We start from the raw sequence: 54,523 nt of genomic DNA, 5'->3' as shown, positions 1-54,523 counted from the left end.
GCAGGTCGAGCAGGGCCTCGACGTCGTCGCCGTCCTGCGCGTGGCGCCCCAGCTTGCGCGCCAGCTCGAGCCGGCTGTGCTCGCGCATCGACAGAAAGCGCAGCGCGCGCGCCTTCAGGCTAAGTTGCGGCGCGGCCATGGGGATTACTCGGAGACGGCCTTGAGCTTGGCGGCCGGGGCGGGCTTGTCGCCGGCCGGGGCGGGCTTGTCGCCGGCCGGGGCGGGCTTGTCGCCGGCCGGGGCGGGCTTGTCGCCGGCCACCGGTGGCAGCTCGCGCACGCCGAGCGCGGCGCGGACCTTGTTTTCGATCTCGCGCGCCAGCGCCGGACGCTCTTTGAGGTAGGCGCGCGCATTGTCCTTGCCCTGGCCGATGCGCTCGCCGTTGTAGCTGTACCAGGAACCGGATTTTTCGACAACCTTGTTGTCGGCCCCGAGATCGAGGATCTCGCCTTCGCGCGATGTGCCCTCGCCATACAGGATGTCGAAGTGCGCTTCTTTGAACGGCGGCGCGATTTTGTTCTTGACGACCTTGACCTTGGTCTCGTTGCCGATGACCTCGTCGCCCGATTTGATCGAGCCGGTGCGCCGGATGTCGAGCCGCACGGAGGCGTAGAACTTGAGCGCGTTGCCGCCGGTGGTGGTCTCGGGGCTGCCGAACATGACGCCGATTTTCATGCGGATCTGGTTGATGAAGATGACCAGCGTGTTGGTGCGGTTGATCGAGCCGGTGAGCTTGCGCAGCGCCTGGGACATCAGGCGCGCCTGCAGGCCCGGCAGCGAGTCGCCCATGTCGCCCTCGATCTCGGCGCGCGGCGTGAGCGCGGCGACCGAGTCGATGACGATCAGGTCGACGCTGCCCGAGCGCACCAGCGCGTCGCAGATCTCGAGCGCCTGCTCGCCCGTGTCGGGCTGGGAGATCAGCAGGTCGGTCAGATTGATGCCGAGCTTTTGCGCGTAGCCGACGTCGAGCGCGTGCTCGGCGTCGATGAAGGCGCAGGTGCCGCCCAGCTTTTGCATTTGCGCGATGGTCTGCAGCGTCAGCGTGGTCTTGCCCGACGATTCGGGGCCGTAGATTTCGACCACCCGCCCGCGCGGCAGGCCGCCGACGCCGAGCGCGATGTCGAGGCCGAGCGAACCGGTCGAGACGACCTGCACCTCTTCGATCGGGGCGCTGCCGTCCATGCGCATGATGGAACCCTTGCCGAACTGCTTTTCGATCTGCGCGAGGGCGGCGGCGAGCGCCTTGCCCTTTTCGGATCCGGTTAGTGCGGTTTTTTTGTCGTCCATAATGTTCTTTCAGTCTTGAAAAAGGGCCGGTTCACAGGTAACAGACGACACTGTATAAAAAAACAGTGGTATTTGCAAGCGCAACTTGCGAACGGGGCAAAAAAATAAAAATAGGCGTTTCGGGCCGGGTTCGGGCGCGCTTGGCTGGCCGTGGGTGGCCTTGGGCGGTTTGGGCGATTCGATCCGATTCGGGCCGATTTGGGCCGATTTGGGACATTCGCGCCGAAATACGGCGGGCGCCGCACAAAAACTGACCAAAGCGCGCCCCGATGAAACACAATACATGAAAACAAAGATTAAAAAACGCCCGCCCACACAACGCTCCAACCACCCGGTGCTCCCATGCGTATTTTACTTGCCGAAGACGACAGCGTGCTCGCCGACGGACTGACCCGGTCGCTGCGCCAGTCCGGCTACGCGATCGACTGCGTCGGCAACGGCGAGGCCGCCGACACCGCCCTCTCGACCCAGGAGTTCGACCTCCTGATCCTCGACCTCGGCCTGCCCAGGCTGTCCGGCCTAGAGGTGCTGCGCCGGCTGCGCGCGCGCGCCTCGCTGCTGCCGGTGCTGATCCTGACGGCGGCCGACTCGATCGAGCAGCGCGTCAACGGCCTCGATCTGGGCGCCGACGACTACATGGCCAAGCCGTTCGCCCTGTCCGAGCTCGAGGCGCGGGTGCGCGCGCTCACCCGCCGCGGGGCCGGCGGCGGCCCGGCCGTGATCCGCCACGGCCCGCTGTCGTACGACCAGGTCGGGCGCAGCGCCTCGATCGACGGCCAGCCGCTCGAGCTGTCGGCGCGCGAACTGGGCCTGCTCGAGATCCTGCTCGCGCGCAGCGGGCGGCTGGTCTCGAAGGAGCAGTTGGTCGACCACCTGTGCGAATGGGGCGAGGAGGTCAGCAACAACGCGATCGAGGTGTATGTGCACCGCCTGCGCAAGAAGATCGAAACGGGCGGCGTGCGCATCGCCACCGTGCGCGGGCTCGGCTACTGCCTCGAGAAGCTGCCCGAGCCGGCCAGGGGCGGCGCCGGCCCGGACGAGGCCAAGTGAACCGGGCCGTTGTCGACGCCGGGACCGAGGCCCGGCGCGGCGCGCATGCCGGCGCCGGCGCCGACGACTCCGACGACGCCGACCCGCCCTACCGGCCGCCCGCGACCGACTCCGACGAGAGCATCCAGCACTCGCTGTTCGGCGAGATCCTCGATTGGATGCTCGCGCCCCTGCTGCTGCTGTGGCCGATGAGCATCGCGATCACCTACCTGGTTGCCAAGTCGATCGCCAACGATCCGTTCGACCGCGCGCTCGAGGACAGCGTGACCGTGCTGGCGCAGCAGGTGCGCGAGGTCGACGGCAAGCTGGTTCCGCGCCTGCCTGGCAGCGCGCGCGCGATCCTGCGCGCCGACGACGTCGACAGCGTGTACTTCCAGATCACCGGCCCGGGCGCCGAGCACGTCGACGGCGACCGCGACCTGCCGCCGCCGCCGCCCGGCGCCGACCGCACCGCCGGCGCGGTCCACCTGCGCAACGACGCGCTGCACGGCACCCAGGTCCGGATCGCGTATACGTATGTGAACCTGGCGTATGTGGACCTGGCGTATGCGAACCCGGGCCCGCGCGGGGCGGCCCCGCGCGCGGCGCTGGTGCAGGTGGCCGAGACGCTCGACAAGCGCGCGCGGCTGGCCAACGAGATCATCAAGGGGGTGATCCTGCCCCAGTTCATCATTCTCCCGATCGCGCTCGCGCTGGTCTGGTTCGCACTCGCGCGCGGGCTCTCGCCGCTGGCCGAGCTGCAGGCGCGCATCCGCGCGCGCCGGCCCGACGACCTCAGTCCGATCGACTCGCGCCAGGTGCCCGAGGAGATCTCGCCGCTGGTCGGCTCGCTCAACGACATGCTCGAGCGGCTGGCGCACACGATCGGCATGCAAAAGCGCTTCATCGCCGATGCCGCGCACCAGATGAAGACGCCGCTGGCGGGCATGCGCATGCAGTCCGAGCTGGCGCTGCGCCAGCGCGACCCGCTCGAGATCCACCGTTCGCTCGAACAACTGGCCAAGAGCTCGGAGTCGGCCACGCGGCTGGTCAACCAGCTGCTGGCACTGGCGCGCGCCGAAAACGTGCCGCGCGCCGGGGTCGGCTTCGTCGCGCTCGACCTGCGCGATGTGGCGCGCCAGGCGGTGCAGGACTGGGTGCCGGCCTCGTTCGCCAACCGGATCGACCTCGGCTTCGAGCAGCCCGAGCTGCCGGTGCGGATCGAGGGCAATGCGCTGATGCTGCGCGAGATGCTCTCGAACCTGATCGACAACGCGCTGCGCTACACCCCGGCCGGCGCCAGCGTGACGGTGCGCGTGCTGGCCGAGCCCGGGCAGGCCGTGCTCGAGGTCGAGGACACCGGTCCCGGCATCGCCCCGGCCGAACGGGCGCAGGTGTTCGAACGCTTCTACCGGATCCTCGACGGCGGCGCGCCCGGCAGCGGCCTGGGGCTGGCGATCGTGCGCGAGATCGCGCAGCAGCACGGCGCCGAGGTCGAACTGTCGGACAACCCGCGCGGCGCGGCCGGGTCGCCCGGCTGCCTGTTCCGGCTCGCCTTCGCGCTGGCGTCGGCCGACGCCGGCGAGGCCGCATGAACCCGACCGGAAACCGTTTTGAGGAAACCGATTCAAAAAGACCGATCCAGGAACCGCTTCAAAAACCGTTCTGGGAACGATTTGCAGGAACGATTCGCGGAGACGATTCGCAGAACCGATTCGCAGGAGCGAAACGCATCGCGGAAACGCTTCGCCTTGTAAAAAACGCCTTGTATAAACGATAGAAGACAGCCGACATGAGCGACACGCCCGACCCGTCCCAACCCGCCGCCGCCTGCGCGCCGGCGCCACGCCAGGCGCGCCAGGCCGCCCTGCTCGCGGCGCGCGCCGGGCACTGGCGCCAGACCCGGCGGCTGACCGCGCTGCTGCTGGCGCTCTGGTTCGGCGCCGGCTTTTGCACCGTGTTCTTCGCGCGCGAACTGGCTTCGGTCTCGCTGTTCGGCTGGCCGCTCTCGTTCTACCTGGCGGCGCAGGGCTCGGCGCTGGCGTTCCTGGCGATAGTGGCCGGCTACGCGCTGGCGATGCGCCGCATCGACCTGCGCTACCGGCGCCGCGCCGGCGCGCTGGAAGCGGCGCGCCCATGAGCGCCCCGGCCAGCTACTTCCGCAAACTGAGCCGCTACTACCTGTGGTTCACGGCCTGCTTCGGTCTGTTCCTGTGCGCGCTCGCGCTGCTCGAGTCCGAGGGCATGCCGCGCATCTGGATCGGCTACCTGTTCATGTTCGCCACCATCACGCTGTACGCGACCATCGGCGTCATCAGCCGCACCTCGAACGTGAGCGAATACTACGTGGCGGGGCGGCGCGTGCCGGCCCTGTTCAACGGCATGGCGACGGCGGCCGACTGGATCTCGGCGGCCAGTTTCATCAGCCTGGCCGGCGGCCTGTACCTGCACGGCTTCGACGGCCTGGCCTACATTCTGGGCTGGACCGGCGGTTACTGCCTGGCGGCGCTGCTGATCGCGCCCTACCTGCGCAAGTTCGGCCAGTACACGATCCCCGACTTCCTGGCCGAGCGCTACGGCGGCGGCGCCGGCGGGCGCGGCGCGCCGGTGCGCGCGATCGCCGTCGGCGCCACCATCATCGTCTCGTTCACCTACGTGGTGGCGCAGATCTACGCGGTCGGCCTGATCGCCTCGCGCTTCACCGGGGTCGACTTCTCGGTCGGGATCTTCCTCGGGCTGGCCAGCATTTTGGTGTGCTCGTTTCTGGGCGGCATGCGCGGCATCACCTGGACCCAGGTGGCGCAGTACATCATCATCCTGGTCGCGTTTTTGATACCGACCATGTGGCTGTCGCACAAGCACGCCGACAATCCGCTGCCGCAGGTGGCCTACGGCGCGGTGCTGCCCAAGCTGGCGCAGCGCGAGGCCGAGCTGCTGCGCGACCCGAAGGAGCTGCAGGTGCGAGCCATATTCAGGGCGCGCGCCGAGGCCGACGCGGCGCGCCTGGCCGCGCTGCCGCAGTCGTGGGAGGCCGGGCGCGACGCGGCCCAGCGCCGGCTCGACACGTTGCGCCTGCGCGAGGCTTCGCTGTCGGAGATCCGCGCCGCCGAGCGGGCCTTGATCTCCTGGCCGCGCACCCCCGGCGACGCCGCCGCGCAGTGGGCCGACGCGCGCGGGGCCAGCCTGAAACGGGCGCAGGCGCCCGAACCGCAGGCGACCCCGTTCCCGGGCGCCGACCGGGCCCGGTCCGACCAGCGCCGCAACAATTTTCTGGCGCTGGTGTTCTGCCTCATGCTCGGCACCGCCGCCCTGCCGCACATCCTGATGCGCTCGTACACCACGGCCTCGGTGCACGAGACGCGCGTGTCGGTGTTCTGGACCCTGTTCTTCGTGCTGCTGGTCTACCTGACGATCCCGGCGCTGGCGGTGCTGGTCAAGTACGACATCTACTCGCACCTGGTCGGCAGCGACTACGCGCAGCTGCCCAACTGGATCGCCTACTGGGCCAACGTCGACAAGCTCAATCCCCTGATCGGGATCGCCGACATCAACGGCGACGGCATCGTGCAGCTGGCCGAGATCGCCATCGACGGCGACGTGCTGGTGCTGGCCACGCCCGAAATCGGCGGCCTGCCGTATGTGATTTCGGGACTGGTCGCGGCCGGCGGGCTGGCGGCGGCGCTGTCGACCGCCGACGGCCTGCTGCTGGCGATCTCCAACGCGCTCTCGCACGACGTCTACTACAAGATGGTCGACCCGGCCGCCTCGACCCAGAAGCGGGTCACGATCTCCAAGCTGCTGCTGCTCGGGGTGGCCTTCGTGGCCGCCTACGTGGCCTCGCAAAAGCCGGCCGACATCCTGTCGCTGGTGGGCGCGGCGTTCTCGCTGGCCGCCTCGACCCTGTTCCCGGCGCTGGTGCTGGGCGTGTTCTGGAAGCGCGCCAACCACGCCGGGGCGGTCGCCGGCATGCTGGGCGGCTTCGCCGTGTGCCTGTACTACATGGTGGCCACCAATCCGATCCTGGGCGGCGGCGCGCAGGCCCAGTGGTTCGGCATCGCGCCGATTTCGGCCGGCGTGTTCGGGGTGCCGGCCGGGCTGGCGGCGCTGGTGCTGGCGAGCCTACTGACGGCGCCGCCGACCGCGCGCAGCGGCGGCATGGTCGACCACATCCGCGCGCCCGAGTAGCCATGCAAGCGCGCGCGGCGCCGGCGTGCGAACAGCCATGGGCGCGCCGGCGCCGCGGACGGCCCAGGCGCGCGCCCGGCCGTTGCGCGAAATATCGGCGGCGCGCCGTGGCCGGCGCGCCGTTTCGCGCTATCCTTGGGGCGGGTCGTCCACACATTCAAGGAGATGCGCATGTCGTCAGGAAAAATTCTGGTCGCACAGGGAGGCGGCCCCACCGCCGTCATCAACCAGTCGATGGTCGGGGTCGCGCTCGAGGCGCGCCGCTTCAACCACGTCACGCGCGTCTACGGCGCGCTGCACGGGGTGCGCGGGATCGTCGACGAGAACTTCGTCGACCTGACCCAGGAGACCAGCCACAACCTCGAACTGGTCGCCTCGACACCCTCGTCGGCGCTCGGCTCGACCCGCGACAAGCCCGACATCGCCTACTGCCAGGAGATCTTCAAGGTGCTGCGCGCGCACGAGATCGAGCATTTCTTCTACATCGGCGGCAACGACTCGTCCGACACGGTGCGCATCGTCAGCCTCGAGGCGGCCAAGGCCGGCTACCCGCTGCGCTGCATCCACATCCCCAAGACCATCGACAACGACCTCGTCGGCAACGACCACACGCCGGGCTTCCCGTCGGCCGCGCGTTTCGTGGCGCAGGCCTTCGCCGGCGCCAACCTCGACAACGCGGCGCTGCCGGGCGTGTACGTGGGCGTGGTCATGGGCCGGCACGCGGGCTTCCTCACGGCCGCCTCCGCGCTCGGCAAAAAGTTCCCCGACGACGGCCCGCACCTGATCTACCTGCCCGAGCGCACCTTCGTGCTCGAGCAATTCCTGGCCGACGTCAAGGCCACCTACGCGCGCCACGGGCGCTGCGTGATCGCCGTCTCCGAGGGCATCCACGACGCCTCGGGCGAGCCGATCGCCAGCCTGCTGGCCAGGGAGGTCGAGCGCGACGACCATGGCAACGTGCAGTTGTCGGGCACCGGCGCGCTGGCCGACCTGCTGTGCGACGAGATCAAGGCCAAGCTCGGCATCAAGCGGGTGCGCGGCGACACCTTCGGCTATCTGCAGCGCTCGTTCATCGGCTGCGTCTCCGACGTCGACCAGCGCGAGGCGCGCGAGGTCGGCGAGAAGGCGGTGCAGTTCGCCATGTGGGGCGACCGCGACGGTTCGGTCGCGATCAAGCGCACCGGCTACTATTCGGTCGACTACGAGCTGCTGCCGCTCGAGGCCGTGGCCGGCAAGACGCGCGTGATGGAGGACGAGTTCATCAGCGCCAGCGGCACCGACGTCACCGACGCCTTCCGCCTGTACCTGCGCCCGCTGCTCGGCTCGGGCATGCCCGACGCGTTCCGCCTGCGCACCGCGCCGGTGCCGAAAATCCTCAAAAAAAACTAGCGGCCCTGCCGGACTTCGGGTTCAAAGAACGTCACCGGCATTTTTTGCGGCCGACGATCCCTTACGTTCCCTTGTCCCGCGCGCTACAAGGCGGGGCAATTCAAAATTGAATGGCGCGGGCGCCAGCTATGCGTATTCGTATGGGGCGCGCGGCAAGCGGCAATCCCGTCCCGCGCACGCGGCGCCGCGCACTTCCCACCTTGTTCGGCCGCCGCTCCGAACCGTATCGGGTTCGATGAAACGCTGGCCACAATGGCGGAAATCATGCTTAAATGCAAATATTACACCCGATGCCATCGACCGCTTTTCAACCCAAGGTGACCACATGAAGCTCTTTAGCGTGAACATAATCTCCGTCCTGACCCTGGCGCTCGCCTCCCTGTCCGCCGCGGCCGCGCCCGGCTCACCGATTGGCGGAATCATTGTCAAGGGCGGCAAGAACCCGGGAGGGCAGATGCTGGTGTTGGCGACCACGGATGCAAGTGGGAAATTCAGCATCAAGTTCGCGGAAAGCGGCGAATACCAGCTCGCGTTCGTCGGCGCCGCCAGGCGAACGGCGGGTGGGCGCGATGCAGACCTGCAACTTGACTACATGGTCCGCGCCAATCAAACAAGCGGCGCCCGGGGCATGGCTCCAACGGCGCGCCAATCCGCGCGCTTTGCGGGCAATGCGCACACTGCCCAGCTATTCGTGAAGGTGCCGCCAGGGGGCGCCGAGATTGCCGGCGTGCTGCGGGTGGGGGCTGCGCCCGATGCCAGCCCGGCGGCCGAGCGGGCGATCAATGAGAGTGGCGTGAGCGTCAAGTCGCCGACCAAAAAGGGCGCCACCACCAAGCATTGAGCGCGCGGGCGCCCTCAATCCCGGTGCACGTCCTTTTACAACAGCATGTCGACGGCGCCATCAGAAAGCGCCACCCTCGGCCGCGGCATCGGCCGCCGCATCGCCGTCTTCGGCGCCGGGCACCCATTCGAGCAGGTCGCCGGGCTGGCAGGCGAGGTAGTCGCAGATTCTTTCGAGCGTCGAAAAACGCAGCCCCTTGACCTTGCCCGACTTGAGCAGCGACAGGTTCTGCTCGGTGATGCCGACGTGCGCGGCCAGGTCCTTCGACTTGACCTTGCGCCGCGCCAGCATCAGGTCGAGGTGAATCACGATGGCCATCAGACGAAGCCCGCGTTTTCTTCGGCCAGCCGGCGCCCCTCGTGCATCATGCCGGTCACCAGGTAGAACAGCGCGCACACGAATATGAGCAGCACCACCTCGGCGCTGACGCTGATCGACATGCCCGGCGCCGGATCGCCGAAGCCGTGGCGGAACGCCAGCGCGCGCAGCGGCACCGCGGCGATCGACCACAGCGTGGCGAGCAGGGTCGCGCCGGCGAACGCGCGCAGGTGCTCGATGTTGGCCAGGTCGAAGACGGCGCGGCGCCCGACGTTGGCGAGCATGCGCTCGAGCCGCCACATGCCGTAGGACAGCGCGCCGAGCACCGGCAGCGCCAGCGCCGCGCCGGCCAGCCGTTGCCCCATGGGCAGCGCGCGCATGGCCTCGACGCTGATGCCGTCGGCGCTCATCTGCATGAAGGCGTGCGCGGGCAGCAGGCTGCTCCAGGCCAGCACAAAAAACGCGACTTGCAGGAAAACACAGACCGCAAGCAGGATCCGGATCACGCGGCATTGCATATTCATGATTGTATTATTACTGTTTACGATAATTTTTCCTCGCAAAACAATAATTAATGATTGTTATTCACTCATGGTATCAGCCACCAAGGAGCCCCGCATGCGCCCCACCCCCATTCTTGCCGCCCCCATTCTCGCCGCCGCCACGCTCGCGGCCGTCCTGCTCGCCGGCTGCGGCACCATGCAGATCGGCGAAGCGAATTTTTTGAAGCCCGACAAGCCCGGCGCGGCGCCCCGGCAGCGGCTCGACGTGGCGGCCATGTTCCCGGCGGCCACGGTGCGCGACGAGACCGTGGCGGCGGCCGACGGCGCCCAGTTGCGTGGTCTGACCGTGCGCCAGCCGGGAGCTTCGGCGGCCGTGCTCTACTTTGGCGGCAATATGTTCCACCTCGACGCGCACGGCGCCGGGGTGCTGCCGCTGCTGGCCGCCTGCGGCAGCAATGTGGTCGTGTTCGACTACCGCGGCTACGGCCGCAGCGGCGGGACGCCCACGCTGGCCAGGCTGCTGGCCGACGCGCTGCGGGTGTTCGACCATGTGAACGCGCAGCATCCGGGCGCGGTGGTGGTGCACGGCCAGTCGCTGGGCAGCTTCGTGGCCGGCCACGTGGCGCGCGAGCGAGCGTCGGTGCGCGCGCTGGTGCTCGAGGCGACCGCCACCAACGTGCCCGACTGGGTCGACGCCAACGTGCCCTGGTATGCGCGGCCGTTCGTCAAGCTCGAGGTGGGCGAGCCGCTGCGCGCGGTCGACAACGCGGCCGTCGCGGCGCGCTACCGCGGGCCGGCGCTGGTGCTGGCCGGGACGCGCGACAAGGCCACCCCGCCGGTCTTGGGCCGCAAGGTGTTCGACGCCCTGCCGGGGCCGCACAAACAATGGCTGCAGGTCGACGCCACGCACAATGGGATCTTCGGGCACCCGCAGGTGGCCAAGCCCTATTGCGACCTCGTGTCGCAGGCGCGATAAAACAACGCTGGGATTCGTATCGCTAGAACCCAGCCAACCAAAAACAACATCGTCCCCGCGGATGCGGCGCGGCGAGCCGCGCCCCCATAGAACGGTTGCTATGTGCGAACGTTCTATGGGTCCCCGCCAAGGGGGGCGCCGAGCCCGAGGACGATGTCGTCGTGTGCCGATTTTGCCTTGCTTAAGCAGCACTAAGCCGCTGGCAGGTATGCGCTTAAACGACGATGGTCTGGTGCTCGTCGCCCACCTGCGCGCGAATGGCGCCGATGCGCGAGACCGTCTCGCCGGCCGCCTGCAAATAGGCGAAGGCGGCGTCGGCGTTCTCTTGCGAGACGATCACGATCATGCCGATGCCGCAGTTGAAGACACGGTGCATCTCGGCCTCGGCCACGTTGCCGTGCTGTTGCAGCCACTGGAACAGCGGCGGCATGGTCCAGGCCTTGGAGTCGAGTTCGGCGACCAGGCCCGGTTGCAGCACGCGCGGCACGTTTTCGACCAAGCCGCCGCCGGTGATGTGGACCATGCCCTTGACTTCCATCGAGGCCATCAGCGCCAGCAGCGGCTTGACGTAGATGCGGGTCGGCTCCATGAGCACGTCGGCCAGCTTGCGGCCATGGAAGTCGCCGTCGAGGTCGGGCTTGGCCACCTCGATGATCTTGCGCACCAGTGAATAGCCGTTCGAGTGCACGCCCGACGAGGCCAGCCCCAGCACCACGTCGCCCGGGCAGATCTTGGTGCCGTCGATGATCTGGGATTTTTCGACCGCGCCGACGGCGAAGCCGGCCAGGTCGTATTCGCCGGCCGGGTACATGCTCGGCATTTCGGCGGTCTCGCCGCCGATCAGGGCGCAGCCGGCCTGCTCGCAGCCCTGCGCGATGCCCTTGATGACCGAGGTCGCGATCGCCACGTCGAGCTTGCCGCAGGCGAAGTAGTCGAGGAAGAACAACGGCTCGGCGCCCTGCACCAGGATGTCGTTGACGCTCATGGCGACGAGGTCGATGCCGACCGTGTCGTGCCGGTTCAGCTCGAACGCGAGCCGCAGCTTGGTGCCGACGCCGTCGGTGCCCGACACCAGCACCGGCTCCTTGTACTTTTTGCCGATCTCGAACATGGCGCCAAAGCCGCCCAGGCCGCCCATGACGCCTTCGCGCATGGTGCGCTTGGCGAACGGCTTGATCGCCTCGACCAGGGCGTCGCCCGCATCGATATCGACCCCGGCATCGCGGTAGGAAAGGGAAACATTAGTATCTTGGCTCATGGTGTATTTGGCAGCGGAGGCGGTAAAATAGGCGGAGGGCCAATTCAACGCGCGCGCGCCTCAAACTGGTCAATCCTCTATTTTATCAAAATGCCCCGCCCCCAGCTTGGTTAACCCGCACAATTAACCCACCGACGACAGATCCATGCCATTTTCCCTCACGTCCGAGCAGAAGCAGACAGCGTTTTGGATCACTCTCGGGCTGGCGTTGGCGCTGCTGCTGTACGCGCTCGGACCGGTGCTCACGCCCTTCATCGCCGCCGCCATCCTGGCCTACGCGCTCAATGGCGCGGTCGACCAGCTCGACCAGCGCCGCGTCGGCCGCTTCGACGTCCCGCGCCCGGTCGCCGTCAGCGTGGTCATGGTCGCGTTCATCGCCGCGCTCACGGCACTGGTGCTGATCGTGATCCCGGTGCTGCTCACGCAAATCCCGCTGCTGCAGGCGCAGCTGCCCGCGTTCCTGGTCAAGCTCGACGAGGTGGTCACGCCGCGCCTGGCCGCGCTCGGCGTGCACGTGCGGCTCGACGTGGCCGGCATCCGCGAGCTGCTGACCCAGCACATGGCCACCAGCGGCGAGGCCATCTGGGACGCCGTGCTGGCGTCGGCCCGCATCGGCGGCGGCGCCCTGCTCGGCTGGCTCGCCACGCTGGTGCTGATCCCGGTGGTGCTGTACTACCTGCTGCTCGACTGGCATCCGATGGTGCGCAAGATCGGGCGCGTGGTGCCGCGCCGCTGGTCGGTGCAAACCACCGGCATGGCGCAGGAGGTCAACGTGCTGCTGGCGCAGTACCTGCGCGGGCAGCTGCTCGTGATGCTGGTGCTGGCCGTGTACTACTCGGCCGCGCTGGGCATCGCCGGCATCAAGGTCGCGCTCCCGGTGGGCATCCTCACGGGGGTGCTGGTGTTCATCCCCTACCTCGGCTTCGGGCTGGGCCTGGCGCTGGCGCTGATCGCGGCGGTGCTGCAGTTCTCCGACTGGAGCGGGGTGGTGTCGGTGGCGCTCATCTACGCGGTCGGCCAGGTGTTCGAGAGTTTCGTGCTCACGCCGCGGCTGGTGGGCGAGCGCATCGGCCTCAATCCGCTGGCGGTGATCTTCGCGCTGATGGCCTTCGGCCAGCTGTTCGGCTTCGTCGGGGTGCTGCTCGCGCTGCCGCTGTCGGCGATCCTGATGGTGGGCGCGGGACACTTGCGCCACCACTATCTGCGCAGCAGCTTCTATAATGCCTGATTCACGGCCCCGGCCGCGCGGCGGAACGAGCAAGGGATGAGCGAGAGATGAACAAGCGATGAGTAAGCGATGAACAAGCGGACAAGCGTTGAACAAGCGATGAGCAAGCGATGAACAAGCGATGAGCAAGCGATGAAGCAGCTGGTGCTCGATTTAGGCGCCGAGCAGGCGCACAGCCTCGATACGTTCGAGGTGGGGCAGAACGCCGAGCTGGCGCATCTGATGCACCAGTTCGCCGAACGCGCCTCGCGCGAGCATTTCGCCTACCTGTGGGGCGAGAGTGCCGCCGGCAAGACCCATCTGCTGCGCGCGCTCGCGGCCACCCCCGGCTCGCGCTACATCGGCGCCGGCGCGCCCGAGGGCGACTTCGTCTACACCCCCGGGGTCAGCCTGTACCTGCTCGACGACTGCGGCGGGCTCGACCCGGCGCGCCAGATCGACGCCTTCGCCCTGTTCAACCAGATCCGCGAGCACGGCGCGTTCATGGTCTCGACCGGCCCGGTGCCGCCGGCCGTGCTGCCGGTGCGCGAGGACCTGCGCACGCGCATGGGCTGGGGCCTGATCTACCAGATCCACGGCCTGTCCGACGACGAGAAGATCGCCGCCCTGACCCACGCGGCCGAAGCCCGGGGTTTGACGCTGTCGGCGAGCGTGTTACCCTACCTGCTGTCACATTTCCGGCGCGACATGCGCTCGCTCTCGACCATGCTCGACGCGCTCGACCAATACTCCCTCGAAACCCAGCGGCCCGTCACCCTGCCGCTGCTACGTGACCTGCTGTTACAAGCGAACCAGCAGGCGGAACCAAAAGAATGAAGAATCTGGCCCTGTTCGACCTTGACCACACCCTGATCCCGATCGACTCCGACTACGAATGGGGCCAATTTTTGGTGCGCATCGGCGCGGTCGACCCGGTGCAGTTTAAAAACGCCAACGACCTGTTCTTCGAACAGTACCAGGCCGGCGCGCTCGACCCGGCCGAATACCTCGCCTTCGCGCTCGGCACGCTGGCGCGCTTTCCCCGCCACGAGCTCGACGCCATGCACGCGCAATTCATGCGCGAAGTGGTCGACCCGGTGATGCTGCCGCCGGCCCGGGCCCTGCTGCGGCGGCACGTCGAGGCCGGCGACCTGGTCGCCATCATCACCGCGACCAACCACTTCGTGACGGCGCCGATCGCCGCCGCCTTCGGGGTCGGACACCTGATCGCGGCCAAGCCCGAAGTCGACGAGCGCGGCCACATCACCGGCAAACTGCTCGGCGTCCCGACCTCGGGCGAGGGCAAGGTCACCCACCTCCACGCATGGCTGGAGCAGATCGGCACGCCGCTCGGCGCATTCGGGCGCAGCTACTTCTACAGCGATTCGCAAAACGACATCCCCCTCCTGTCCGTCGTCACACACCCCGTCGCGACCAACCCCAACGCTGCGCTGGCAACGCATGCGACGCGCCTTGGCTGGCCTTCACTCCATCTATTTAAATGATCAAAAAATTCATCCGCAAGATCCTCGGCGTCAAAGACAAGCCAACCGCGCGCGACCTGACCCAACCGGTCATCCTGGGACAGGCCGACCACGGCATCGACCCCAAGCTGCTGTCCTCGAACGCGATCCGGGTCACCTCCAGCCTGCAGGAGGCCGGCTTCCAGGCCTTCGTGGTCGGCGGCGCCGTGCGCGACCTGCTGCTCGGGGTCAAGCCGAAGGACTTCGACATCGCCACCAACGCCACGCCGGAACAGGTCAAGCGCTTGTTCCGGCGCGCCTTCATCATCGGCAAGCGCTTCCAGATCGTGCACGTGATGTTCGGCCAGGACCTGCTCGAGGTGACCACCTTCCGCGGCGCCGGCGAGATCAACGCGCCCAAGGATGAACACGGGCGCGTCCTGCGCGACAACACCTTTGGCCCGCAGCACGAGGACGCGATGCGGCGCGACTTCACCATCAACGCGATGTACTACGACCCGGCCACACAGCAGGTGCTCGACTACCATGGCGGCATCGCCGACATCCGCGACAAGACCTTGCGCATCATCGGCCAGCCCGAGGCGCGCTACCGCGAAGACCCGGTGCGCCTGCTGCGCGTGGTGCGCTTCGCGGCCAAGCTGCAGTTCACGATCGAGCCGGGCACGCGCGAGCCGATCCACGTGATGGCGCCATTGATCAACAACGTGCCGGCCCCGCGCGTGTTCGACGAGATGCTCAAGCTGCTCATGAGCGGGCACGCGCTGGCCTGCCTGCAGCAGTTGCGCAAGGAGGGCCTGCACCACGGCCTGCTGCCGCTGCTCGACGTGGTGCTCGAGCAGCCGATCGGCATGAAGTTCGTCACCCTCGCGCTCGAGTCGACCGACGACCGGATCAAGGCCGGCAAGGGCGTCTCGCCGGGCTTTTTGTTCGCCTCGCTGCTGTGGCACCAGGTGGTCGAGAAGTGGACCGCCTACCGCGCCGCCGGCGAGGCGCCGATCCCGGCGCTGCACCTGGCCGCCGACGACGTGCTCGACTCGCAAACCGAGAAGCTGGCGCTGCAGCGCAAGATCGGCTCGGACATGCGCGACATCTGGTCGATGCAGCCGCGCTTCGAGCGCCGCAACGGCAAGACCCCGTACAAGCTGCTCGAGCATCCGCGCTTCCGCGCCGGCTACGACTTCCTGTTGCTACGCTGCCAGTCGGGCGAGATCGAGATGGAGCTGGGCGAATGGTGGACCGCGTTCTACGAGGGCGACATCAGCGAGCGCGAGCACCTGGTCGAGACCGCGCACGCGGCGCCCGGCCCCAAGCGCAAACGCGCGCCGCGGCGCTCGCCGCGCAACAAGCAAAGCGAGACGAGCGGCAGCACCATCGAGGAGTGAGAGGCTGAGAGTCTTTCGATCATGACCGTCCGCCCCACTACCGCCTACATCGGCATCGGCGCCAACCTGGGCGACGCCCGCGCCAACGTCGACGACGCGCTCGCGCGCCTGGCCGCGCTGCCGGGCGGGCGCCTGCTGCGCCACTCCAAGCACTACCGCAGCGCGCCGATCGACTCCTCGGGCGACGACTACGTCAACGCCGTGGCCTGCATCGAGACCGGACTGGGCGCGGCGGCGCTGCTGGCGGCGCTGCACGGCATCGAACTGGCGCACGGGCGCGAACGGCCCTACCGCAACGCGCCGCGCACGCTCGACCTCGACATTTTGCTGTACGGCGACGAGGTGATCGACACCGCCGCGCTGCAGGTGCCGCACCCGCGCATGCACCAGCGCGCCTTCGTGCTGCTGCCGCTGCTCGAGATCGCGCCCGCAGTCGAGATTCCCGGGCTGGGCCCGGCGCTGGCGCTGGCGGGCGCGGTGGCCGCGCAGGACATCACCCGGCTCGATTAAATGCAGATCCCCGTCATCGTCCAAACCGTCGGCCTGCTGGTGCTGTCGAACGTGTTTATGACGATCGCGTGGTACGGGCACCTCAAGAACATGTCGCACCGGGCCTGGTGGTACGCGGCGCTGGTCAGCTGGGGCATCGCCCTGTTCGAATACATGCTGCAGGTGCCGGCCAACCGCATCGGCCACACCCAGTACAGCCTGGCGCAACTCAAGATCATGCAGGAGGCGATCACCTTGAGCGTGTTCGTCCCGTTCGCCATGCTCTACATGGGCCAGCCGTTCAAGCTCGACTACGTATGGGCCGCCCTGTGCCTGGTCGGCGCCGTGTACTTCATCTTCCGCAGCTGACACCGCCTGGGCGGGCTCTATATCCACTGAGTAACCGAGCAAACAAATGATGTTCCAGTCAATCTCCTCGCCGGCCATCATCGCCGCGTTCATAACGAGTTTGACGTTCCCTTGCGCCAGCCTGGCGGGGCCCGAGGCGACCGAGCGTTGGGCGCCGCAGCCCCCGCGCGGCATGCCCGGCGAGAGCTGCCGCGCGCACGGCGCGGCGGCGATCAAGCAGCAGGACCATGGCGATGCCGTGAACTTCCGCAATAAATGGATCAGGCCACTTGACGCCACCGCCGCCCTTGCGCGGGGCGACTGACAAAAAAATGGGCGGTGCCGGACGACCCAGACCTTGGGTCGCCGGTCCGCCCGCGCCGCCCCGGCGTTTAGATTCCAGCCTCTACAGCCGCGTCCGGCACAATATCCCCCTTCGCATTACACTAGCGCCGTTGGTACCCCAATTTTGACAATCAAAGGACGATCATGAGCGGATATATCCAGGGACAAGAGATGGCCGGCGCCGACACGCCAGCAGCGGCACCGGCAAAACCGGTGGCCCCTAAGGCAGTCACGATCCCGTCGCTCAACGCGATGAAGGCGAACGGCGCGCGCATCAGCATGCTGACCTGCTACGACGCGAGCTTCGCGGCGCTGATGGACCGCAACGGCGTCGAAGTACTGCTGATCGGCGACTCGCTCGGCATGGTCTGCAACGGCCACCAGTCGACGCTGCCGGTCACGGTGGCCGAGGTGGCCTACCACACGGCCGCCGTGGCGCGCGGCAACAAGAGCGCGATGGTGCTCGCCGACATGCCCTTCGGCGCCTACGGCACGCCCGAGGCGGCCTTCAACAACGCGGTGCAGCTGATCCAGGCCGGCGCCCACATGGTCAAGCTCGAGGGCGGCGCTTGGCTGGCCGACACCGTGCGTTTTTTGACCGAGCGCGCGGTCCCCGTGTGCGCCCACCTCGGCCTGACGCCGCAGTCGGTGCACCAGCTGGGCGGCTACAAGGTGCAGGGCAAGACCATCGAGAGCGCCGACCAGCTCAAGGCCGACGCCAGGCTGCTGCAGGCTGCGGGCGCCTCGATGCTGGTGCTCGAGGCGATTCCGGCGACGCTGGGCAAGGAGGTGACGGAACTGCTCGCGATACCGACCATCGGCATCGGCGCCGGTCCCGATTGCTCGGGCCAGGTGCTGGTGATGCACGACCTGCTCGGTGTGTTCCCGGGCCGCAAGGCGCGCTTCGTGAAGAACTTCATGGACGGCCAGACCACCATCGACGCGGCGATCGGCGCCTATGTCGGCGCGGTGCGGGACGGCAGCTTTCCGGGGCGGGAGCACTGCTTCTGAAGAAGTGACCGGTTTGAAGTTAAGGTGTCAAGCCACTGATTCGAGAAAAGCGTGCCAGTGGCTTTTTGTCGCCTTGTGAAACTAGACAGCTCTCTGTTGGAGGGCCGTGAAACATGTGCTGTCCGTGCTCGCATTACGTCAAACAAGTGAGACCACGAGCGATTTGCCCAGTGCTTTCGCCGCTTGCTCGACGAACTCTATTTTTGACGAGTGCTTCAGGTCAAAAAGACGATCGATCTGAGGCATATGGACGTTAAGCATGCGCGCCAGGTCAGCCTTTCTAACCTGGCGTGCAGACATTTCGTTCCACAGCAGAACCTTCGCCGTCTCGAGCGCGGGAAGCGAAACGACATGCTGGCCGGGCATGGGCTTGGACGGCGCGGGAATCGGGCGACGCTCATCGAAATAGATTTCCAACGCGGTTTCGAGGGCATCTACTGCGTTGATCAATGCCTCTTGTTCGTCGTCACCAACAGAGTTCGCTTCCGGGAAGTCGGGGAAACCGACCAGGAAAGTTCCATTCGAATCTGGTGTAAGCGTGATTGGATAAGACAACATTTTAGGTACCCCATGTGTTGGGCTGCTCATCTCGTCGATGAGATAAGAATGCAACATATATGTTGCATTACCCGACAATATACAACATATTTGATGTGCCCATCCTCGCAAGCTAGGGGGCGTTGACCCGCTTGGGCATGATCCATACCCAAGTAGCGCGATGCATGCGCCGCTGGCCTAGCCGTGCATGCCGAATCTTGGTGCGTCGCAACAAAATACGAACCAAAAGCAGGGCGCCGCGCCGCGCCTCGCGCATCCCCGCCACAGCTTCGGCATTCAAGGAGGCCCTGATCGGCGACCTCAATCCGCTCACCTTCATCGAGGTCAGCGGCGCGGCCGGCGACGCGGCCGGCGACAGAAACGCCGCGCGCCGCTTCCTGACCCTGCAGTTCAACCGCGTCAAGGTCGACGGCAAGATCTCGCATCTGCTCGTGACCGTCTTCGACGTGACGCTGCAGGTCGAACTCGAGCGCGCGCTGGCCGAGGCCAAGGTCAAGGCCAAGGCCGAGATGGAAGTCATGCTCGACCTGCTCAAAATTGATCCGACCACGCTCAACCTGTTCCTCAAGACGGCCGAGCTGACGCTGCTCGAGGTCAACGACCTGCTGCGCTCGGCCGGCGGCGCGCTCGACTACCGGCGCACCGTCACCACGATCTTCCGCAAGATCCACACCCTCAAGGGCGAGGCGGCCACGCTCGGCCTCGAGATGTTCGAGACGCTCGCCCAGCAGTTCGAGACCCTGCTCTCAAGCCTGCGCGAAAAAGGCGCGGTCTCGGGCGACGACCTGCTGGCGCTGCCCTTCCCGCTCGAGGAGTTCCTGCAGCGCGTGGCCATGGTGCGCGACCTCACCGCGCGCCTGGCCGCCTACCACGACGCCTTCGCCCCGGCCGCCGACGGCGACGCCTTCGCCCAAAACCTGAGCAGGCTGGCGCAGCGCGTGGCGAACGACCACGGCAAGCAGGTGCACCTCGAGAGCGACCTGGCGCTGCTGACGGCGCTGCCCGAGAAGATGCGCGCCGAACTCAAGGACATCACGATCCAGTTGCTGCGCAACGCCGTCGCCCACGGCATCGAGTCGGCCGCCGAGCGCGCGGACCAGTCCAAGCCGGCCGCCGGGCGCGCGACGGTGGCCCTCAAGCCGACCGGCGACGGCGAGTGCGAACTGCTGCTGCGCGACGACGGGCGCGGCCTGGCGCCGCAGGCGATCCGCGAGCAACTGTTGCGCTCGGGCCGCTACACCGGCGAGCAGCTCGACCAGCTCGACGAGCGCCGGATCGTGATGAAGATTTTCGAACCGGGTTTTTCGACCGCGAAAGAGGTCGGCCGCGACGCCGGGCACGGGGTCGGCATGGACGTCGTCAAGCACCGCATCGAGCAGCTCGGGGCGCGCCTGCGCATTTCCACGCGCAGCAAGGTGTTCACCCAATTTAGCATCCACTTCGCGCTCGAGGGGGCCGCATGAAGCTACTGATCGTCGACGATTCGAACATCATCCGTTCGCGCATCGCGCGCATCGCGCGCATCGCGCTGCATCCGCGCCTGCAAAACATCAGTGTCGTCGGGCTGGCCAGGAACGGGCTCGAGGCGCTCGAGCTGGCCAGGCGCAATCCGCCGCAGGTGGTCACGATGGACCTGACCATGCCCGAGATGGACGGCATCGCCTGCATCGAGGCGCTGATGGCCGAGCAGCCGCAGCTGAACATCCTGGTGGTGTCGGCGCTCGGCGACAAGAGCACCGCCATCTCGGCCCTAAAAAAGGGCGCGCGCGGCTTTTTGCACAAGCCGTTCACCGACGACCAGCTGGCCGACGCCCTGCTCGAAATCGAACGCTAAGGAACCACCATGTCCCATCTGAGCGAAACCGAACTGAAGGTGTTCATCGACGCGGTCTCGCATTATTTCGCGCAGCTGACGCGCGAACCGGCGCTGATCCGCTCGTCCTACCTGCCGCAGGCCGAGCTGCCCCATTTTGACTACACCGGATTGATCACCCTGTCCGGGCATTTCCGCGGCTTCGTCTACTTCTCGGCGCCGCGCCGGCTGATGCGCGAGCTGCTGGTGCAGATGCACGAGCCCGACGTGTGCGAGCAAAACCTGCTCGACGCCGTGGGCGAGGTCGCCAACACGATCTCGGGCAACGCGCGGCGCCACTTCGGCGGCGCGCTCGACATCTCGGTGCCGATCGCCATCAAGGGCGCGGCGCAGGTGCAGTCGGCCGGCCCCACACGCCCGTTCGCGATCTTGCTAAGCTGGGAGCGCCACGAGGCGGTGGTGGTGGTCGACCTGGCCACCGTGTAGATCGGCTCCTAGCCCGTTTCGACCCGGTCGCGTCCGCCGTTTTTGCCCTTGTAGAGCGCGGCGTCGGCCCGGGCGATGGTGGCGCCAATGGTTTCGCCAAGGCGGTAGGACGCCACCCCCAGCGTCACCGTCGCCTCCAGCGTGCCGGCGCCGTGCGGTATCGCGAGTGCGGCGACATTGGCGCGGATGCGCTCGGCCACCATCGCGGCCGCGTCCAGGTTGGTGTCGGGCAGCACGATCAGGAATTCCTCGCCGCTCCAGCGGGCCGCGCTGTCCTGCTCCCGGATCGAGGACTTGAGCACCTCGCCCACCGCGACGATCACGCTGTCGCCGGCCTCGTGCCCATGGCTGTCGTTGACGGCCTTGAAGAAGTCGATGTCGACGATGAGGACGGCCAGGTTGGTGAGCAGCCTTTTTTGCTGCACCGCCTCGTAGCCGGCCAGCTCCATGATGTAGCGCCGGTTGTACAGGCCGGTGAGCGGGTCGGTCATCGCCAGCGCCGAGAGGCGCTTCTGGGCCGCCACGATGGCGCCGAAGTAGTACCAGGTCAGGTACGAAAACATCGCGAACACGACGCTGATATTAAAGTAGCGCAGCACGACCAGGGCCACCGGCTGCAGCGGCTCGATCGGCGCCACGAAGTAGCTCGTGGCATTGAGCGCCACATAGAAGCTCCACAACGCAAACACCACCAGCACCGCCTTCGCGCCCCTGGTGCTGACGAAGATCCCGGGAATGAACATCAGCAGGTAGTAGTGGAACCCGCTGTCCCAGCCGACCATCAGGGTGCCGAGCGCGGCGTGCCCGAGCACCTCGGCCCAGATCAGGCAGACCGCCGCGGACTGGCGCCCGCGTGTGGCGGCCATGTAGGCCGCCGCGTACATGGCGATGCTGACGATGTTGATCCACGCCAGCAGCGGCGAGCCGACCGCGTAGAACAGGACGAAGAACAGAAGATCGATCGCGGCCGCGATCTGGCAGCAGCGCTGTATCACGACCAGATACGGCCGCTTTTTGTCGCCCGGGCTGTAACGCTTGCCGCGTGCTTGCGAGGGCCTCCCTGCGTCTCTCATAGTCCGTCTCCTGACCTGCCGGGTCCGCCGATAAGGTGCGGGGGAAGTTTTTGCCTTAGGCTAACACTTTTGCTTGGCGATTCAAAGAGGTAAGAATATCTAGCCGACGTGGCGCGGCAACTGGAGGATCGCCTCGGCGTTGGACGCCGAAAAGCAGCGGTCGGCCGCCTCGGGATACGGCAGCCAGAGATGGCGCAGATGCTCGCGCGGGCTCAGGACGATGGGGGTGTCGCGCGGCACGCAGACGCTGAACACGTGTTCGGTGTTGTGCGTCACGCCCGGTGCGTAGCGGTGGCGCCAGACCGGATAAATCTCGTAGATGTTCGACAGGTGCCAGTCGCGCAGCGCGATGTCGGCGCCGTCGGCGGCGATGCCGGTTTCCTCCATCAGCTCGCGCGCGGCGGTATCGATCAGCGCCTCGTCGGGCGCGTCGAGCGAGCCGGTCACCGACTGCCAGAACCCCGGGCGGTCGGCACGCTCGATGAGCAGCACCTCCAGCGCGGGAGTGTGGATCACAACCAGGACAGATTCGGGGATTTTATGCAAGGCGGTGTTTTAAGAGGACGTTGCTGCCGGGACGCACGCCGCGCGTTCGGGGAACACGCGGCGCGGGCCGGCTGACAAGGCCGGAGCTGAGGCCGAAGCTTAGACGACCTTCGGCTCGGCGTTGCGCAGGCGGATGTGCAATTCGCGCAGCTGCTTTTCGTCGACCTCGGATGGCGCGTTGGTCAGCAGGCATTGCGCGCGCTGGGTCTTCGGGAACGCGATCACGTCGCGGATCGAGTCCGAGCCGGTCATCATGGTCACGATGCGGTCCAGGCCGAAGGCCAGGCCGCCATGCGGCGGCGCGCCGTATTGCAGCGCGTCGAGCAGGAAGCCGAACTTGAGCTGCGCCTCCTCGGCGTCGATCTTGAGCGCGCGGAACACCTTGCTCTGGACGTCTTCGCGGTGGATGCGGATCGAACCGCCGCCGAGCTCCCAGCCGTTGAGCACCATGTCGTAGGCCTTGGCGATGCACGCGCCCGGGTTGGTCTCGAGCATGTCCTCGTGGCCGTCCTTGGGCGCCGTGAACGGATGGTGGGTCGCGGTCCAGCGGTCGCTTTCCTCGTCGTAGTCGAACATCGGGAAGTCGACCACCCACAACGGCTTCCACGAGTCGTCGAACAGGCCGTTCTTTTTGCCCAGGTCGGAATGGCCGATCTTGACGCGCAGCGCGCCGATGGCGTCATTGACGACCTTGGCCTTGTCGGCGCCAAAGAAGATCAGGTCGCCGTCCTCGGCGCCGGTCTGCTCGAGGATCGCGGCCAGCGCGGCGTCATGCAGCGACTTGACGATCGGCGACTGCAGGCCTTCGCGGCCCTTGGCCTTTTCGTTGACCTTGATGTAGGCCAGGCCCTTGGCGCCGTAGATCGCCACGAACTGGGTGTAGGCGTCGATCTCCGAACGCGGCATGCTCGCGCCCTGCGGCACGCGCAGGCCGACTACGCGCCCGCCCTCCATGTTGGCGGCGCCGGCGAAGATCTTGAACTCGACATCCTTCATGACGGCCGTGAGGTCGGTGAACGCGAGCTTGACGCGCATGTCGGGCTTGTCGGAGCCGTACAGGCCCATCGCGGTGGCGAAGTCCATGACCGGGAACGGGTTGGGCAGGTCGATGTCGAGCGTGTTCTTGAAGACGATGCGGATCATCGCCTCGAACAGGTCGCGGATCTCCTGCTCGCTCAGGAACGAGGTCTCGCAGTCGATCTGGGTGAATTCGGGCTGGCGGTCGGCGCGCAGGTCCTCGTCGCGGAAGCACTTGGTGATCTGGTAGTAGCGGTCGAAGTTGGCGACCATGAGCAGCTGCTTGAACAGCTGCGGCGACTGCGGCAGCGCGAAGAAGCTGCCCGCGTTCACGCGCGACGGCACCAGGTAGTCGCGCGCGCCCTCGGGCGTCGACTTGGTCAGCATCGGGGTTTCGATGTCGATGAAGCCGAGTTCGTCGAGGTACTTGCGCACCTCCATCGTCACCTTGTAGCGCAGGCGCAGGTTGTTTTGCATCTGCGGGCGGCGCAGGTCGAGCACGCGGTGGGTCAGGCGGGTGGTCTCGGACAGGTTGTCGTCGTCGAGCTGGAACGGCACCGGCACCGAGGCGTTGAGCACCTCCATGGTCGCGCACACGACTTCGACCTTGCCCGACTTGAGGTTGTTGTTGATGGTGCCGGCGGTGCGGCCGGTGACCACGCCGGTCACGCGCAGGCAGTACTCGTTGCGCACGGCCTCGGCGATCTTGAACATCTCGGCTTGCTCGGGGTTGCAGACGATCTGCACCAGGCCCTCGCGGTCGCGCAGGTCGATGAAAATGAGGCTGCCATGGTCGCGCCGGCGGTGCACCCAGCCGCACAGGCTGACGGTTTGGCCAAGCAGTTCTTCGGTGGTGAGGCCGCAGTAGTGTGTACGCATTGAGGACATATTGTTTTCAGTCTAGGTTGGTTATTCGGTGGCGCCGGTGGACAAGCGCGGTTTTACTGTTTGGCTGGCGACTGGCCGGGGGCCACGACGCCCATCGACACGATGTATTTGAGGGCGGTGTCGACGCTCATGTCGAGCTCGATGACCTTGCTGCGCTCCATCATCAGGAAAAAACCCGAGGTCGGATTGGGCGTGGTCGGAACGTAGATGCTGACAAAGTCGCCCACCAGGTGGTTTTTGACGTCGCCGCCGGGCACGCCCGTCAAGAAGCCGATGGTCCAGCTCCCCTGGTGCGGGTAGGGCAGCAGCACGGCCTTGCGGAAGGCGTTGCCGGACGACGAGAACAGGGTGTCGGACACCTGCTTGACGCTGCCGTAGAGCGAACTGACCACGGGGATGCGGTGCAGCACGCGCTCCCACAGGCGCACCACGTAGTTGCCGACCAGGTTGTTGGTCAGCAGGCCGGTCAGGAAAATGATCAGCACCGTCAGGATCGTGCCCAGGCCCGGGATGTCGTAGCCGATCAGGGTGCGCGGCTGCCATTTTTCGGGCACCAGCAGGAGCGACTGGTCCATCGTGCCGATGACCAGGTGCAGCACCCACAAGGTGATGGCGAGCGGCACCAGAATCAGCAATCCGGTAATGAAATATTTACGCATCGAACTCTCGGTTAGCGTGGCATGCATGCGGCGCGCGGTTGCGCCGCACCTGCCGTTGTCAGGTGGAGCCGGCGGTCGGCGTGGTGGCCGGCTTGGCGGGCGCGGCCGCGGCGGGGGCCTCGCTTGCCGTCGCCGCCGCCGGCGCCGGCGCCGCGCCGCCATCGACCGGGCCGCTGCCGGTGCCGGTCGCGGGCGCCTTGCCGCCTCGGAAGTCGGTCGCGTACCAGCCGGTTCCCTTGAGCTGGAAACCGGCCGCGGTCAGTTGTTTCTTAAAAGCAGGCTTGGCGCATGACAGGCAAACCGTCAACACCGGGTCGGATATCTTCTGCAATACATCCTTGGCAAAACCGCACTCATCGCATCGATAGGCGTAAATCGGCATCTGATACTCCGCAAAAATCGTCAAAACCCTGAATTATAAGCCTTTTTTAAGGCAACTAGCATAAAGTCGGCGGTCGGGACAGCAGGTTCCGCTTACACCGCGGCGCGAAACTGGTAAGCTGCGCACATTGCTGCACCGGCATTCGCCACCAAACTTGAAAAGGAAAGTAAACGATGTTGATGAAGTCCCGTATCCTGCTGCTTAGCGCGGCCTCCGTTCTGGCCCTGAGCGCCTGCAATGCAAAAGAAACAGCCAAGCCGGCAACGCCTGCCACCGACAGCACAGCCGCGGCCTCCACCGCCGTGGCCGCCACCGTGGACGGCGTCGCGATCCCGCAAAGCACCGTCGACCTGATGGTCAAAGAGCGCACCGCGCAAGGCCAGCCGGACACCCCAGAACTGCGCGCCGCGATCATCGAGAACCTGTCGATGCAGATGCTGGTCGCCGCCGAAGCCGTTAAAAAGGGCATCGACAAAGCGCCAGAGACCGTGCGCCAGATGGATATGGTCAAGCAATCGGTGCTGGCCAACGCCTTCGTCCAGGATTACATCAAGAATTCGCCGATCACCGACGCGATGATCGACGCCGAGTACAAGAAGATGAGCGAAAAGGCCGGCGGCAACGAATTCAAGGCGCGCCACATCCTCGTCAAGACCGAGGCCGAGGCCAAATCGATCATCGCCTCGATCACCAAGGACATCAAGGCGTTCGAAAAGCTGGCCAAGGCAAAATCGATGGATCCGGGTTCGAAAGCCAATGGCGGCGACCTGGGCTGGTTCAATCCGTCGGGCATGGTGCCGGAATTCGGCGCCGCTGTCGCCAAACTCGAAAAAGGCAAGTTCACGACCGAGCCGGTCAAGACCCAATACGGCTACCACGTGATCGTGCTTGACGATTCGCGCCCGATCACCCCGCCGCCGCTCGAGCAGGTAAAAGAGCAGATCAAGCAGCAGTTGCTGCGCGAGCACATGACCAAGTTCTTCGCGGACCTCAAGGCCAAGGCGAAGATCGTCGTGACGGGTGCGCCAGCACCTGCGCCCGCAGCCGCCGCAGCAGCAGACGCCGCATCGGTCGCTGCCGACGCCGCCGCCGTGTCGTCGAGCGCCGCATCGGCAGCCGCATCGGCCGCAGCCGAAGCCGTTCCAGCCAAGTAAGCAGCGAGCAAGCACAAGCCCGAAGCCGATCCCGCCGCGGATCGGCATGCGGGCAAAGGGGGCGGGGTTTGGTTCGCGGCAGTATCGCGAACATGCACCCCGGCGCCCCGCTCAGGCGATCCTCACCTGCGCATCCGGATTATGGTCCCCCACCAGATTCAACTCGATCCCATGTTCAAGAAACGCTTTGCAGCCGGCAAGCGCCAGGCTGAAGCCGCCCATTGAATCGATCGCCTGCGCCACGACCTCGTCGTCGGACCCGCAAAAGCCCGACGCCGTGATCGTGACAAAGGTGGCGCCCTCGCCCCTTGGCGTGAACACCCACTCGACCGGGGTCGGCCACTCGATCAGGATCCGGCGATTGGTTTCCACCGCCTTGACCGCCACCTCGGCCTGTGCGAGGTACATATCCCAATACCAGGTCACGGTTTCGCCTTGCGCCAGCGGATTGCTCGCCCGCGTGAACCAAAATTTTGTGGTGATGGCGGGATCGATGAATGCCGCGAACACGTCCGCGACCGGCCGGCGGATGAGCATTTGCGCGCGCGCGACCGGGGCGGCGTTAAGATTCATGCTGAAGCCCCCGCTTCGTCCCAGCTGGCGCCTTGAGCCAGTGCCCCGGCACATCCGAACGCAGGTGGGCGGCGCCGACCTGCGCCGCCGGCCAGCCGAGCACGAAGCGCGCGAAGAGCGCGTTGGCGAGCCAGCCCAACAGGTAGGCGGCGATCATCAGCAGGACCGTCGCGCCGAGAAAGGCGACCATCCACATGATGCCGTCCGGATGGTTCCTGACCGAGGAGCCGCGCACGATGCCGAGCGCGGTTTCGAATGGCCCGCGCAGCGATAACACGGCGGCAAAGGCAGCGCACATCAGTCCGAGCGGCAGGACGCTCAGCGCGAACTGGACTTTGGCGCGCAGCGCCCGCTGCCGGGCGGCGTTGATAGCTAGGGGAATCATTCAGGCACTTTCCGGATGAGGTCCCGGTATTTTATCCGCTGTTTGGGCGGCCACCAAACCCCGCGCATCGCCCTTATTTGACAACATGGGGAAACGCGTCGACCGGCAATTCGAACGCAATGAACAGGACGCATGGCGCAGTGCTTGCGCAATAGGCCTCGTGCGGCATTTTGGGCGGTCCGTAGGCATAGCTTCCGGGCTTGAGCACTTGCATCTTCTGCCCCTCATACCTTAGCTCGAGCTCGCCGGAAACGAGCACCATGCGCTCGGCCGATGTGTGGGTGTGCATCGGGATGGTGGACTTCGCGGGAACCCGTAAGAACACATCGGCATTGTTGCGCGCCGGATCGCCGTGAAGAACCGCGATGCCACATCCCTTCGGCATGAACGCCGGACAGGGGCCCCACTTTAGTGCGCTGTCACGGAATGTGTGCGTCAGTGCCGCAGGGGTTTAGGCGAGAGCGCAGGAACTGAACACGCACAACAACGCGAGCTGCAACGCGCGACCAACGAAAGCTTGAGCAATCATGATGCGTTTCTCCTCTTGGCGGGCAATATCGTGGCGCAATCGGCGGCGCACGGTGAAGGCCGGCGGCGCCGGCCTTCGGACATGGTACGCCGGGCGGCCGGCCGCACCGCACGCTGGCGCAAGCGTGCGGCAGCTTGCAAAGACCGTTGCCGGTCAGGCGGGGTCGAATCCGGGCGCCTCGTACCAGATGCCGTATTTGTCGGCCTGCCAGCCCAAAAGACAAAACAGATAGGCGGTCGCGAGCATGATCAGGCCGCCGGCCAGCGCGGCCTCGCTGACGAAGCCGAACAAACAAAAAGCAAATCCGGTCAGGTGGGAAATCACCTCGATTCTTTTGGCCACGGCGCGGCGCGGGCGTAATGCGAGGAAATTAAAGAAGAACCAGCATTTAAGCCAGAGCGGAAGGTTTTGCCAATTGGCCGAGTCTTTTTCGATCATAAATTTCTCCTGGTTCAAGGTTGGAATATCAACTTCGAGCACCGACGCGAGGCATTTAAGAGACTCAACACTGGCCGTATGGCCGTTTTCTATCCTTTGAATGGTCCTGACATTCAAACCGGACATTTGCGCCAACTGTTCCTGGGAAAGATGGCGGCTGAGACGTAATTGTTTAAGAATCATTTTTACCCCAACGCAAAGTGAGCCACGAGTATCGATCGACCGGGGCGTTGTCGGTTACGGCATGGGCCCGACAGCGGCCCGACATTGGGTCGACACGGCTGTTAGAAGCGACCGCCGGGGTGCCCGGGCACAAGGTTTCAGCGCGCTCGCCGCTGGCGCCGGCCAGGCCAGCAAGAACGTGGCGGAACGGGCGAGATGCGGCGAAACGGCAGCGGATTTACTTAAGTGCCTCGGCCATGACGCGCTTGACATCGATCCTCTTCAAGCCGGCGTTGACGATATCGCGCACCCGCTCCCCCTCGGCACTGCGCCTGAAACAAATGAACAGCTTTTTTTCCTCTAAAAGGTTCAAATGGAAATCGAGCTTGTGCCGGATTTTAGCGATCGCCGGGTCATGGCGCGACAGGAACTCGAACACGCGCTGGTCGATGACCGCGAGCGGAATGCGTCCCGACGCCAGCTTGAGCAGATTCTGGGTGTCGTTGCGTGCCACATCGACCATTTGCCGGCCATCGGCAATGCGTCGGTCGAATTCGTCCGCGTTGACGTAATCCTGCACCACGCCAATTCGGTATGCCTGAAGGTCGTCCAAGGTTTTCCATTGAACGGGGTGCTTGCGTATTTGGGCGAATCCGAGCGGGCCGCTGCCGATCGGCGAAGATAGCAAAAATTTGTCGGCAATTTTAGGGGACGTGTATTCCGGGAAGTAGCCGATGAAATCGGAAGGCTGGTTGACCAAGGCCACGGCACGGCTCCAGGGGAAAAATTTCACCTCGAGCTTGTAACCCATTGCGGCGAGCGCCGCGCGGACCACTGCGGTGGTGGCGCCACGTTGCTTGAGTTCCGCCCCGGAGTAGGGAGGCCAGTCGAGGGAAGTCAGGCGGATCGTTTTCTCGTCGCCGGCCTCAGCTTTTGCAGAGGCATTGCCTGCGCAGGCAAGCGCGCACGCGAATCCGAACGCAAGACAAAACCGCCGAATCAAGTCCATTTATGAAGGCCTCGGGAAAATAACTACTCCGGGATGTTCGACGCTCGAATTTGTTTCCCAGAGTCTAGCAGCATTTTCGGCACGCCAGCCATTGCGTCGACCGCGCCATAGGGCCGGAGCCTTAACCAAGCAGTATCACCTGTGCCGTGCCTGCCCCTCTGCCGTAACGTTGATCCTCAGGGTCATGCAGACCTCGATTGCGTGATGAGGCTCCCGAATGTACGATTGCCGGACCTGAACGAGTATCCTTCGGTGCGGGCGTTGTCGGTTACGACAGGCACCCAGCGGCGACCCGACATCGACCGGACCCGGCTGCCGGTCCGCCGATAGTTGGGCTAGCGCCGGTTGCGGCGCGGCGGGCGGGGCGGCGGCTCCGGCGGCTGGCGCAACTCGACGGGATCCTTGCTCTTTGGCGCCGGGATCAGGCTGATGAAGCGTGCAAGACTCAGCAAAGTCATGAATAGACCGACCGTCGTGTGGAACAACAACACACCCGCACCCAGGGTGGTTTTCGGTGCAAGATCGAATTCACCAAAGGTGGTCATCGTGATAAAGCTGCTGTATATCCCGCCCAGGACGGTGCCGGTACCGCCCGCCCATTTGCGCGAGAACTCATCGCCGAGAATGATATATGTACCGGCAAGCCAAAAAATGATTTCAAAATAGTTGTGTACAAGCAGAAGCACCATCCGCCGGTAACCTTCGAGCGCATAATCGCGCCCGGCTTTGACCGCCCGGTATTCATCGAACATGAGCACATTGGCTTGGTAAATGGCGACTTCGAACACGCGCACCACGCCGTAGCCGACCAGCGCCATGGCGAACCAATGGCGCGGATAATTGGCCACCACCACCAGCGTCACGAGCGACAAGCCGAGATGCCCGAGCACCCAGGCGTCGACCAGCCGCGCCGTGACCGGGAACGGCAAAATCGCCCGCACCAAGGTGAACAGGGATATCCGGCCCAGCGCGGCGAACACACGCGACCAGAACTCGACGATGAAAGAATTCATTATTCTGCGACCTTGAGGGTGGAGTGAAGACGCCGAGTATTGCCGCGACCATGCGCTTGACAGTCTACGCACAGAGAATGGCAATGTCCATAATGCAATATTTCAAGCCTCGCCAAACGGCCTCGCTAGTCCGGGCCACCTGGGGGATTAAACAGGCCAACCGCGCGCACGGATGATAGCGATCGCTGGTTGTTATAAGGTGACGATCAGTACGACGATGGGCGCCAGAATTACCATGTTCATTCGTTCTCCAGGTCAGGATCTACGCTGCCACACCTGCCAGCGCTCCTTGCCTTCGAATACGGCGACCGAGTCGTCGGCCGGCGCATCCTCAATGCGCTCGAAGTGTGGCGCGAGCAGAGCGTCGAGCTCGGCGGCGCCGATGCCGAACGGCGGCCCGCGCTGCGTGTCATCAAAAAAGAAGAACCCGGCCAACCGCCCGCCGGGCGCCAGCAACTGGGCCCAACGCGCGGCGACCCGCGGCCACATCGCGGGCGGCAGCGCGCACAAAAAGGCGCGTTCGTAGATCAGTTCAAGCGCTTGAGGCGGTTCGTAGGCAAAAAAATCGGCCTCCAGCACGCGTTGGTGCCATGGCCCGACCGCAGCCTTACCGCGCGCGACCGCCGATGGCGAGAAATCGATAGCGGTGGCATCCCAGCCGGCCTCGCTCAAACACGCGAGCTCGTAGGCGGCGCCGCAACCGGGGATGAGCGTGACCAGCGGGCTTGATGCGACCGCAAAGCGGCGCAGCGCATTCGGCACCCCGCCCCGGTCCCACGGCGTGAAGCCGCGCTCGAAGCGCTCGTCCCAAAAACCGGGCTGCTTCGGGTCGCGGCTGGCAAAATCAGGCATACAGGCGCAGGTACGTCTCGTAACCGACCACGCCCATCACCACCACCACGGCGGTCGCGGCGCAATAGGCGAACAGCGCCAGCATGCGGTTGGTGCGGCGCTGTTCGAGCACCAGCGCCCTGAGCAGCTCGGTGTTGGCCGTGTGCGGCTCGGCCGCCTGCATCAGCGCGCGGTGCACCAGCCGCGGCAGTTGGGGAATGATGTGGGTGAAGCGCGGCGCCTCGGCCTTGAGCCGTTCGACCATGCCCTGCGCGCCGACCTGCTCGCCCATCCAGCGCTCGAGGTAGGGTTTGGCAGTCTTCCACAGGTCGAGGTCGGGGTCGAGCTGGCGCCCGAGGCCCTCGATGTTGAGCAGCGTCTTTTGCAGCAGCACCAGTTGCGGCTGCACCTCGACGTTGAAGCGGCGCGAGGTCTGGAACAGGCGCAGCAATATCTGGCCGAACGAGATGTCCTTGAGCGGACGGTCGAAGATCGGTTCGCAGCAGGCGCGCACGGCCGACTCGAGCTCGTCGACGCGGGTCTCGCGCGGGGCCCAGCCCGACTCGATGTGGGCCTCGGCCACGCGCTTGTAGTCGCGCCGGAAAAACGCGAGGAAGTTTTGCGACAGGTAGTCTTTGTCGAAGTCGTTGAGGGTGCCGACGATGCCGAAGTCGAGCGCGATGTAGCGGCCGAAGGTCTCCGGCGCGATCGACACCAGGATGTTACCGGGGTGCATGTCGGCGTGGAAGAAGCCGTCGCGGAACACCTGCGTGAAGAATATCTCGACCCCGTCGCTCGAGAGCTTTTTGAGGTCGATGCCCTCGGCTGCGAGGCGATCGATCTGGGACACGGGAATGCCGTGCATGCGCTCCATCACGATCACGCTGCTCGAGCAATAGTCCCAGTACATCTCGGGCACCATCAGCAAATTCGAGCCGGCGAAGTTGCGCCGCAGCTGGCTCGCGTTGGCGGCCTCGCGCATCAGGTCGAGCTCGTCGTGCAGGTATTTGTCGAATTCGCCGACGACCTCCTTGGGCTTGAGCCGCTTGCTCTCGGCCCACACGCTGCCGATCCAGTCGGCCGCGATGTGCATCAGCGCGACGTCCTCGTCGATCGATTTCTTCATGCCCGGGCGCAGCACCTTGACCGCGACCTCCTTGCCGTTCTTGAGCGTGGCGAAGTGCACCTGCGCGATCGAGGCCGAGGCCACGGGGGTGCGCTCGAAACTGGCGAACAACTCGTCCGGATGGGCGTGCAGCGACTTGGTGATCTGGGCGATCGCGAGGTCCGAGCCGAACGGCGGCACCCGGTCCTGCAGGCGCGCGAGCTCGTCGGCGATGTCCATCGGCATCAGGTCGCGCCGGGTCGAGAGCACCTGGCCGAACTTGACGAAAATCGGCCCGAGCTCCTCGAGCGCCATGCGCAGTCGCACGCCGCGCGGGGCGCTGATGTCGCGCCAGAAAATCAGGGTGTCGATCAGCTTCGCCGTGCGCGGCACCTTCAGGCCCGAGATCGCGATCTCGTCGAGGCCGTACTTGACCGCCACCCGGAGGATTTTAAGGAAACGCACAAATTTCAATATCATTGTTCAGGGGTCCATTTCTCTTGCCCGTTCGAACGGGTCGTGTTGTCGGGCGCGCTTGGGCGCGGCGCCAACCGCTGTTCGAGCCGGGCCAGGCGCTTGGCGGCGCGTTCGACGTCGTCGCGCAAACGGCCGACCTCGCCGCCGAAGTCCTCCAACATGGCCGGGCGCACCAGCACCGGGTCTTCTTCCAGGAAAAATTCGGCGAGGTTCTCGGCGACCTTGCGCCCGGTGCCGCGGGCCGTCTCGAGCACGCTTTTGGCGCCGTCGACGAGGCGCGTGGCCGCGATCGGGCCGATCCATGGCTCGAGGTCGTGCTCGGCCTCCCAGCGCAAGCCCTTGCTCAGTTGCGAGATCGTGTTGGCGAACTCGGCGTCGCCCTCGATCTTGACGTAGGAAAAGGCGCGCTCGCGGTTCTGGGCGATCAGCGGCAGGTCGGCCAGCTTGACCCGGATCGTCACGTCCGAGGCCCGCTCCGACGGGCGCGACTCGACCATGCCGTCGCGCGTGACGCGCAGGCGCAGGGCCACGCTGCCGGCGTCGATGCAGGCTTCCTTGCCGGCGTGCAGCGCCAACGCGTCGCGCGCCCACGCCTCCTGGGCCAGCAGATGGTTGATCGCGGCCACGACCGGGGCCATCAGGGTCGCTTGCGGCGTGAAGGGCGTTGTTGTTGGCATACTGGAGACTCGCTAAAAAAACAAAACCGCCCGGCACGAGCGGGGCGGTTTCGATCTTACCAGTTTGAACGCAACATTCGCGTCAGCGTGGAAACTTTCACATGAAAATAGTGTCAGGAGAGCTGCTGGATGCCCGCCAGCACCCAGCCGGTGCCGCCGGCGACCGGCTTGGACATATTCCACACCTCGGCGAACGGGACGGCCTCGGTGCCCGGGGCCGAGGTCAGCATGCCGGTGAACTTGACGCTGGCGAGGAAGTTTTTTTCCATGTTCTCGATGCCGAGCAGTTCGGCGTCGATCGCGACCACCTCGGTGACCTCGCCGACGGCGCCGCGCTGGACGATCTGCTGGCTCAGCTCGGCGAACACCTGGGGCGTCGTGAATTTGCGCAGGTCGTCGACGTCGGCCTTGTCCCAGGCCGCCTGCATGCGGATGAACGAGGCCTTGGCGTGGCGCAGGAAACCGTCGGCGTCGAAGGTCGACGGCACGCCCCAGGGCGCGGCGGCGGCCGGCGGCACCTTGGCGCCGATCGGCGGGGCGGCGGCGGGCGTTTTTTTGCCCTGGCCGGCGCCGGCGAACGGCGCGTTGGCGGGCGTGTCCTTGCGCCGCACCATGCGGTACACGAGCAGCGCCGCGAGCGCGATCAGCGTCAGCATGAGCAGCGTGGCGAGCAGGCTGGCCATTTCGGGGCCGATGCCCATCTTGGCGAACACGGCGCCAAGGCCAAGGCCGAGCAAGGCGCCGCCGAGCATGCCGGTGACGGCGTTTTCGGGCTTGGCCGGCGGCGCCGGCTGGGCGGGCGCGGGGACCGGGGCTTGTTCTTGTTGCGCCGCGGAGTCGACCTGGGCGGCGTCGACCTGGGCGGCCACGGCGGCCGACTGCAGGCCGATCGAGCGGCCACCGCTGAGGGAGCCGGCGCTGACGGCGGTGCTCGATACGGCGCTGAGCGCCAGCAGCAAGCTGATCAAGGTTTTTTTCATGTTCTTCATGCTCAGAGTTTGATGCCCGTGTGCAATGCCGCGACACCGGCCGTCAGGTTGAAGTACTGCACCCGCTCGAGTCCGGCATCCTGCATCATGGTTTTGAGGGTTTCCTGGTCGGGGTGCATGCGGATCGATTCGGCCAGGTAGCGGTAGCTTTCGGCGTCGCCGGCGATTTTTTGGCCGAGCCACGGCAGCACCGAGAACGAATAGACGTCGTACGGTTTTTGCAGCGGCGCGGCGACCTTGGAGAATTCGAGCACGAGCAGCTTGCCGCCCGGCTTGAGCACGCGCCGCATCTCGGCCAGCGCCTGGTCTTTGTGGGTCATGTTGCGCAGGCCGAAGGCGACGCTGACGCGGTCGAAATAATTGTCGGGGAACGGCAGTTTTTCGGCGTCGCACAGCAGGGTCGGCAGCACCAGGCCCTCGTTGAGCATGCGGTCGCGGCCCACGCGCAGCATCGACTCGTTGATGTCGGTGTGCCAGACCTCGCCGCTCGGCCCGGCCTGCTTGGCGAAGGCCATCGACAGGTCGCCCGTGCCGCCGGCGATGTCGAGCACCTTGAAGCCCGGCCGCACGGCCGCGTTGGCGATGGTGAAGGTCTTCCATACACGGTGCAGGCCGGCCGACATCAGGTCGTTCATGACGTCGTACTTGGCGGCCACCGAGTGGAACACCTTCGCGACTTCGTGGACTTTGTCGTCCTCGGACACGGTTTTGTAGCCGAAATGGGTATTGGTCATATGAGCGGGACGGATTGGACTTGTCACATTATACAAGCGCCCCGCCCCTGCCGGCGTCCGCGAGCGGCCCGCGATCATGCCCGTGAGTAGTTGCTTCGGAGGCGGCGCCGGAGGGGCACGCCGACAATCATGCCTGTAAGATACCAATGAGAAAAAAACAAGCCAGAAGGAGCAATCGCACCATGTCGACACACGCTGATCCAAAGCATCCACCGATGGCCGCTTTGCGGCCTTTTGGCCCGCTGCCCTTGATTGGCGCCGGGGCGTTTCTGGCGGCAATGTCGGGGTGCGCGCAAATGCCAGCTCCAGCTCCGATGGCACCGCATTGCGCCAAACCCTTGATGCCGGCGCAAGCCATGCGCGACAGCCAGCAAGGCACGGTGAGGCTGGCATACCTACTCGGCACCGATGGCGCGGTCAAGCAGGTAAAAGTGGATGAATCGAGCGGATTCCCCCTGTTGGATGCGGCGGCAATGGAGGGCTTGGGACGCTGCACATTCAATCCGGTAAGCAGGGATGGCAAACCGGCCGAGGCCTGGTACAAAATGCAGTATGTGATGTCGTCCAAATAGGCTGCCGGCCGCGATTGCCGGCGCCTCGCTGGCGCCCTTACTATACCGCCATCAATACTTCCTTTGCCCTGAACTAGGGCGGACACCAATGGCCGACTTTCGAAACCGCTTGCTGGTGCTTTTTTGCGCAAACAGTCCCGGACGGGCGCGTCTTCGCGCGTCGGTCAGGCCGGGATTGCTCGCGTGCGTCTCGATGCCGGAACCGGGAAACCTTCGTCGCTGCTGAACCACGCCACGAAAAGACGCCCGGGCTTTCCTTTTTGGGTCGGCAACGCAATCGTCTGTCGCGCTTCGGCGCGCCGAAGCGCGTCCACCACGTCGTCGATTGACACCGGGGCGCGCTTGGGCGGCGGGCCGGCAATCCTGCTCGCACGGCCCCTGAATCGTCCCACCCGCTGAATGCCCCGCGCATGTGGCGCAGCAAGGTTCGGGCAGGTTTCTGGCGTGCCAGCGTCGACAGTGCGCTGGGGTTGACGCACTTCGTGTGCGGCTAATGCGTGATGATCTTGCCGGGCGGCTGCAGCGGCGGTTGCAGCGGCGGCTGCAGGGGCGGTAAGCGGCGCGAGGGGTGTGGGCGGCGGCGCGGGTTGCGCAGCCACATGCGGTCTGCGTTCACGTTGGGATTGCTTACGGGGGCGCAGCGTGTCGGCGCGCTTCCATTCGCTTGTATTTGGAAAGCGGATCCAGATACTTGTCCAGGCGTTGCGCCGGATTCCACCCAAGGCGTTGGCAAAACCGCTGGGCGAGATGGCCTGTCCTTCGTAAAGAATGGCATCGCCCTCGACCAAGCCGTGATGGTTTTTCCCGTTAAATACGGTGCGCAGCAGCGTGCCATCGGGCAGGAACAAATGCTTCCATTGGTAACCAGAATTTGCCGGTTTGGGCAGCGCATCAGGATGGTGGCGCCAGACCCACTCCTCGACCTCCTCGGCGACGATTTCCCAGTCCTCCTTTTCGAAGAAGCTTCTGACCGATGCGTGGCTTAGTTGCTTGGCGATATGTTGCGAAATGGGGATCTCGGCGTAGACGGCCGGGTGATGGCGTTTCATGGCTTTTCTCCTTTTTTCCGATTTGACTGCATATTGGCCCGGCATTGCACGAAAGCGGCACGCGTCCGGACGATATCTGCGCGAATCGGCCAGACAACTGCGCGACTCGGTCCGGCAACGGCACGAATTGATCCGATGCTTGCACGATTTTTTTACGACAACGCTGGCGTGTACTTAGTTAGACACGCACACCACGTATCGTTCAGTTTCGGACGTAGAGCAGGATAGATCGGGTGGCGGGCGGGGAGTATCGGGCGACTATCACCGGAAATCGCTTCGCCATCGGGCAATGCCGGGTCGAACCGGGTGAAATAGGGCCTTTTTGGGAGGCGCCACATTCTGGAGGGGGCACGCCCGCGGGCGAGGTGGATTGCCGGATGGCAATGAATCCTTCGCCCAACAATCTCGCTGGGAAACCTTAGCGGCGCTGCATCATGCCGCTGCGCTTTTGCGCGGGCTCGGCGCGTTCCACTTTGCCGCGAGGCATGCCTTCCCGCAGAGGGGGAGGCGAGCCCGGGGACGACGGGGTTTGTCAGTGCTTGTGGCCGCAGCCCGCGCCGGTCGCGGCCTTGGATGCGAGCGCGGCGCCGGGCGCGCGTCCGCTGTCGCCGTCAAAGCCGGCCGCTTGCAGGCGCTGCAGGTAATCCTGCCACAAGGCGTCCTGCTCGTTGCCGAGTTTGTACAGGTAGTCCCAGGTGAACAAGCCCGTGTTGTGGCCGTCGGTAAAGCTCGGCTGCACGGCGTAGTTACCAACGGGGTCGAGCGCGCTGATGCCGACCTCGCGCTTGCCAACCTGCAGCACCTCCTGGCCCTGCCCATGGCCGCGCACCTCGGCCGACGGCGAGTACACGCGCAGCAATTCGAACGGCAGCGAGAACGCGGCGCCGTCGTCGAAGGCGATGTCGAGCATGCGCGATTTCTGGTGCACCGTCAGCGCGGTCGGGTTCGGTGAATGGCTCATTTAGTTATTTTCCTGGTTCATGCGGCGCACGATGGCGGCGCCAAGTTGCCCCAGCAGCGCGCGGCGCGCGGCCAGCACCGGCGCGTCGGTGGCGCGCACGGCGCCGGCCCAGACCGGCTGGGGAAAATGGGCGTCGTCGGAAAAACGCGGGATCACGTGCCAGTGCAGGTGCGGCGTCATGTTGCCCAGGCTCGCCACGTTGATCTTGTCGGGCTGCATGACTTCGCGCAGCGCCATCTCGACCCGCCACACGGCGTCGTTGAGCATAAGCCGGTCGGCCGCGGCGAGGTCGGACACCTCCTTGACGTGGGCGTTCCAGACCACCCTGGCAAAGCCCGGATAGGCGGCGTCGTCGACGAGGATCACCGACAACTTATCGTTGCGGAAAACCGGCTCGACGGCCAGCGCGCACAGCTCGCAGGCGGGCGAACTCACACCAGCACCCGTTCGATGCCGCCGTTGTTGGCGCGCGCCACGTACTCGGGCAGCCAGTTCTCGCCCAACAGATGGCGCGCGATCTCGATGACGATGTAGTCGGCCGTGGTGCCGGCGTCCTCGCTGTAGCGGGTCACCCCGCCCAGGCAGGCCGGGCAGCTGGTCAGGATCTTGACCTCGCCCGTAAAGCCGTCGGCACGCAGCTTGTCGGCCCCCTTGATCACTTCTTCCTCCTTGCGGAAGCGGACCTGCGTCGAGATGTCGGGACGCGACACCATCAGGCTGCCGGAGTCGCCGCAGCAGCGGTCGTTCTTCTCGATCTTGGTGTCGTCGATGGTGGTGATCAGCGCGTTGACGGTCTTGATCGCATCCTGCTGCTTCATCGGCGTGTGGCACGGCTCGTGGTACATGTAGCGGGTGCCGCTGACGCCTTCGAGCTTGACGCCCTTCTCCAACAGGTACTCGTGGATGTCCATGATGCGGCAACCGGGGAATATCTTGTCGAACTCGTAGGTGGCCAATTGGTCGTAGCAAGTCCCGCACGACACCAGTACGGTCTTGATGTCGAGGTAATTGAGCGTGTTGGCCATGCGGTGGAACAGCACCCGGTTATCGGTCATCATCTTGTCGGCCTTGTCGTACTGGCCGGCGCCGCGCTGGGGATAGCCGCAGCACAGGTAGCCCGGCGGCAGCACGGTTTGCACGCCCACCTCCCACAGCATGGCCTGGGTGGCCAGGCCGACTTGCGAGAACAGGCGCTCGGAGCCGCAGCCTGGGAAGTAGAACACGGCTTCGGTGTCGGCCGTGGTCGCCTTGGGGTTGCGGATGATCGGGATGACCTTGTCGTCCTCGATGTCGAGCAGCGCGCGCGCGGTTTTCTTGGGCAGGTTGCCCGGCATCTTTTTATTGATGAAGTGGATCACCTGTTCGCGCACGGCCGGCTTGCCGAGCGACGGCGGCGGCGCCTTGGTCTGCTTTTTGGCGAACTTCTTGAGCAGTTCGTGGCCCAGCCGCTGGGCCTTGTAGCCCCAGTCAATCATGACCTTGCGCGCCAGATTGATGGTCACCGGATCGGTCGCGTTAAGGAAGAACATGATCGCCGAGGTGCCCGGATTGAAGGATTTTTTATCCATCTTGCGCAGCAGGTTGCGCATGTTCATCGACACGTTGCCGAAGTCGATATTGACCGGGCATGGGGTGAAGCACTTGTGGCACAGGGTGCAATGGTCGGCCACGTCCTCGAACTCCTCCCAGTGCTTGATCGAGACGCCGCGCCGGGTTTGCTCCTCGTACAGGAAGGCTTCGATCAGCGAGGACGTCGCGAGGATCTTGTCGCGCGGCGAGTACAGCAGGTTGGCGCGCGGCACGTGGGTCGAGCACACGGGTTTGCACTTGCCGCAGCGCAGACAGTCCTTGACGCTGTTGGCGATCTCGCCGATGTCGCTTTGCTGCATGATCAGCGACTCGTGGCCCATCAGGCCGAACGACGGCGTGTAGGCGTTGCGCAAATCGGCCCCGAGGCCCTCGAGGTTGAGCAGCTTGCCCTTGTTGAAGCGGCCCTCCGGGTCGATGCGCAGTTTGTAGTCGCGGAATTCGCCGATCTCGTCCTCGGTCAGGAACTCGAGCTTGGTGATGCCGATGCCGTGTTCGCCGGAAATGACGCCGTCGAGCGAACGCGCCAGTTTCATGATGCGTTCGACCGCCCCGTGCGCGTCCTGGAGCATTTCGTAGTCGTCCGAATTGACCGGCAAGTTGGTGTGCACATTGCCGTCGCCGGCGTGCATGTGCAGCGCCACGAACACGCGCGAGCGCAGCACGCGCGCGTGGATCGCGGTGGTCTCGTCGAGGATGGGCTTGAACGCGCCGCCGTTGAAGATCTGGCGCAACTGGGCGCGGATCTCCTGCTTCCAGCTCACGCGCACGGTGCGGTCCTGCAACACGTCGAACAGGGTCGCGTCGGGCTGCTCGGCCAGGCGCGCGTCGAACACGACGGCGAGACGGTCGAGGCCGAGCGCGTACAGGGTGTCGCGCGCGCCCGCCAACGGCCGGTCGAGCTCGGCGAGCATGTAAGTCCAGCGCGCGCCGGCCTGCGCCAGCACCTCGTCGGCCTGCTGCGCGCGGTCGCCCAGCATCTCGGCGTCGCCGACTTCCTCGAGGTCCTCGTTCTTGCCCACCGGCAGATGACCGCCGGCGAAAAAGGTGCGCAACTGCTCGACCAGCTTGAGCTTGTTGCGGATCGACAGTTCGATGTTGATGCGCTCGATGCCGTCGGTGTACTCGCCCATGCGGTTGAGGGGGATGACGACGTCCTCGTTGATCTTGAACGCGTTGGTGTGCTTGGCGATCGCGGCGGTGCGGGCGCGGTCGAGCCAGAATTTCTTGCGCGCCTCGGGGCTGACGGCGACGAAGCCCTCGCCGACGCGCGTGTTGGCGATGCGCACCACCTCGGAGGCGGCCTGCGCCACCGCGTTCTCGTCGTCGCCGACGATGTCGCCGAACAGGGCCATTTTGGGCAGCACGCCGCGCTTCGATTTGGTCGCGTAGCCGACCGCGCGCAGGTAGCGCTCGTCGAGGTGCTCGAGGCCGGCGAGCCGGATCGTGGCGAATTGCGCGCCGCCCTTGGCCGGCAGGGCGTCGAGGTAGTCCTTGATTTCGACGATCGACGGAATCGCGTCGCGCGCCTGGCCGAAGAACTCGAGGCAGACGGTGCGCGCGAACTTGGGCATCTTGTGCAGGATCCAGCGGCCCGACGTGATGAGGCCGTCGCAGCCTTCCTTCTGGATGCCCGGCAGGCCCGACAGGAACTTGTCGGTGACGTCCTTGCCCAGGCCCTCCTTGCGGAACTTGCTGCCCTGGATCACCAGCTCCTCGGTCTTGAACGGCGCGCCCTTGCGCTCGCCCTTGGCCGACGGATGGGTCCATTCGAGCTTGAACTTGGCCACCGGGGCGTCGTGGATCTTGCCCAGGTTGTGCTCGAGCCGGGTGACCTCGAGCCAGTCGCCGTTCGGGTCGACCATGCGCCACGAGGCCAGGTTGTCGAGCGCGGTGCCCCACAGCACGGCCTTCTTGCCGCCGGCGTTCATCGCGATGTTGCCGCCGATGCAGGAAGCCTCGGCCGAGGTCGGGTCGACCGCGAACACGAAGCCGGCCTTTTCGGCCGCGTCGGAGACGCGCTTGGTGACCACTCCGGCGCCCGAGGCGATGGTCGCGTATTCGCGCTCGACGCCCGGCAGCATCGTCATTTCGACCTCGCCGAGCGTGATCAGTTTTTCGGTGTTGATGACGGCCGACATCGGCGTGAGCGGGATCGCGCCGCCCGTGTAGCCGGTCCCGCCGCCGCGCGGGATGATGGTCAGACCGAGTTCGATGCAGCCCTTGACCAGGCCGGCCATCTCGTCCTCGGTGTCGGGCGTGAGCACGACGAACGGGTACTCGACGCGCCAGTCGGTCGCGTCCGTCACGTGGGCCACGCGCTTCATGCCGTCGAAGCAGATGTTGTGTTTCTCGGTGTAGCGGCCCAGCACCTTGGTGGTGCGCTTGCGCAGGTCGTAGGTCTGGCGGAATTCGTTGCCGAAGTCCTCGACCGCGCGCCCGGCCGCCTTGAGCAACTGCGCGACGCTGTCGCTGCGCTGCCGTGACAGCGCGGGGTCGGCGTCGTCGGCGGCGTCGACCGTCAGGCGCCGCTTGTCGACCTCGGCGAGGCGGTGGTGCAGCGCGTCGATCAGCTCCTGGCGCCGCTTCGGGTTGTCGAGCATGTCGTCTTGCAGGTAGGGGTTGCGCCGCACCACCCAGATGTCGCCCAGCACCTCGTACAGCATGCGCGCCGAGCGCCCGGTCTGGCGCGCCCCGCGCAATTGGTCGAGCAGTTGCCACGAATCCTCGCCGAGCAGACGGATCACGATTTCGCGGTCCGAGAACGAGGTGTAGTTGTACGGGATTTCGCGCAGGCGCGTCGGCGCCGGTCCGATGGGTGTGTCGGCGAGCAATGCTTGGAGGTGTACGGGGGCGTTCATGTGATGTGTGACCGTTCAGACTGACCCAAAGGAGGACCATTTTAGCGTATTGCGATGCACAACGCCGGACAGCCCCCGCATTCCCAAGGGCATCCTCGACCCGCACCGCCGTGTATTCGATGCCAAAAAGCCACTCCGACAGAATTTATACTAGAAAATATTGCATACAATTCATTCATTGTTCGACGATTCGGGCCTGGCGCCGAACAGCGCAGAGGCTGAGAGTTTTTTGGACGTGGCCGAGCAGCGCGCCAGAAGGTGGCCGATCAAGTCGCAAAGCACAGCCATAGCTCGGGCTATGGCGAGCATTTGCAACGAAGAGCGGGCGCTTTCCGGCGTGCTGAGCGGGCATGGTCGAAAGACTCTCAGCCTCTCAGACCAACGCCTGGCCCAGCCATTTCCAGAAATCGTCGGGCACGTACAGCAACACGAGCGTCATCGTCACGTAGCGCAGGAACTTTCCGACCGCCATATAGCCCACGCTGGGCCAGAACGGCAGGTGCAGCCAGCCACCGAGCGTGCACAGCGGGTCGCCGATGCCGGGCACCCAGGACAGCAGCATGGTCTTGGCGCCGTAGCGCGCGAGCCAGCCGAACCAGCGCGTCTTGCGCTCCCTGGCGAAGGCGACCTTTGCGCGGTAGCCGAGAAAATAGTCGAGCGCGCCGCCGAGCGTGTTGCCGAGCGTGGCGACCAGGATCGCGGGCCAGAACATGGCCGGGTTGGCCTTGATCACCGCGAACACGGCCGGCTCGGAGCCGAGCGGCACCAGCGTGGCCGAGATGAAGCTGACCACGAACACCGAGCTTAGGCCCACCGCGGGCGCGGATAATTTATTGAGCAGCCAGAGCACGGCGGTTTCGATCATGGCACTTAAGGTGGGGTCGAGGGACCTCCATTATAATTAGCCAAAGCAATTGCACCGACACGGTGCGCCGAGCGCGCCATCCGCGCCCGCCGCGCCGCACTGCACACCCCCGGCAACCCGCCGCTCAGGACAGTCAGCACCCAGTCAACGCGTCCGGAAATCCGGCCCAGAACCATTTTGTTTGCAGACCATGACCACCGACTACTTAAAAAAAATCCTGACCGCGCGCGTCTACGATGTCGCCTCCGAAACCCCGCTCGAACTGGCGCCGATCCTGTCCGAGCGCTTCGGCAACCGCATCTACTTCAAGCGCGAGGACATGCAAAGCGTGTTCAGCTTCAAGGTGCGCGGCGCGTACAACAAGATGGCCAACCTGGCCCCGGCCCAGCTCAAGCGCGGCGTGATCTGCGCCTCGGCCGGCAACCACGCCCAGGGTGTGGCGCTGTCGGCCGCCAAGCTCGGCTGCCGCGCCGTGATCGTCATGCCGACCACCACGCCGAGCGTGAAGGTCGACGCGGTCAAGTCGTTCGGCGGCACCGCCGTCGAGGTGATCCTGCACGGCGAGTCCTACACCGACGCCTACAACCACGCGCTCACGCTCGAAAAAGAGCAAAAGCTCGCCTTCGTGCACCCGTTCGACGACCCCGACGTGATCGCCGGCCAGGGCACCATCGGCATGGAGATCCTGCGCCAGCATTCGGGCCCGATCCACGCCATTTTCGTGGCCATCGGCGGCGGCGGCCTGATCAGCGGGGTGGCCGCCTACGTCAAGCAGATCCGTCCCGACATCAAGATCATCGGCGTGCAGTCGCTCGACTCCGACGCGATGGCGCGCAGCCTCAAGGCCGGCGCGCGCGTGACGTTGCCCGACGTCGGCCTGTTCGCCGACGGCACCGCGGTCCGGCTGGTCGGGGAGGAAACCTTCCGCCTGGCCCAACTTTACGTCGACGAGATCATCATCGTCGACACCGACGCCATCTGCGCCGCCATCAAGGACGTGTTCCAGGACACCCGCAGCATCCTCGAGCCCTCGGGCGCGCTGGCCGTCGCCGGCGCCAAGGCCTACATCGAGCGCGCCGCGCTGACCAGGAACCCGGTCAACAACGAGACCCTGGTGGCGATCGCCTGCGGCGCCAACATGAACTTCGACCGCCTGCGCTTCGTCGCCGAGCGCGCCGAGCTGGGCGAGTCGCGCGAGGCCGTGTTCGCCGTCACCATCCCCGAGCAGCGCGGCAGCTTCAAGCGCTTCTGCCAGCTGGTCGGGCCGCGCAACGTGACCGAGTTCATCTACCGCATCAGCGACGCCAAGGCGGCCCATGTGTTCGTCGGCCTGCAGATCGCCAGCCGCGACGAGCCGGGCGTGCTGGCGCGCAGTTTCGAGGCGCACGAGTTCAAGACGCTCGACCTGACCCACGACGAACTGGCCAAGCTGCACATCCGCCATTTGGTTGGCGGCAAGAGCGCGCTCGCCCACGACGAGCTGCTGTATCGTTTCGAATTTCCGGAGCGGCCGGGCGCGCTGATGCGCTTCCTCGACCGCATGGCGCCCAACTGGAACATCTCGCTGTTCCATTACCGCAACCAGGGCGGCGACGTCGGCCGCATCCTGGTCGGGCTCCAGGTGCCGGCCGAGGAGATGGAGGCGTTCCGCCTGTTCCTGACCACGCTGGGCTACCGCCACTGGGACGAGAGCGCCAACCCCGTCTACAAGCTGTTCCTCGGTTAAACCACACCCGAAAGCCCCATGAGCAACACGCCCGACCTTTCTCCGCTTGGCAAGACGTCCGCCTACCAGACCAGCTACGCGCCCGGGCTGCTGTTCCCCATCGCGCGCCAGGCCAAGCGCGACGAACTGCAACTGACGGGCACCATGCCGTTCTTCGGGGTCGACATCTGGAACGCGTATGAATTGTCGTGGCTCAATTTGCGCGGCAAGCCGCAGGTCGCGATCGCCACCGTGACCGCGCCGGCCGAATCGCCCAACATCATCGAGTCGAAATCGTTCAAGCTGTACCTGAACTCGTTCAACCAGACCCGGCTGGCCGGCCCGGACGCGCTGCTGGCCCTGCTCAAGGCCGACCTGGCCAAGGGCTTCGGCGCGCCCGTGCACGTGGCGCTGACGCTGCAGGACGCGTTCGGCACGCTCAAGATGGGCGAGCTCGACGGCCTGCTGCTCGACCGCCTCGACGTCGAGATCGACCGGTACACGCCGAGCCCGGCCCTGCTGCGCGCCGGGCGCGCCGGCGCGCCCGTCGACGAGACGCTGGTGTCGCACCTGCTCAAGTCGAACTGCCTGGTCACCGGCCAGCCCGACTGGGCCAGCGTGCAGGTGCGCTACGTGGGCCCGCAGATCGAGCAGGAGGGCCTGCTCAAGTACCTGATCGGCTTTCGCGAACACAACGAATTCCACGAGCAGTGCGTCGAGCGCATCTTCATGGACATCTGGCGCCAGTGCGCCCCGCAAAAGCTGGCCGTGTACGCGCGCTACACCCGCCGCGGCGGGCTCGACATCAACCCCTGGCGCAGCAACTTCAGCGGAGCGCCGCCGTCCAACCTGCGCACCGCGCGCCAGTGACCGGGGCGCCCACCCGGGCGCCATGCCATCCGGTTTCGATTTACAATAAAACAACAGCGAGGCGCACCCGCCGCGCCCCCGGGCATGGTCCGCGCCGCGCGCGCGGCCGTGCAAATATCAGATCCGGGGCCGCGTGGCTTCACAAAAGCGCGCCAATCGCGTGATTTCGCGAAGGAAATTTTCCCGCGACCCGGCGCGGGCCCGCGGACCGCTTCCCGGGTGGCACAACCTGTGGTCGACTTGCCAAATAGCAATACCAAACAATTCGCAGGCGCGTGCGATTTCCGGTGCCACTGCTTGAAAACAGGCCTATAATTCTGGCTCGCAAGCACCCTTGTGCATCGCACCAATTGACTTAGTGTTATGACTAACCTCAGTAAAATATTATCGCTAGAGAACGTACTGCTCGATCTGGAGGTTTCCTCCAAAAAGCGCGCCTTCGAGCAGGCCGGATTGATTTTCGAGAATAACTGCGGGATCGCGCGCTCGACCGTGTCCGAGAACCTGTTCGCGCGCGAGCGCCTCGGTTCGACCGGGCTCGGCCATGGCGTGGCCGTGCCGCACGGGCGCATCAAGGGCAGCAAGAGCCTCAAGGGGCCGCTGGCCGCGTTCGTGCGCCTGGTCGAGCCGATCCCGTTCGAGTCGCCCGACGGCCAGCCCGTCAAGCTGCTGTTCTTTTTGCTGATCCCCGACCACGTCACCCAGCAGCACCTCGAGATCCTGTCCGAGATCGCCGAAATGTTCTCCGACGACGCCTTCCGCACCGCCCTGTCGATCGATCCCGACCCGCGCTCGGTGCATTCGCGAATTATCAATTGGCAACCCAGCCTGCAGGCCTTGGGTTAAACTTTGCTGCCGGGCGCACCGCGCCCACTTGCCGAAGACCTCCCCCATGCTGCAGACACCGCTGACCATTCAACGGCTGTACGACGACAACCGCGACAGCCTGCAACTGGGCTGGTTCGCCGGTTTCCCCGGCGGCGAGCGCCTGATCTCGGGCGACGTGGCCTCGGCCGCCGACCAGGTCGGCCACCTGAACCTGATCCATCCGGGCCGCATCCAGGTCTTCGGCCACCAGGAGCTGACCTATTACCACCGCCTCAAGTCGGGTTCGCGCAGCCACGTCATCGGCGAGCTGATCGCCGGCGGCCCGCCCGCGCTGATCATCGCGCAGGGGCTCGACACCCCGCCCGACATCCTCGCCATTTGCGACGAGCAAAACATCCCGCTGTTTTCGACGCCGCTGCCGGCGGCCCAGGTGATCGACTTCCTGCGCGTCTACCTGTCTAAAAAACTGGCGCAGCGCATCATCATGCACGGCGTCTTCATGGACGTGCTCGGCGTGGGCGTGTTGATCACGGGGGACTCGGGCCTCGGCAAGAGCGAGCTCGGGCTCGAGCTGATCTCGCGCAGCCACGGTTTGGTGGCCGACGACGCGGTCGAGTTCTCGCGCATCGCGCCCAATATGATCGAGGGGCGCTGCCCGCCCCTGCTGCAAAACCTGCTCGAGGTGCGCGGCCTTGGCCTGCTCGACATCAAGGCCATCTTCGGCGAGACCGCCGTGCGCCGCAAGATGCGCCTCAAGCTGATCGTGCATCTGGTGCGCCGCGGCGCGCTCGAGGAGGAGGTCGAGCGCCTGCCGTTCCTGTTTCCGACCGAAGACGTGCTGGGGCTGCCGGTGCGCAAGGTCGTCATCCCCGTAGCGGCCGGGCGCAACATCGCCGTGCTGCTCGAGGCGGCGGTCCGCAACACGATCCTGCAACTGCGCGGCATCGACACCTTGCAGGAATTCATGGAGCGGCAGCGGCTGGCCATGAGCGGCGACTGACGCGCTCCCGCTACCAGCTCAGCTCGCCTTTTCCGAGCGCGACCACGCGCCCGCCCACCGCGATTTTGCCGTCCGCGACCTTCAGCGTCAGTTGGCTCGGACGCCCGATCGCGCCGCCCTGGTGCACCACCGCGTCGAGCGCCCTGCCGCCCTCGGTCGCCTGCCACCAGGCGCCCAGGTTGGCGCAGGCCGAGCCCGTGCCCGGGTCCTCGCTGACGCTGCTGTCGTTGCTCATCCAAAAGTAGCGCGCCTCGAAACCGTCCCCGCTGCGCGCGAACACATAGGCCTTGGGCTGGCCGCTGGCGTTGCGCGAGTGTCGCGCCAGCAGCGCCGCGACCGGCTTGCAGGCGCGCACGTCGGCGACGCCGCGCAGTTCGATCATCGGTTGCTCGGTGCCGCAATCGAACCACGAGGCGGGGCCGGCGATGGCCTCCTGCGGCAGGCCCAGCATCGCGGCCAGCTCGGCCGTTGTTGCCTCCATCGGACGCTGTTTCGCCGCCCCGACCGAGAGATGCCAGCGCCCATCCTCGCGCCAGACCGGGATGACGCCGGCCTTCATTTCCAGCGCAAATTGCTCGCCCGCGCCCAGCAAGGCGCTGACCACCGCGGCCGAGCCGAGCGTGGGATGGCCGGCGAACGGCATCTCGTAGCTCGGCGTGAAAATGCGCACGCGCGCGGCCGCCCGCGCCGACGGCAGCAGGAAGGTGGTTTCGGACAGGTTGAACTGGCGCGCCACGGATTGCATCTGCTCGTCGCTGAGGGCGCCGCCGTCCTCGACGAAGGCGAGCGGATTGCCGCCGAAGCTGGACTCGGCGAAGACGTTTAGAATTTGATACGAGATGGTGGGCATGGGGCGGTTTGATTTTTTATTTGCGTATAACCTGCGGTTACGAAAGGGTATGCATAGTGCATACGGAGGCCATCCAGAAACACAACAGAACACTTATATTTTACGCAATTGGGGCAACTTTCGGTCGGCTAAAGATCAGTTCGCCATACCTCCAAGCCGCAGCTTACGGTATCATCCCCGCATGCGCATCGTACTCATTACCGGAATTTCCGGCTCCGGCAAATCCGTGGCACTCAATGTGCTCGAGGACGCGGGCTTTTATTGCGTCGACAACTTGCCGCCGGCTCTCCTGCCGAGCCTGGTGCTGACGCTGGCAACCGATGGCACCTCGATGCTCGCCGTCGCGGTCGATGCGCGCAGCGCCGAGTCGCTGGTCGACTTGCCTGCCAACATCAAGACGCTCAAGGACCAGGGGCACGACGTCAAGGTCGTGTTCCTGACCGCGAACACGCATTCGCTCGTGGCGCGTTTTTCCGAAACGCGGCGCAGCCATCCTCTATCGCACAAATTGCGCCCCGACGAGAATCCGGCCTCGCGCCGCACGCTGGTCGAATGCATCATGGAGGAGCGCGAGCGCCTGTCGGCGATTCAGCAGCTCGGCCATGTGATCGACACCTCCGACCTCGCCGCGCACAAGCTGCGCAACTGGATCAAGGAGCTCATCGCGATCGAGCGCGCGCCGCTGACGCTGTTCTTCGAATCGTTCGCGTTCAAGCTCGGGGTGCCGCTCGACGCCGATTTCGTGTTCGACGTGCGCGCCCTGCCAAACCCGTACTACGACCTGACGCTGCGCCCGCTGACCGGCATGGACGCGCCCGTGATCGCCTTCCTCGACGCCCAGCCGAGCGCGGCCGACCTGCTGGCCGACATCCTCGCCTTCATCGAGAAATGGCTGCCGTCGTTCAAGACCGACAACCGCAGCTATCTGACGGTGGCGCTCGGATGCACGGGCGGCCAGCACCGCTCGGTTTATATGGCCGAACGGCTGGCCGCCCATTTCGCCCCGACCGAACGGGTCGTGCTGCGCCATCGCGAGCAGAGCTAGACGCGGGTTTGCCGGCGTGGCCGGCTTGGCGCAGTGTTTGCGCGTTTTATGGAAATCTTGTTTGCATGCTGTCGCCGCCTGCTTTTCAACTGCGGGGGCTAGCGCAAAAGCGCTGGCATCTCAAACGTTGGGCTGCTTGTGGCCCAAACGCACTAGCAGCCGACCGCATCGCGTTTCATTGGACACGTTCCACGTTACGGCAACGATTTCGAGACAATGAAAGTTGAAACCAAAAAGGGTCGAGTCGGTTGGGTTGTTGCAGTCGAGGGCGTCAAAATCTTGTCGCGGGGGTGAAATTGATTGCCAACCCAATGGACCACTTCCTTGTCTGGGACACGGTGTCGATGGCATGGACGGAAGTCGGACTTAGCTCTGCCGATTACCCCAAGATTGCCCTTGAATTGAGAGCCAATTACTCAACCTGGGAAGAAGTGAATGAAATCATCATGGGGGATGTTCTTGGGTCTTTTGCGGTTAAGTCTGCCTTTTTTCCGCTGGCGCTAATTCCGCTCATTGGCATGTTTCTCATCACTCCGTTCCCTGATTGGGGATACGAGAAAAGCTACCTGCAAAAGCGCATGATGCGCTGGCAACGACTTCCCCGCTGGCAGCACTACTTGAACCCGGTTCGCCTGGTTGGCTACCCGATCGCGTACCTTTTCTCTTTATCGCTCCGTCACAAACTCAAGGCTGCCTACTTCTCACAGACTCCGACTAACGCTGAGCTTGGGCGTTCCACCTTATGAAACCCATTCATCAGTTCACTGCCAAGTTGGTCTTTCACTTCAAGGATCATGGGCCGGACCGGCGTCGCTGTTTCTTGTTCGACGAAGGATTGCATCGGCGTGTTCCGATGCAGATGAAGGGAGTTGATCCCGAGTACGCCCACGGCTTGACCGGCGCCATCAAGAACGGGTTGGATTGACTGGTTAGCTATGAGCCGTTTACATGCAAGCCAGTCGCTGTGCTGAATGCATCGCCTCGCGCCCACCATGCCGATGGTGCGCTTCGGAAGATTCTCAAGACGATGGCAGCGACAATCGTTGAACCGGCGTCAGTAACTATTCCTTTGATCGGCTCTGGACTCGATGAGAATGGCATGGTGGGTTCGCCATCCGTGGCCTTGGCAATCCGGGAATCACTCGAAAGCTTGTATGAAGCAGTGGATCTGCAGCGAGTTTCAACGTCGGCGTCATTTCCTTTGCGGTAGCAAACCGGTGACGCCCAGGGGCGACGGGCGACGGTTGTCGTTCAGGGTCCGACCGGATAACCGATTTCTCGCGCATCCAAAACGACGTCCCGCAGGCTGCGCGAAGTCGGGAACGCCGCGAGCAATTCGGCGCTCAGCGGTTCGTGCGCGAACACCCTTGCTACCGCGCCCGCTTCGACTTCAAGCTCGTGGTAATCCTCCGCAAACGACTGGTACGTTTCCGGGCCGCCATCCAAGGCCGACAACATCCACAGCGAACCGTCAGGATCGTCCTCGCCTTCCGGGTAGTCGATATCGCCATGCGACCAGGTGAAGTCGCCGGCGCGGCGCCAGATGCAGAAGGTGGTGTTTTGCATGCTGAATGCCGGCTCCTTAAGCGCGCTCTCAAACTGGACAGGCACATCGTCAAGGACGCCCGGCCAGGTCCGCAAGGGCGTTTCACGATAGGGCGACATCGTACTTTCGTGGTCGAATCCCTTTAGAAAACAACCCGCGTCGTCGAACAGGGTAAAGAAGTCGTCACCCGATCCATTGCGCATGGATCCCATCTGCGCATTCTCGCCCCAATTGGCATTAAAGGAGTAATAGCGGTACTGCCATTCCTCTTCGAGTATCGCATCGAGCATGGCCAAGGCTTGCAACAGACGTCGCAGGGTTTCCGGCTTTGGCAATTGCGCGAGGTCGCGGGTCGATATCATCGTCGTTACGCCCCCGTTTGCAGATCGCGCAGCGGATGCGCGTGCGCCGGCCACACCGGCGCGAAGAAGCGCGCCACCATCTCGTCGCTGACCTGCGCCAGTTCCGGCGGATTCCATTGGGGCGCGTTGTCCTTGTCGATCACCAGCGCGCGCACGCCTTCGAGCACTTCGCCGTGCTCGAAATTGTGCCGCACCATCGTGCGCTCCATGCGCAGGCAGTCGGCCACGTCGAGCCCGGCGCCGCGCGCGAGCAGTTCGCGCGTCACGCACATCATCAGCGGCGAGCGGCTGCGCATCGCCGCGACCGCCTTACGCGCGAACTCGCCGCCGTCGGCCTCGAGCGAGTCGAGCATCGCCGCCACCGAGCCGGCCGCGAAATGGCGGTCGATCGCGCCGCGCTCGGCCTTGAGTTGGCTCTCGCCCTCCTGCCCCGCGAACGGCGCGGCGAAATCATTGATCGCCGCGCACAGCTGCGCCCCCGGCGTGGCCGCCAGCAGCCGCGCCAACGCCTCCATCTGCGCCTGCGGCACGAACAGGTCGGCCAGCCCCGCATAGAGCGCGTCGGCGGCGCCGATGGTCAGCCCGGTCAGCCCGAGGTAGTTGCCCAGCCTGCCCGGCGCGCGCGACAGGAAATAGCTGCCGCCGACGTCCGGGAACAGGCCGATGTTAACCTCTGGCATGGCCATCTTGGTGCGCTCGGTGACGATGCGCAGCCGGCAGCCGGGGCCGCCCTGGGCGATGCCCATGCCGCCGCCCATGATGACGCCCTCCATGAGCGCGATATACGGCTTCGGGTAGTGGTGGATCAGGAAGTTGAGCGCGTATTCCTCGGTGAAGAAATCCTCGAGCAGGGCGCTGCCGCCCGTCGGCGTGGCGAGGCCGCATTCGTGGAAGAAGCGGATGTCGCCGCCGGCGCAGAACGCCTTTTCGCTGCTGCTGCGGATCACCACGGCGTCGATGTCGGGGTCGCCGCGCCACGCCAGCAGTGTTGCCGTCAGTTCGCGCACCATCGCCAGCGAGAGCGAATTGAGGGCCTTGGGGCGGTCGAGGGTGATGAAGCCGGTGCGGTGGGCGGTGCTGGTGAGGACGAATTCGCTCATGGCTGTCTGCGTAAAAAGAAAAATACCATTTTAGCAGCGGCGCCTTGCGAACGGCCCAATGAAAAATGCCGTCGGGCGCGAGCCGGACGGCATTGATCAGATTTCCGTGGGCGGCTTACGCGGCGGACGGCTGCTCTGCTTCAGGCATGTGCTTGATGGCCTGGTGGTCGTGGTCCTGGACCTTGCTTTTGTACTTCATGACTTGGCGGTCGAGCTTGTCGATGAGGGTGTCTATGGCCGCGTACAGGTCGTGCGACAGGCTCTCGACGTAGACGGTCTTGCCGGCCAGCCGCAAGTTGATCTCTGCCTTTTGTCGTTTTTCTTTTTCGGTCAGATTGTCGACGGTGAGGATGACGGCGATGTCGATCACTTGATCGAAGTGGCGCTTGACGCGTTCAAGCTTGGTTTGTACGTATTCACGGATGGCTGGTGTCACTTCGAGATGATGTCCACTGATTGTGAGATTCATACACACTCCTAATTTATGTCAGGCAGTTCATGCGCCGGGCGCAGAGGAACGACGAAACTACAAACAACATTACAAACTACACTACAAACACTTGCGCAGGCTGACTGGCGGGATCTTGAGCGCCTCGCGGTATTTCGCCACGGTGCGGCGCGCGATGACCATTCCCTGTTCCCCCAGCATGTCCGCGATCTTACTGTCGGATAATGGATTTTTTGGGTCTTCTGCTCCTGTCAATTGCACGATGAGTGCCCGGATCGCCGTCGACGATGCCTCGCCCCCCGCTTCGGTGGCGACATGGCTTCCGAAGAAATATTTCAACTCAAACATGCCATGCGGGGTCAGCATATATTTTTGAGTCGTCACACGAGAAATAGTACTCTCGTGCAGACCAAGTGTATCAGCTATTTCGCGCAGCACAAGTGGACGCATCGCAACCGCGCCATGGGAAAAAAAGTTGCGCTGGCGCTCGACGATGGCCTGGGCCACGCGCAGGATGGTGTCGAAACGCTGGCGCATGTTCTTGATGAGCCACTTGGCCTCCTGCAGCTGGGCCCCCATCTGGCCCTCGCCCTTGCCCTGCTTGAGCAGGCTCGCGTACAGGCTGTTGACGCGCAGGCGCGGCATTACATCGTTGTTGAGCGAGACGGCCCAGCCTCCCTTGGCGCGGCGCACGATCACGTCGGGCACCACGAAGTCGGCGACGTCGACGGCGAACACCGCGCCCGGATGCGGGTTGCACTGGCGGATCACGGTCTGCGCCTCGCGCAGGTCCTCGTCGTCGCAGTCGAGCGCCTTTTTGAGCTTGTTGAATTCGCGCTGCGCGAACCAGGCCAGGTGCTGCTCGACGATGAGCAGCGCCATGCGCCGCGTCACCATCGGCACGCACGGCATGCGCCGGATCTGCAGCGCCAGGCATTCGGACGCGCAGCGCGCGCCCACCCCGGGCGGGTCGAAGCTTTGCAGCAGCGACAGCGCGGTCTTGAGCTCGTCGGGGTCGATCTCGAGTTCGGGCGGCAGCCGCTCGAGGATTTCGTCGAGCGTCTCGCGCAGGTAGCCGTTGTCGTCGAGCGCGTCGACGATCAACTCGACGAGCGCGCGGTCGCGCAGCGCCAGCCCGGTCACCCGCATCTGCTCCATCAGGTGCTCGCGCAGCGTGGTCGCGCCGCACTCGAGCTGGGGCCGCGAATCCTCGTCGTCGGGCGACTTGCCGCGCGCGGCCTCGCCCCAGTCGCCGTCGGCCTCGGCGCCGCCCGCCTCAACCGCGCCGGCCTCGCCGTCGGCGCCGCCCTCGCCCTCGGGCGCG

General features: G+C 65.2%; 59 protein-coding genes (1 of these 59 cut by a window edge). 27 read left to right on the top strand and 32 right to left on the bottom strand.

Going from position 1 to position 54,523, the window contains the following annotated elements; all coding sequences use genetic code 11:
* Positions 1 to 139, bottom strand: partial view of a recombination regulator RecX gene (gene recX / locus C7C56_RS05650; protein WP_106756499.1) — the 5' portion only. It extends 320 nt beyond the left edge of the window; the window shows 139 of its 459 coding nt (coding positions 1-139); it begins with the start codon at positions 137 to 139; its stop codon lies off the left edge, out of view.
* Between the two features lie 5 nt (positions 140 to 144).
* The gene (gene recA / locus C7C56_RS05645) at positions 145 to 1,287 is read right to left on the bottom strand and encodes a recombinase RecA (protein ID WP_106756498.1); all 1,143 of its coding nucleotides are present in this window, start codon (positions 1,285 to 1,287) and stop codon (positions 145 to 147) included.
* Between the two features lie 342 nt (positions 1,288 to 1,629).
* Between recA and C7C56_RS05640 the strand changes: the two genes are divergently transcribed.
* The 7 genes from C7C56_RS05640 to C7C56_RS05615 all read left to right on the top strand — a co-directional run bounded on the left by C7C56_RS05640 (position 1,630) and on the right by C7C56_RS05615 (position 8,731).
* Positions 1,630 to 2,337, top strand: coding sequence for a response regulator (locus C7C56_RS05640; RefSeq protein ID WP_106756497.1), 708 nt, complete (start codon positions 1,630 to 1,632; stop codon positions 2,335 to 2,337).
* Positions 2,334 to 3,911, top strand: a complete 1,578-nt coding sequence (locus C7C56_RS05635) for a sensor histidine kinase (RefSeq protein ID WP_229458156.1) — start codon at positions 2,334 to 2,336, stop codon at positions 3,909 to 3,911. Before C7C56_RS05640 ends, C7C56_RS05635 begins: the two co-directional genes overlap by 4 nt.
* Positions 3,908 to 4,096 carry a hypothetical protein gene (locus C7C56_RS27940; RefSeq protein ID WP_146204297.1) on the top strand — a complete coding sequence of 63 codons (189 nt, stop codon included), beginning with the start codon at positions 3,908 to 3,910 and terminating at the stop codon, positions 4,094 to 4,096. Before C7C56_RS05635 ends, C7C56_RS27940 begins: the two co-directional genes overlap by 4 nt.
* A 12-nt stretch (positions 4,097 to 4,108) precedes the next feature.
* Entirely contained in the window at positions 4,109 to 4,456 is a 348-nt protein-coding gene (locus C7C56_RS05630) for a DUF4212 domain-containing protein (protein ID WP_106756496.1), read from the top strand.
* Positions 4,453 to 6,501, top strand: coding sequence for a sodium:solute symporter family protein (locus C7C56_RS05625; protein ID WP_106756495.1), 2,049 nt, complete (start codon positions 4,453 to 4,455; stop codon positions 6,499 to 6,501). The genes C7C56_RS05630 and C7C56_RS05625 overlap by 4 nt, the downstream gene beginning before the upstream one ends.
* A gap of 171 nt (positions 6,502 to 6,672) precedes the next feature.
* A complete protein-coding gene (locus C7C56_RS05620) occupies positions 6,673 to 7,890 on the top strand; it encodes a 6-phosphofructokinase (protein WP_106756517.1) in 1,218 nt (405 codons plus the stop codon).
* Between the two features lie 325 nt (positions 7,891 to 8,215).
* The gene (locus C7C56_RS05615) at positions 8,216 to 8,731 is read left to right on the top strand and encodes a hypothetical protein (RefSeq protein WP_106756494.1); all 516 of its coding nucleotides are present in this window, start codon (positions 8,216 to 8,218) and stop codon (positions 8,729 to 8,731) included.
* Between the two features lie 60 nt (positions 8,732 to 8,791).
* On the opposite strand, the gene C7C56_RS05610 is transcribed toward C7C56_RS05615, so the two are convergent.
* A complete protein-coding gene (locus tag C7C56_RS05610; protein WP_106756493.1) occupies positions 8,792 to 9,049 on the bottom strand; it encodes a helix-turn-helix domain-containing protein in 258 nt (85 codons plus the stop codon).
* Positions 9,049 to 9,573, bottom strand: coding sequence for a DUF2975 domain-containing protein (locus C7C56_RS05605; RefSeq protein ID WP_229458154.1), 525 nt, complete (start codon positions 9,571 to 9,573; stop codon positions 9,049 to 9,051). The genes C7C56_RS05610 and C7C56_RS05605 overlap by 1 nt, the downstream gene beginning before the upstream one ends.
* Before the next feature lie 94 nt (positions 9,574 to 9,667).
* Between C7C56_RS05605 and C7C56_RS05600 the strand changes: the two genes are divergently transcribed.
* Positions 9,668 to 10,528, top strand: coding sequence for an alpha/beta hydrolase (locus C7C56_RS05600; RefSeq protein ID WP_181373033.1), 861 nt, complete (start codon positions 9,668 to 9,670; stop codon positions 10,526 to 10,528).
* 214 nt (positions 10,529 to 10,742) lie between these two features.
* Here the strand turns inward: C7C56_RS05600 and purM are convergent, their stop codons facing one another.
* Positions 10,743 to 11,786 (bottom strand): phosphoribosylformylglycinamidine cyclo-ligase, encoded by a 1,044-nt coding sequence (gene purM, locus C7C56_RS05595; RefSeq protein ID WP_106756491.1) that lies wholly within the window; start codon positions 11,784 to 11,786, stop codon positions 10,743 to 10,745.
* Between the two features lie 145 nt (positions 11,787 to 11,931).
* Between purM and C7C56_RS05590 the strand changes: the two genes are divergently transcribed.
* From C7C56_RS05590 to panB, 8 genes are all read left to right on the top strand, one after another.
* Complete coding sequence (locus tag C7C56_RS05590; protein WP_106756490.1) at positions 11,932 to 13,014, top strand: AI-2E family transporter; 1,083 nt, start codon at positions 11,932 to 11,934, stop codon at positions 13,012 to 13,014.
* A gap of 132 nt (positions 13,015 to 13,146) precedes the next feature.
* Positions 13,147 to 13,830 (top strand): DnaA regulatory inactivator Hda, encoded by a 684-nt coding sequence (gene hda, locus C7C56_RS05585; RefSeq protein WP_106756489.1) that lies wholly within the window; start codon positions 13,147 to 13,149, stop codon positions 13,828 to 13,830.
* Positions 13,827 to 14,498 (top strand): histidinol-phosphatase, encoded by a 672-nt coding sequence (locus C7C56_RS05580; RefSeq protein WP_106756488.1) that lies wholly within the window; start codon positions 13,827 to 13,829, stop codon positions 14,496 to 14,498. Before hda ends, C7C56_RS05580 begins: the two co-directional genes overlap by 4 nt.
* Positions 14,495 to 15,859: a polynucleotide adenylyltransferase PcnB gene (gene pcnB / locus C7C56_RS05575; RefSeq protein ID WP_106756487.1), complete on the top strand. Its 1,365-nt coding sequence runs from the start codon at positions 14,495 to 14,497 to the stop codon at positions 15,857 to 15,859. Before C7C56_RS05580 ends, pcnB begins: the two co-directional genes overlap by 4 nt.
* A 21-nt stretch (positions 15,860 to 15,880) precedes the next feature.
* On the top strand, positions 15,881 to 16,369 hold the full coding sequence (gene folK / locus C7C56_RS05570; protein WP_106756486.1) for a 2-amino-4-hydroxy-6-hydroxymethyldihydropteridine diphosphokinase: 489 nt from the start codon (positions 15,881 to 15,883) through the stop codon (positions 16,367 to 16,369).
* Positions 16,370 to 16,717 (top strand): DMT family protein, encoded by a 348-nt coding sequence (locus tag C7C56_RS05565; protein ID WP_106756485.1) that lies wholly within the window; start codon positions 16,370 to 16,372, stop codon positions 16,715 to 16,717. It begins immediately after the preceding gene.
* Positions 16,718 to 16,763: 46 nt separating this feature from the next.
* The gene (locus C7C56_RS05560; protein WP_106756484.1) at positions 16,764 to 17,021 is read left to right on the top strand and encodes a hypothetical protein; all 258 of its coding nucleotides are present in this window, start codon (positions 16,764 to 16,766) and stop codon (positions 17,019 to 17,021) included.
* A 164-nt stretch (positions 17,022 to 17,185) separates the two neighbouring features.
* Positions 17,186 to 18,052 carry a 3-methyl-2-oxobutanoate hydroxymethyltransferase gene (gene panB / locus C7C56_RS05555; RefSeq protein WP_370660177.1) on the top strand — a complete coding sequence of 289 codons (867 nt, stop codon included), beginning with the start codon at positions 17,186 to 17,188 and terminating at the stop codon, positions 18,050 to 18,052.
* Positions 18,053 to 18,190: 138 nt separating this feature from the next.
* On the opposite strand, the gene C7C56_RS05550 is transcribed toward panB, so the two are convergent.
* Positions 18,191 to 18,667 carry a type II toxin-antitoxin system HicB family antitoxin gene (locus C7C56_RS05550; protein WP_307719026.1) on the bottom strand — a complete coding sequence of 159 codons (477 nt, stop codon included), beginning with the start codon at positions 18,665 to 18,667 and terminating at the stop codon, positions 18,191 to 18,193.
* A 143-nt stretch (positions 18,668 to 18,810) separates the two neighbouring features.
* On the opposite strand from C7C56_RS05550, the gene C7C56_RS05545 reads away from it, so the two are divergent.
* From C7C56_RS05545 to C7C56_RS05535, 3 genes are read left to right on the top strand one after another with little or no spacing between them, the layout of a single operon-like run.
* Positions 18,811 to 20,073, top strand: coding sequence for an ATP-binding protein (locus tag C7C56_RS05545; protein WP_181373032.1), 1,263 nt, complete (start codon positions 18,811 to 18,813; stop codon positions 20,071 to 20,073).
* Positions 20,070 to 20,444: a response regulator transcription factor gene (locus C7C56_RS05540; RefSeq protein WP_106756482.1), complete on the top strand. Its 375-nt coding sequence runs from the start codon at positions 20,070 to 20,072 to the stop codon at positions 20,442 to 20,444. Before C7C56_RS05545 ends, C7C56_RS05540 begins: the two co-directional genes overlap by 4 nt.
* Positions 20,445 to 20,453: 9 nt before the next feature.
* Positions 20,454 to 20,909: a chemotaxis protein CheX gene (locus tag C7C56_RS05535; protein WP_106756481.1), complete on the top strand. Its 456-nt coding sequence runs from the start codon at positions 20,454 to 20,456 to the stop codon at positions 20,907 to 20,909.
* Positions 20,910 to 20,917: 8 nt separating this feature from the next.
* Here the strand turns inward: C7C56_RS05535 and C7C56_RS05530 are convergent, their stop codons facing one another.
* The 5 genes from C7C56_RS05530 to C7C56_RS05510 form a co-directional block, all read right to left on the bottom strand.
* Entirely contained in the window at positions 20,918 to 21,982 is a 1,065-nt protein-coding gene (locus tag C7C56_RS05530; RefSeq protein WP_106756480.1) for a GGDEF domain-containing protein, read from the bottom strand.
* Positions 21,983 to 22,081: 99 nt separating this feature from the next.
* Positions 22,082 to 22,528, bottom strand: coding sequence for a dihydroneopterin triphosphate diphosphatase (gene nudB, locus C7C56_RS05525; protein ID WP_106756479.1), 447 nt, complete (start codon positions 22,526 to 22,528; stop codon positions 22,082 to 22,084).
* A 99-nt stretch (positions 22,529 to 22,627) separates the two neighbouring features.
* The gene (gene aspS, locus C7C56_RS05520; RefSeq protein WP_181373035.1) at positions 22,628 to 24,424 is read right to left on the bottom strand and encodes an aspartate--tRNA ligase; all 1,797 of its coding nucleotides are present in this window, start codon (positions 24,422 to 24,424) and stop codon (positions 22,628 to 22,630) included.
* A 62-nt stretch (positions 24,425 to 24,486) separates the two neighbouring features.
* A complete protein-coding gene (locus tag C7C56_RS05515; RefSeq protein ID WP_106756477.1) occupies positions 24,487 to 25,092 on the bottom strand; it encodes a DUF502 domain-containing protein in 606 nt (201 codons plus the stop codon).
* Between the two features lie 58 nt (positions 25,093 to 25,150).
* The gene (locus C7C56_RS05510; protein WP_106756476.1) at positions 25,151 to 25,474 is read right to left on the bottom strand and encodes an FmdB family zinc ribbon protein; all 324 of its coding nucleotides are present in this window, start codon (positions 25,472 to 25,474) and stop codon (positions 25,151 to 25,153) included.
* Positions 25,475 to 25,653: 179 nt separating this feature from the next.
* On the opposite strand from C7C56_RS05510, the gene C7C56_RS05505 reads away from it, so the two are divergent.
* A complete protein-coding gene (locus C7C56_RS05505) occupies positions 25,654 to 26,628 on the top strand; it encodes a foldase protein PrsA (protein WP_229458152.1) in 975 nt (324 codons plus the stop codon).
* Between the two features lie 111 nt (positions 26,629 to 26,739).
* Here the strand turns inward: C7C56_RS05505 and C7C56_RS05500 are convergent, their stop codons facing one another.
* The 11 genes from C7C56_RS05500 to ubiE form a co-directional block, all read right to left on the bottom strand.
* Complete coding sequence (locus C7C56_RS05500) at positions 26,740 to 27,201, bottom strand: SRPBCC family protein (protein WP_106756474.1); 462 nt, start codon at positions 27,199 to 27,201, stop codon at positions 26,740 to 26,742.
* Entirely contained in the window at positions 27,191 to 27,586 is a 396-nt protein-coding gene (locus C7C56_RS05495) for a hypothetical protein (protein WP_106756473.1), read from the bottom strand. The genes C7C56_RS05500 and C7C56_RS05495 overlap by 11 nt, the downstream gene beginning before the upstream one ends.
* A gap of 73 nt (positions 27,587 to 27,659) precedes the next feature.
* Positions 27,660 to 28,025: a cupin domain-containing protein gene (locus C7C56_RS05490; RefSeq protein WP_267874669.1), complete on the bottom strand. Its 366-nt coding sequence runs from the start codon at positions 28,023 to 28,025 to the stop codon at positions 27,660 to 27,662.
* 243 nt (positions 28,026 to 28,268) lie between these two features.
* Positions 28,269 to 28,736, bottom strand: a complete 468-nt coding sequence (locus C7C56_RS05485) for a helix-turn-helix domain-containing protein (RefSeq protein ID WP_106756471.1) — start codon at positions 28,734 to 28,736, stop codon at positions 28,269 to 28,271.
* Positions 28,737 to 28,953: 217 nt separating this feature from the next.
* Positions 28,954 to 29,724 carry a substrate-binding periplasmic protein gene (locus C7C56_RS05480; RefSeq protein ID WP_106756470.1) on the bottom strand — a complete coding sequence of 257 codons (771 nt, stop codon included), beginning with the start codon at positions 29,722 to 29,724 and terminating at the stop codon, positions 28,954 to 28,956.
* Between the two features lie 335 nt (positions 29,725 to 30,059).
* Complete coding sequence (locus tag C7C56_RS05475) at positions 30,060 to 30,737, bottom strand: hypothetical protein (RefSeq protein WP_181373031.1); 678 nt, start codon at positions 30,735 to 30,737, stop codon at positions 30,060 to 30,062.
* A 255-nt stretch (positions 30,738 to 30,992) separates the two neighbouring features.
* Positions 30,993 to 31,589 carry a methyltransferase domain-containing protein gene (locus C7C56_RS05470; protein WP_106756469.1) on the bottom strand — a complete coding sequence of 199 codons (597 nt, stop codon included), beginning with the start codon at positions 31,587 to 31,589 and terminating at the stop codon, positions 30,993 to 30,995.
* A complete protein-coding gene (gene ubiB, locus C7C56_RS05465) occupies positions 31,582 to 33,153 on the bottom strand; it encodes a ubiquinone biosynthesis regulatory protein kinase UbiB (protein WP_106756468.1) in 1,572 nt (523 codons plus the stop codon). Before ubiB ends, C7C56_RS05470 begins: the two co-directional genes overlap by 8 nt.
* Positions 33,150 to 33,827, bottom strand: coding sequence for a ubiquinone biosynthesis accessory factor UbiJ (locus tag C7C56_RS05460; RefSeq protein WP_229458149.1), 678 nt, complete (start codon positions 33,825 to 33,827; stop codon positions 33,150 to 33,152). The genes ubiB and C7C56_RS05460 overlap by 4 nt, the downstream gene beginning before the upstream one ends.
* Positions 33,828 to 33,940: 113 nt before the next feature.
* Positions 33,941 to 34,807 carry a Tim44 domain-containing protein gene (locus C7C56_RS05455; RefSeq protein ID WP_106756513.1) on the bottom strand — a complete coding sequence of 289 codons (867 nt, stop codon included), beginning with the start codon at positions 34,805 to 34,807 and terminating at the stop codon, positions 33,941 to 33,943.
* An 11-nt stretch (positions 34,808 to 34,818) separates the two neighbouring features.
* On the bottom strand, positions 34,819 to 35,550 hold the full coding sequence (ubiE, locus tag C7C56_RS05450; RefSeq protein WP_106756466.1) for a bifunctional demethylmenaquinone methyltransferase/2-methoxy-6-polyprenyl-1,4-benzoquinol methylase UbiE: 732 nt from the start codon (positions 35,548 to 35,550) through the stop codon (positions 34,819 to 34,821).
* A gap of 146 nt (positions 35,551 to 35,696) precedes the next feature.
* On the opposite strand from ubiE, the gene C7C56_RS05445 reads away from it, so the two are divergent.
* Positions 35,697 to 36,122, top strand: a complete 426-nt coding sequence (locus tag C7C56_RS05445) for an energy transducer TonB (protein ID WP_106756465.1) — start codon at positions 35,697 to 35,699, stop codon at positions 36,120 to 36,122.
* A gap of 164 nt (positions 36,123 to 36,286) precedes the next feature.
* Here the strand turns inward: C7C56_RS05445 and C7C56_RS27935 are convergent, their stop codons facing one another.
* The 5 genes from C7C56_RS27935 to C7C56_RS05420 form a co-directional block, all read right to left on the bottom strand.
* On the bottom strand, positions 36,287 to 37,171 hold the full coding sequence (locus tag C7C56_RS27935; RefSeq protein WP_146204294.1) for a hypothetical protein: 885 nt from the start codon (positions 37,169 to 37,171) through the stop codon (positions 36,287 to 36,289).
* 532 nt (positions 37,172 to 37,703) lie between these two features.
* Positions 37,704 to 38,132 carry a gamma-butyrobetaine hydroxylase family protein gene (locus tag C7C56_RS05435; protein ID WP_106756463.1) on the bottom strand — a complete coding sequence of 143 codons (429 nt, stop codon included), beginning with the start codon at positions 38,130 to 38,132 and terminating at the stop codon, positions 37,704 to 37,706.
* Entirely contained in the window at positions 38,133 to 38,567 is a 435-nt protein-coding gene (locus C7C56_RS05430) for an HIT family protein (protein ID WP_106756462.1), read from the bottom strand.
* Positions 38,564 to 42,580 (bottom strand): DUF3683 domain-containing protein, encoded by a 4,017-nt coding sequence (locus C7C56_RS05425; protein ID WP_106756461.1) that lies wholly within the window; start codon positions 42,578 to 42,580, stop codon positions 38,564 to 38,566. Before C7C56_RS05425 ends, C7C56_RS05430 begins: the two co-directional genes overlap by 4 nt.
* A gap of 373 nt (positions 42,581 to 42,953) precedes the next feature.
* Complete coding sequence (locus C7C56_RS05420) at positions 42,954 to 43,445, bottom strand: YqaA family protein (RefSeq protein WP_106756460.1); 492 nt, start codon at positions 43,443 to 43,445, stop codon at positions 42,954 to 42,956.
* A gap of 190 nt (positions 43,446 to 43,635) precedes the next feature.
* Between C7C56_RS05420 and ilvA the strand changes: the two genes are divergently transcribed.
* The 4 genes from ilvA to hprK all read left to right on the top strand — a co-directional run bounded on the left by ilvA (position 43,636) and on the right by hprK (position 47,848).
* On the top strand, positions 43,636 to 45,171 hold the full coding sequence (ilvA, locus tag C7C56_RS05415; RefSeq protein WP_106756459.1) for a threonine ammonia-lyase, biosynthetic: 1,536 nt from the start codon (positions 43,636 to 43,638) through the stop codon (positions 45,169 to 45,171).
* Positions 45,172 to 45,189: 18 nt separating this feature from the next.
* Complete coding sequence (queF, locus tag C7C56_RS05410) at positions 45,190 to 46,020, top strand: NADPH-dependent 7-cyano-7-deazaguanine reductase QueF (RefSeq protein WP_106756458.1); 831 nt, start codon at positions 45,190 to 45,192, stop codon at positions 46,018 to 46,020.
* A 363-nt stretch (positions 46,021 to 46,383) separates the two neighbouring features.
* Positions 46,384 to 46,866, top strand: coding sequence for a PTS sugar transporter subunit IIA (locus C7C56_RS05405; RefSeq protein ID WP_106756457.1), 483 nt, complete (start codon positions 46,384 to 46,386; stop codon positions 46,864 to 46,866).
* Between the two features lie 46 nt (positions 46,867 to 46,912).
* The gene (hprK, locus tag C7C56_RS05400; RefSeq protein ID WP_106756456.1) at positions 46,913 to 47,848 is read left to right on the top strand and encodes an HPr(Ser) kinase/phosphatase; all 936 of its coding nucleotides are present in this window, start codon (positions 46,913 to 46,915) and stop codon (positions 47,846 to 47,848) included.
* Positions 47,849 to 47,858: 10 nt separating this feature from the next.
* Here hprK and C7C56_RS05395 read toward each other — a convergent pair whose 3' ends face one another.
* Positions 47,859 to 48,698: a PhzF family phenazine biosynthesis protein gene (locus C7C56_RS05395; RefSeq protein ID WP_106756455.1), complete on the bottom strand. Its 840-nt coding sequence runs from the start codon at positions 48,696 to 48,698 to the stop codon at positions 47,859 to 47,861.
* 181 nt (positions 48,699 to 48,879) lie between these two features.
* Here C7C56_RS05395 and rapZ point away from each other — a divergent pair, with 181 nt between their 5' ends.
* Together rapZ and C7C56_RS05385 are read left to right on the top strand one after the other, a co-directional pair.
* Entirely contained in the window at positions 48,880 to 49,743 is an 864-nt protein-coding gene (gene rapZ, locus C7C56_RS05390) for an RNase adapter RapZ (protein ID WP_106756454.1), read from the top strand.
* 296 nt (positions 49,744 to 50,039) lie between these two features.
* Positions 50,040 to 50,489 carry a hypothetical protein gene (locus C7C56_RS05385; RefSeq protein ID WP_146204293.1) on the top strand — a complete coding sequence of 150 codons (450 nt, stop codon included), beginning with the start codon at positions 50,040 to 50,042 and terminating at the stop codon, positions 50,487 to 50,489.
* Between the two features lie 505 nt (positions 50,490 to 50,994).
* On the opposite strand, the gene C7C56_RS05370 is transcribed toward C7C56_RS05385, so the two are convergent.
* From C7C56_RS05370 to C7C56_RS05355, 4 genes are all read right to left on the bottom strand, one after another.
* Positions 50,995 to 51,651 carry a hypothetical protein gene (locus tag C7C56_RS05370; RefSeq protein ID WP_146204292.1) on the bottom strand — a complete coding sequence of 219 codons (657 nt, stop codon included), beginning with the start codon at positions 51,649 to 51,651 and terminating at the stop codon, positions 50,995 to 50,997.
* Between the two features lie 5 nt (positions 51,652 to 51,656).
* Positions 51,657 to 52,751: an enoyl-CoA hydratase/isomerase family protein gene (locus C7C56_RS05365; RefSeq protein ID WP_106756449.1), complete on the bottom strand. Its 1,095-nt coding sequence runs from the start codon at positions 52,749 to 52,751 to the stop codon at positions 51,657 to 51,659.
* Positions 52,752 to 52,866: 115 nt separating this feature from the next.
* Positions 52,867 to 53,220: a ribosome hibernation-promoting factor, HPF/YfiA family gene (gene hpf, locus C7C56_RS05360; protein WP_106756448.1), complete on the bottom strand. Its 354-nt coding sequence runs from the start codon at positions 53,218 to 53,220 to the stop codon at positions 52,867 to 52,869.
* Between the two features lie 81 nt (positions 53,221 to 53,301).
* On the bottom strand, positions 53,302 to 54,523 hold a 1,222-nt coding region (locus tag C7C56_RS05355; RefSeq protein WP_106756447.1), incomplete at its 5' end, for an RNA polymerase factor sigma-54.

The organism is Massilia glaciei, from assembly GCF_003011895.2.
Taxonomy (GTDB): domain Bacteria; phylum Pseudomonadota; class Gammaproteobacteria; order Burkholderiales; family Burkholderiaceae_D; genus Telluria_A; species Telluria_A glaciei.
The sequence above is the reverse complement of the archived record's forward strand: the minus strand, read 5'-3'. Positions and strand labels throughout refer to the sequence as shown.

Excerpts from the sequence above, each read along its gene's own strand:
- C7C56_RS05495 (WP_106756473.1), bottom strand. The coding sequence starts at position 27,586 with ATGATTCCCCTAGCTATCAACGCCGCCCGGCAGCGGGCGCTGCGCGCC.
- ubiB (WP_106756468.1), bottom strand. The coding sequence starts at position 33,153 with ATGATATTGAAATTTGTGCGTTTCCTTAAAATCCTCCGGGTGGCGGTC.
- C7C56_RS05435 (WP_106756463.1), bottom strand. The coding sequence starts at position 38,132 with ATGAGCCATTCACCGAACCCGACCGCGCTGACGGTGCACCAGAAATCG.
- panB (WP_370660177.1), top strand. The coding sequence starts at position 17,186 with ATGAGCGGATATATCCAGGGACAAGAGATGGCCGGCGCCGACACGCCA.
- C7C56_RS05640 (WP_106756497.1), top strand. The coding sequence starts at position 1,630 with ATGCGTATTTTACTTGCCGAAGACGACAGCGTGCTCGCCGACGGACTG.
- C7C56_RS05475 (WP_181373031.1), bottom strand. The coding sequence starts at position 30,737 with ATGAATTCTTTCATCGTCGAGTTCTGGTCGCGTGTGTTCGCCGCGCTG.
- C7C56_RS05425 (WP_106756461.1), bottom strand. The coding sequence starts at position 42,580 with ATGAACGCCCCCGTACACCTCCAAGCATTGCTCGCCGACACACCCATC.
- C7C56_RS05610 (WP_106756493.1), bottom strand. The coding sequence starts at position 9,049 with ATGGCCATCGTGATTCACCTCGACCTGATGCTGGCGCGGCGCAAGGTC.
- C7C56_RS05445 (WP_106756465.1), top strand. The coding sequence starts at position 35,697 with ATGAGAAAAAAACAAGCCAGAAGGAGCAATCGCACCATGTCGACACAC.
- C7C56_RS05550 (WP_307719026.1), bottom strand. The coding sequence starts at position 18,667 with ATGTTGCATTCTTATCTCATCGACGAGATGAGCAGCCCAACACATGGG.
- C7C56_RS05365 (WP_106756449.1), bottom strand. The coding sequence starts at position 52,751 with ATGAGCGAATTCGTCCTCACCAGCACCGCCCACCGCACCGGCTTCATC.
- ilvA (WP_106756459.1), top strand. The coding sequence starts at position 43,636 with ATGACCACCGACTACTTAAAAAAAATCCTGACCGCGCGCGTCTACGAT.
- recA (WP_106756498.1), bottom strand. The coding sequence starts at position 1,287 with ATGGACGACAAAAAAACCGCACTAACCGGATCCGAAAAGGGCAAGGCG.
- folK (WP_106756486.1), top strand. The coding sequence starts at position 15,881 with ATGACCGTCCGCCCCACTACCGCCTACATCGGCATCGGCGCCAACCTG.
- C7C56_RS05420 (WP_106756460.1), bottom strand. The coding sequence starts at position 43,445 with ATGATCGAAACCGCCGTGCTCTGGCTGCTCAATAAATTATCCGCGCCC.
- C7C56_RS05370 (WP_146204292.1), bottom strand. The coding sequence starts at position 51,651 with ATGATATCGACCCGCGACCTCGCGCAATTGCCAAAGCCGGAAACCCTG.
- purM (WP_106756491.1), bottom strand. The coding sequence starts at position 11,786 with ATGAGCCAAGATACTAATGTTTCCCTTTCCTACCGCGATGCCGGGGTC.
- C7C56_RS05605 (WP_229458154.1), bottom strand. The coding sequence starts at position 9,573 with ATGAATATGCAATGCCGCGTGATCCGGATCCTGCTTGCGGTCTGTGTT.
- C7C56_RS05395 (WP_106756455.1), bottom strand. The coding sequence starts at position 48,698 with ATGCCCACCATCTCGTATCAAATTCTAAACGTCTTCGCCGAGTCCAGC.
- C7C56_RS27940 (WP_146204297.1), top strand. The coding sequence starts at position 3,908 with ATGAACCCGACCGGAAACCGTTTTGAGGAAACCGATTCAAAAAGACCG.
- hda (WP_106756489.1), top strand. The coding sequence starts at position 13,147 with ATGAAGCAGCTGGTGCTCGATTTAGGCGCCGAGCAGGCGCACAGCCTC.
- hpf (WP_106756448.1), bottom strand. The coding sequence starts at position 53,220 with ATGAATCTCACAATCAGTGGACATCATCTCGAAGTGACACCAGCCATC.
- hprK (WP_106756456.1), top strand. The coding sequence starts at position 46,913 with ATGCTGCAGACACCGCTGACCATTCAACGGCTGTACGACGACAACCGC.
- ubiE (WP_106756466.1), bottom strand. The coding sequence starts at position 35,550 with ATGACCAATACCCATTTCGGCTACAAAACCGTGTCCGAGGACGACAAA.
- C7C56_RS05620 (WP_106756517.1), top strand. The coding sequence starts at position 6,673 with ATGTCGTCAGGAAAAATTCTGGTCGCACAGGGAGGCGGCCCCACCGCC.
- C7C56_RS05560 (WP_106756484.1), top strand. The coding sequence starts at position 16,764 with ATGATGTTCCAGTCAATCTCCTCGCCGGCCATCATCGCCGCGTTCATA.
- C7C56_RS05580 (WP_106756488.1), top strand. The coding sequence starts at position 13,827 with ATGAAGAATCTGGCCCTGTTCGACCTTGACCACACCCTGATCCCGATC.
- C7C56_RS05540 (WP_106756482.1), top strand. The coding sequence starts at position 20,070 with ATGAAGCTACTGATCGTCGACGATTCGAACATCATCCGTTCGCGCATC.
- C7C56_RS05470 (WP_106756469.1), bottom strand. The coding sequence starts at position 31,589 with ATGCCTGATTTTGCCAGCCGCGACCCGAAGCAGCCCGGTTTTTGGGAC.
- C7C56_RS05505 (WP_229458152.1), top strand. The coding sequence starts at position 25,654 with ATGAAGTCCCGTATCCTGCTGCTTAGCGCGGCCTCCGTTCTGGCCCTG.
- C7C56_RS05615 (WP_106756494.1), top strand. The coding sequence starts at position 8,216 with ATGAAGCTCTTTAGCGTGAACATAATCTCCGTCCTGACCCTGGCGCTC.
- C7C56_RS05630 (WP_106756496.1), top strand. The coding sequence starts at position 4,109 with ATGAGCGACACGCCCGACCCGTCCCAACCCGCCGCCGCCTGCGCGCCG.
- C7C56_RS05460 (WP_229458149.1), bottom strand. The coding sequence starts at position 33,827 with ATGCCAACAACAACGCCCTTCACGCCGCAAGCGACCCTGATGGCCCCG.
- C7C56_RS05590 (WP_106756490.1), top strand. The coding sequence starts at position 11,932 with ATGCCATTTTCCCTCACGTCCGAGCAGAAGCAGACAGCGTTTTGGATC.
- C7C56_RS05510 (WP_106756476.1), bottom strand. The coding sequence starts at position 25,474 with ATGCCGATTTACGCCTATCGATGCGATGAGTGCGGTTTTGCCAAGGAT.
- C7C56_RS05565 (WP_106756485.1), top strand. The coding sequence starts at position 16,370 with ATGCAGATCCCCGTCATCGTCCAAACCGTCGGCCTGCTGGTGCTGTCG.
- C7C56_RS05485 (WP_106756471.1), bottom strand. The coding sequence starts at position 28,736 with ATGATTCTTAAACAATTACGTCTCAGCCGCCATCTTTCCCAGGAACAG.
- C7C56_RS05535 (WP_106756481.1), top strand. The coding sequence starts at position 20,454 with ATGTCCCATCTGAGCGAAACCGAACTGAAGGTGTTCATCGACGCGGTC.
- C7C56_RS05515 (WP_106756477.1), bottom strand. The coding sequence starts at position 25,092 with ATGCGTAAATATTTCATTACCGGATTGCTGATTCTGGTGCCGCTCGCC.
- C7C56_RS05600 (WP_181373033.1), top strand. The coding sequence starts at position 9,668 with ATGCGCCCCACCCCCATTCTTGCCGCCCCCATTCTCGCCGCCGCCACG.
- C7C56_RS05500 (WP_106756474.1), bottom strand. The coding sequence starts at position 27,201 with ATGAATCTTAACGCCGCCCCGGTCGCGCGCGCGCAAATGCTCATCCGC.
- C7C56_RS27935 (WP_146204294.1), bottom strand. The coding sequence starts at position 37,171 with ATGAAACGCCATCACCCGGCCGTCTACGCCGAGATCCCCATTTCGCAA.
- aspS (WP_181373035.1), bottom strand. The coding sequence starts at position 24,424 with ATGCGTACACACTACTGCGGCCTCACCACCGAAGAACTGCTTGGCCAA.
- C7C56_RS05405 (WP_106756457.1), top strand. The coding sequence starts at position 46,384 with ATGACTAACCTCAGTAAAATATTATCGCTAGAGAACGTACTGCTCGAT.
- C7C56_RS05530 (WP_106756480.1), bottom strand. The coding sequence starts at position 21,982 with ATGAGAGACGCAGGGAGGCCCTCGCAAGCACGCGGCAAGCGTTACAGC.
- C7C56_RS05480 (WP_106756470.1), bottom strand. The coding sequence starts at position 29,724 with ATGGACTTGATTCGGCGGTTTTGTCTTGCGTTCGGATTCGCGTGCGCG.
- rapZ (WP_106756454.1), top strand. The coding sequence starts at position 48,880 with ATGCGCATCGTACTCATTACCGGAATTTCCGGCTCCGGCAAATCCGTG.
- queF (WP_106756458.1), top strand. The coding sequence starts at position 45,190 with ATGAGCAACACGCCCGACCTTTCTCCGCTTGGCAAGACGTCCGCCTAC.
- pcnB (WP_106756487.1), top strand. The coding sequence starts at position 14,495 with ATGATCAAAAAATTCATCCGCAAGATCCTCGGCGTCAAAGACAAGCCA.
- C7C56_RS05455 (WP_106756513.1), bottom strand. The coding sequence starts at position 34,807 with ATGAAAAAAACCTTGATCAGCTTGCTGCTGGCGCTCAGCGCCGTATCG.
- C7C56_RS05625 (WP_106756495.1), top strand. The coding sequence starts at position 4,453 with ATGAGCGCCCCGGCCAGCTACTTCCGCAAACTGAGCCGCTACTACCTG.